Origin of the sequence: Rhodococcus sp. UFZ-B548 (genome assembly GCF_903819475.1) — a bacterium.
In the GTDB taxonomy this organism is placed as follows: Bacteria; Actinomycetota; Actinomycetes; order Mycobacteriales; family Mycobacteriaceae; genus Rhodococcus_F; species Rhodococcus_F erythropolis.
Window position 1 is genome coordinate 516,541 of the sequence record NZ_CAIJDS010000001.1, and the last position, 54,880, is coordinate 571,420.

General features: G+C 62.4%; 56 protein-coding genes, 1 pseudogene and 1 riboswitch (1 of these 58 cut by a window edge). Of the genes and pseudogenes, 35 read left to right on the forward strand and 22 right to left on the reverse strand.

What is annotated here, in order from left to right:
- Positions 1 to 510 carry the final stretch of an acyl-CoA dehydrogenase family protein gene (locus H7C86_RS02480; RefSeq protein WP_020908816.1) on the forward strand. 669 nt of this gene lie to the left of the window's left edge, so 510 of the gene's 1,179 nt are visible here — the last part of the coding sequence; its start codon lies beyond the left edge, outside the window; the stop codon is at positions 508 to 510.
- Between the two features lie 4 nt (positions 511 to 514).
- Here H7C86_RS02480 and H7C86_RS02485 read toward each other — a convergent pair whose 3' ends face one another.
- Positions 515 to 1,141, reverse strand: a complete 627-nt coding sequence (locus tag H7C86_RS02485) for a TetR/AcrR family transcriptional regulator (protein WP_019744959.1) — start codon at positions 1,139 to 1,141, stop codon at positions 515 to 517.
- Complete coding sequence (locus tag H7C86_RS02490; RefSeq protein WP_020908817.1) at positions 1,138 to 1,794, reverse strand: TetR/AcrR family transcriptional regulator; 657 nt, start codon at positions 1,792 to 1,794, stop codon at positions 1,138 to 1,140. The genes H7C86_RS02485 and H7C86_RS02490 overlap by 4 nt, the downstream gene beginning before the upstream one ends.
- A 183-nt stretch (positions 1,795 to 1,977) precedes the next feature.
- On the opposite strand from H7C86_RS02490, the gene H7C86_RS02495 reads away from it, so the two are divergent.
- The 7 genes from H7C86_RS02495 to fadD11 are packed head-to-tail and all read left to right on the forward strand — an operon-like array spanning position 1,978 to position 10,247.
- Positions 1,978 to 3,534: an NAD(P)/FAD-dependent oxidoreductase gene (locus H7C86_RS02495; protein WP_047889902.1), complete on the forward strand. Its 1,557-nt coding sequence runs from the start codon at positions 1,978 to 1,980 to the stop codon at positions 3,532 to 3,534.
- A complete protein-coding gene (locus tag H7C86_RS02500; RefSeq protein WP_020908819.1) occupies positions 3,534 to 4,466 on the forward strand; it encodes a metal-dependent hydrolase in 933 nt (310 codons plus the stop codon). The genes H7C86_RS02495 and H7C86_RS02500 overlap by 1 nt, the downstream gene beginning before the upstream one ends.
- Positions 4,463 to 5,554, forward strand: coding sequence for a PDR/VanB family oxidoreductase (locus tag H7C86_RS02505; RefSeq protein WP_182261031.1), 1,092 nt, complete (start codon positions 4,463 to 4,465; stop codon positions 5,552 to 5,554). The genes H7C86_RS02500 and H7C86_RS02505 overlap by 4 nt, the downstream gene beginning before the upstream one ends.
- Positions 5,551 to 6,051 carry an SRPBCC family protein gene (locus tag H7C86_RS02510; RefSeq protein WP_182261032.1) on the forward strand — a complete coding sequence of 167 codons (501 nt, stop codon included), beginning with the start codon at positions 5,551 to 5,553 and terminating at the stop codon, positions 6,049 to 6,051. Before H7C86_RS02505 ends, H7C86_RS02510 begins: the two co-directional genes overlap by 4 nt.
- Positions 6,048 to 7,481 (forward strand): aldehyde dehydrogenase family protein, encoded by a 1,434-nt coding sequence (locus H7C86_RS02515; protein WP_069145736.1) that lies wholly within the window; start codon positions 6,048 to 6,050, stop codon positions 7,479 to 7,481. The genes H7C86_RS02510 and H7C86_RS02515 overlap by 4 nt, the downstream gene beginning before the upstream one ends.
- A gap of 4 nt (positions 7,482 to 7,485) precedes the next feature.
- Positions 7,486 to 8,448, forward strand: coding sequence for an SDR family oxidoreductase (locus H7C86_RS02520; RefSeq protein ID WP_069145735.1), 963 nt, complete (start codon positions 7,486 to 7,488; stop codon positions 8,446 to 8,448).
- Entirely contained in the window at positions 8,445 to 10,247 is a 1,803-nt protein-coding gene (fadD11, locus tag H7C86_RS02525; RefSeq protein ID WP_182261033.1) for a fatty acid--CoA ligase FadD11, read from the forward strand. Before H7C86_RS02520 ends, fadD11 begins: the two co-directional genes overlap by 4 nt.
- On the opposite strand, the gene H7C86_RS02530 is transcribed toward fadD11, so the two are convergent.
- From H7C86_RS02530 to H7C86_RS02550, 5 genes are all read right to left on the reverse strand, one after another.
- Positions 10,223 to 11,308: a sulfate/molybdate ABC transporter ATP-binding protein gene (locus tag H7C86_RS02530; protein ID WP_020908824.1), complete on the reverse strand. Its 1,086-nt coding sequence runs from the start codon at positions 11,306 to 11,308 to the stop codon at positions 10,223 to 10,225. The two genes, fadD11 and H7C86_RS02530, sit on opposite strands and share 25 nt — an antisense overlap.
- Positions 11,305 to 12,114 (reverse strand): ABC transporter permease, encoded by an 810-nt coding sequence (locus H7C86_RS02535; RefSeq protein WP_020970514.1) that lies wholly within the window; start codon positions 12,112 to 12,114, stop codon positions 11,305 to 11,307. The genes H7C86_RS02530 and H7C86_RS02535 overlap by 4 nt, the downstream gene beginning before the upstream one ends.
- A complete protein-coding gene (gene modA / locus H7C86_RS02540; RefSeq protein WP_113683303.1) occupies positions 12,111 to 12,920 on the reverse strand; it encodes a molybdate ABC transporter substrate-binding protein in 810 nt (269 codons plus the stop codon). The genes H7C86_RS02535 and modA overlap by 4 nt, the downstream gene beginning before the upstream one ends.
- Before the next feature lie 24 nt (positions 12,921 to 12,944).
- A complete protein-coding gene (locus H7C86_RS02545) occupies positions 12,945 to 13,340 on the reverse strand; it encodes a molybdopterin-binding protein (RefSeq protein WP_020908827.1) in 396 nt (131 codons plus the stop codon).
- Positions 13,341 to 13,465: 125 nt separating this feature from the next.
- Positions 13,466 to 14,044 carry a carboxymuconolactone decarboxylase family protein gene (locus H7C86_RS02550; RefSeq protein WP_020908828.1) on the reverse strand — a complete coding sequence of 193 codons (579 nt, stop codon included), beginning with the start codon at positions 14,042 to 14,044 and terminating at the stop codon, positions 13,466 to 13,468.
- A 135-nt stretch (positions 14,045 to 14,179) separates the two neighbouring features.
- Between H7C86_RS02550 and H7C86_RS02555 the strand changes: the two genes are divergently transcribed.
- Both H7C86_RS02555 and H7C86_RS02560 read left to right on the forward strand, forming a co-directional pair.
- Positions 14,180 to 15,370 carry a pyridoxal phosphate-dependent aminotransferase gene (locus H7C86_RS02555; protein ID WP_172932962.1) on the forward strand — a complete coding sequence of 397 codons (1,191 nt, stop codon included), beginning with the start codon at positions 14,180 to 14,182 and terminating at the stop codon, positions 15,368 to 15,370.
- A complete protein-coding gene (locus H7C86_RS02560; protein ID WP_019744973.1) occupies positions 15,367 to 16,377 on the forward strand; it encodes an AraC family transcriptional regulator in 1,011 nt (336 codons plus the stop codon). Before H7C86_RS02555 ends, H7C86_RS02560 begins: the two co-directional genes overlap by 4 nt.
- Here the strand turns inward: H7C86_RS02560 and H7C86_RS02565 are convergent.
- A complete protein-coding gene (locus H7C86_RS02565) occupies positions 16,374 to 16,799 on the reverse strand; it encodes a VOC family protein (protein WP_003940409.1) in 426 nt (141 codons plus the stop codon). The genes H7C86_RS02560 and H7C86_RS02565 overlap by 4 nt on opposite strands.
- Positions 16,800 to 16,856: 57 nt before the next feature.
- A complete protein-coding gene (locus H7C86_RS02570; protein ID WP_020970517.1) occupies positions 16,857 to 17,297 on the reverse strand; it encodes an Lrp/AsnC family transcriptional regulator in 441 nt (146 codons plus the stop codon).
- 79 nt (positions 17,298 to 17,376) lie between these two features.
- Here H7C86_RS02570 and H7C86_RS02575 point away from each other — a divergent pair, with 79 nt between their 5' ends.
- From H7C86_RS02575 to H7C86_RS02585, 3 genes are all read left to right on the forward strand, one after another.
- The gene (locus H7C86_RS02575) at positions 17,377 to 18,114 is read left to right on the forward strand and encodes an AzlC family ABC transporter permease (RefSeq protein WP_020970518.1); all 738 of its coding nucleotides are present in this window, start codon (positions 17,377 to 17,379) and stop codon (positions 18,112 to 18,114) included.
- Positions 18,107 to 18,436, forward strand: coding sequence for a branched-chain amino acid transporter permease (locus H7C86_RS02580; RefSeq protein WP_003940007.1), 330 nt, complete (start codon positions 18,107 to 18,109; stop codon positions 18,434 to 18,436). Before H7C86_RS02575 ends, H7C86_RS02580 begins: the two co-directional genes overlap by 8 nt.
- A 140-nt stretch (positions 18,437 to 18,576) precedes the next feature.
- Entirely contained in the window at positions 18,577 to 19,722 is a 1,146-nt protein-coding gene (locus H7C86_RS02585) for a HoxN/HupN/NixA family nickel/cobalt transporter (RefSeq protein ID WP_220463452.1), read from the forward strand.
- Positions 19,723 to 19,744: 22 nt separating this feature from the next.
- Here H7C86_RS02585 and H7C86_RS02590 read toward each other — a convergent pair whose 3' ends face one another.
- From H7C86_RS02590 to H7C86_RS02600, 3 genes are all read right to left on the reverse strand, one after another.
- Positions 19,745 to 20,113 (reverse strand): hypothetical protein, encoded by a 369-nt coding sequence (locus H7C86_RS02590; protein ID WP_042952746.1) that lies wholly within the window; start codon positions 20,111 to 20,113, stop codon positions 19,745 to 19,747.
- Positions 20,114 to 20,413: 300 nt separating this feature from the next.
- A complete protein-coding gene (gap, locus tag H7C86_RS02595) occupies positions 20,414 to 21,409 on the reverse strand; it encodes a type I glyceraldehyde-3-phosphate dehydrogenase (RefSeq protein WP_182261034.1) in 996 nt (331 codons plus the stop codon).
- Positions 21,410 to 21,431: 22 nt separating this feature from the next.
- On the reverse strand, positions 21,432 to 22,010 hold the full coding sequence (locus H7C86_RS02600) for a TetR/AcrR family transcriptional regulator (protein ID WP_080909088.1): 579 nt from the start codon (positions 22,008 to 22,010) through the stop codon (positions 21,432 to 21,434).
- Positions 22,011 to 22,139: 129 nt separating this feature from the next.
- On the opposite strand from H7C86_RS02600, the gene H7C86_RS02605 reads away from it, so the two are divergent.
- Positions 22,140 to 22,724 (forward strand): hypothetical protein, encoded by a 585-nt coding sequence (locus H7C86_RS02605; RefSeq protein ID WP_182261035.1) that lies wholly within the window; start codon positions 22,140 to 22,142, stop codon positions 22,722 to 22,724.
- Positions 22,725 to 22,915: 191 nt separating this feature from the next.
- Positions 22,916 to 23,143 carry a hypothetical protein gene (locus H7C86_RS02610; protein ID WP_020970523.1) on the forward strand — a complete coding sequence of 76 codons (228 nt, stop codon included), beginning with the start codon at positions 22,916 to 22,918 and terminating at the stop codon, positions 23,141 to 23,143.
- A 94-nt stretch (positions 23,144 to 23,237) separates the two neighbouring features.
- On the opposite strand, the gene H7C86_RS02615 is transcribed toward H7C86_RS02610, so the two are convergent.
- Positions 23,238 to 23,654 (reverse strand): hypothetical protein, encoded by a 417-nt coding sequence (locus H7C86_RS02615; protein WP_003940106.1) that lies wholly within the window; start codon positions 23,652 to 23,654, stop codon positions 23,238 to 23,240.
- Positions 23,655 to 23,801: 147 nt separating this feature from the next.
- On the opposite strand from H7C86_RS02615, the gene H7C86_RS02620 reads away from it, so the two are divergent.
- The gene (locus H7C86_RS02620) at positions 23,802 to 24,434 is read left to right on the forward strand and encodes an alpha-ketoglutarate-dependent dioxygenase AlkB (RefSeq protein WP_182261036.1); all 633 of its coding nucleotides are present in this window, start codon (positions 23,802 to 23,804) and stop codon (positions 24,432 to 24,434) included.
- Here H7C86_RS02620 and H7C86_RS02625 read toward each other — a convergent pair.
- A complete protein-coding gene (locus H7C86_RS02625) occupies positions 24,427 to 25,965 on the reverse strand; it encodes an AMP-binding protein (protein WP_182261037.1) in 1,539 nt (512 codons plus the stop codon). The genes H7C86_RS02620 and H7C86_RS02625 overlap by 8 nt on opposite strands.
- Positions 25,962 to 26,789: a crotonase/enoyl-CoA hydratase family protein gene (locus H7C86_RS02630; RefSeq protein WP_019744984.1), complete on the reverse strand. Its 828-nt coding sequence runs from the start codon at positions 26,787 to 26,789 to the stop codon at positions 25,962 to 25,964. The genes H7C86_RS02625 and H7C86_RS02630 overlap by 4 nt, the downstream gene beginning before the upstream one ends.
- A gap of 105 nt (positions 26,790 to 26,894) precedes the next feature.
- On the opposite strand from H7C86_RS02630, the gene H7C86_RS02635 reads away from it, so the two are divergent.
- A complete protein-coding gene (locus tag H7C86_RS02635; protein ID WP_019744985.1) occupies positions 26,895 to 27,668 on the forward strand; it encodes a hypothetical protein in 774 nt (257 codons plus the stop codon).
- Between the two features lie 22 nt (positions 27,669 to 27,690).
- On the opposite strand, the gene H7C86_RS02640 is transcribed toward H7C86_RS02635, so the two are convergent.
- Positions 27,691 to 28,383 carry an SDR family NAD(P)-dependent oxidoreductase gene (locus H7C86_RS02640; RefSeq protein WP_182261038.1) on the reverse strand — a complete coding sequence of 231 codons (693 nt, stop codon included), beginning with the start codon at positions 28,381 to 28,383 and terminating at the stop codon, positions 27,691 to 27,693.
- A 134-nt stretch (positions 28,384 to 28,517) separates the two neighbouring features.
- On the opposite strand from H7C86_RS02640, the gene H7C86_RS02645 reads away from it, so the two are divergent.
- From H7C86_RS02645 to H7C86_RS02680, 8 genes are all read left to right on the forward strand, one after another.
- Positions 28,518 to 29,435, forward strand: a complete 918-nt coding sequence (locus H7C86_RS02645; protein ID WP_182261039.1) for a LysR family transcriptional regulator — start codon at positions 28,518 to 28,520, stop codon at positions 29,433 to 29,435.
- 139 nt (positions 29,436 to 29,574) lie between these two features.
- Positions 29,575 to 30,951, forward strand: coding sequence for an MFS transporter (locus H7C86_RS02650; protein ID WP_021345319.1), 1,377 nt, complete (start codon positions 29,575 to 29,577; stop codon positions 30,949 to 30,951).
- Between the two features lie 63 nt (positions 30,952 to 31,014).
- Positions 31,015 to 31,896, forward strand: coding sequence for a shikimate dehydrogenase (locus H7C86_RS02655; protein ID WP_182261040.1), 882 nt, complete (start codon positions 31,015 to 31,017; stop codon positions 31,894 to 31,896).
- 44 nt (positions 31,897 to 31,940) lie between these two features.
- Complete coding sequence (locus tag H7C86_RS02660) at positions 31,941 to 33,893, forward strand: FAD-dependent oxidoreductase (RefSeq protein ID WP_182261041.1); 1,953 nt, start codon at positions 31,941 to 31,943, stop codon at positions 33,891 to 33,893.
- Positions 33,890 to 34,714 (forward strand): aldo/keto reductase, encoded by an 825-nt coding sequence (locus H7C86_RS02665; protein WP_182261042.1) that lies wholly within the window; start codon positions 33,890 to 33,892, stop codon positions 34,712 to 34,714. The genes H7C86_RS02660 and H7C86_RS02665 overlap by 4 nt, the downstream gene beginning before the upstream one ends.
- Positions 34,714 to 35,808 (forward strand): Gfo/Idh/MocA family protein, encoded by a 1,095-nt coding sequence (locus H7C86_RS02670; RefSeq protein WP_070385596.1) that lies wholly within the window; start codon positions 34,714 to 34,716, stop codon positions 35,806 to 35,808. Before H7C86_RS02665 ends, H7C86_RS02670 begins: the two co-directional genes overlap by 1 nt.
- Entirely contained in the window at positions 35,805 to 37,532 is a 1,728-nt protein-coding gene (locus tag H7C86_RS02675) for an FAD-dependent oxidoreductase (RefSeq protein WP_182261043.1), read from the forward strand. The genes H7C86_RS02670 and H7C86_RS02675 overlap by 4 nt, the downstream gene beginning before the upstream one ends.
- A complete protein-coding gene (locus tag H7C86_RS02680) occupies positions 37,529 to 38,332 on the forward strand; it encodes a sugar phosphate isomerase/epimerase (RefSeq protein ID WP_182261044.1) in 804 nt (267 codons plus the stop codon). The genes H7C86_RS02675 and H7C86_RS02680 overlap by 4 nt, the downstream gene beginning before the upstream one ends.
- A gap of 54 nt (positions 38,333 to 38,386) precedes the next feature.
- Here the strand turns inward: H7C86_RS02680 and H7C86_RS02685 are convergent, their stop codons facing one another.
- On the reverse strand, positions 38,387 to 39,475 hold the full coding sequence (locus tag H7C86_RS02685) for a 3-deoxy-7-phosphoheptulonate synthase (protein ID WP_020908849.1): 1,089 nt from the start codon (positions 39,473 to 39,475) through the stop codon (positions 38,387 to 38,389).
- 373 nt (positions 39,476 to 39,848) lie between these two features.
- Here H7C86_RS02685 and H7C86_RS02690 point away from each other — a divergent pair, with 373 nt between their 5' ends.
- Entirely contained in the window at positions 39,849 to 40,898 is a 1,050-nt protein-coding gene (locus H7C86_RS02690) for an ABC transporter substrate-binding protein (protein ID WP_259349025.1), read from the forward strand.
- A gap of 58 nt (positions 40,899 to 40,956) precedes the next feature.
- Here H7C86_RS02690 and H7C86_RS02695 read toward each other — a convergent pair whose 3' ends face one another.
- From H7C86_RS02695 to H7C86_RS02705, 3 genes are read right to left on the reverse strand one after another with little or no spacing between them, the layout of a single operon-like run.
- Positions 40,957 to 42,057: a DNA alkylation repair protein gene (locus H7C86_RS02695; RefSeq protein ID WP_021345330.1), complete on the reverse strand. Its 1,101-nt coding sequence runs from the start codon at positions 42,055 to 42,057 to the stop codon at positions 40,957 to 40,959.
- Entirely contained in the window at positions 42,057 to 42,374 is a 318-nt protein-coding gene (locus tag H7C86_RS02700; RefSeq protein ID WP_020908852.1) for a nuclear transport factor 2 family protein, read from the reverse strand. Before H7C86_RS02700 ends, H7C86_RS02695 begins: the two co-directional genes overlap by 1 nt.
- On the reverse strand, positions 42,371 to 44,041 hold the full coding sequence (locus tag H7C86_RS02705; RefSeq protein ID WP_084325174.1) for a CdaR family transcriptional regulator: 1,671 nt from the start codon (positions 44,039 to 44,041) through the stop codon (positions 42,371 to 42,373). Before H7C86_RS02705 ends, H7C86_RS02700 begins: the two co-directional genes overlap by 4 nt.
- A gap of 195 nt (positions 44,042 to 44,236) precedes the next feature.
- Here H7C86_RS02705 and pruA point away from each other — a divergent pair, with 195 nt between their 5' ends.
- Positions 44,237 to 45,898, forward strand: a complete 1,662-nt coding sequence (gene pruA, locus H7C86_RS02710) for an L-glutamate gamma-semialdehyde dehydrogenase (protein ID WP_021345333.1) — start codon at positions 44,237 to 44,239, stop codon at positions 45,896 to 45,898.
- Positions 45,898 to 46,863: a proline dehydrogenase family protein gene (locus H7C86_RS02715; protein WP_019745000.1), complete on the forward strand. Its 966-nt coding sequence runs from the start codon at positions 45,898 to 45,900 to the stop codon at positions 46,861 to 46,863. The genes pruA and H7C86_RS02715 overlap by 1 nt, the downstream gene beginning before the upstream one ends.
- On the opposite strand, the gene H7C86_RS02720 is transcribed toward H7C86_RS02715, so the two are convergent.
- Entirely contained in the window at positions 46,860 to 48,158 is a 1,299-nt protein-coding gene (locus H7C86_RS02720) for an NtaA/DmoA family FMN-dependent monooxygenase (RefSeq protein ID WP_182261046.1), read from the reverse strand. The two genes, H7C86_RS02715 and H7C86_RS02720, sit on opposite strands and share 4 nt — an antisense overlap.
- Before the next feature lie 113 nt (positions 48,159 to 48,271).
- The gene (locus H7C86_RS02725; protein WP_020908856.1) at positions 48,272 to 48,817 is read right to left on the reverse strand and encodes a CGNR zinc finger domain-containing protein; all 546 of its coding nucleotides are present in this window, start codon (positions 48,815 to 48,817) and stop codon (positions 48,272 to 48,274) included.
- A gap of 68 nt (positions 48,818 to 48,885) precedes the next feature.
- Between H7C86_RS02725 and H7C86_RS02730 the strand changes: the two genes are divergently transcribed.
- The 7 genes and pseudogenes from H7C86_RS02730 to H7C86_RS02760 form a co-directional block, all read left to right on the forward strand.
- Complete coding sequence (locus H7C86_RS02730; protein WP_060938127.1) at positions 48,886 to 49,833, forward strand: DMT family transporter; 948 nt, start codon at positions 48,886 to 48,888, stop codon at positions 49,831 to 49,833.
- 45 nt (positions 49,834 to 49,878) lie between these two features.
- Positions 49,879 to 50,835 (forward strand): ABC transporter ATP-binding protein, encoded by a 957-nt coding sequence (locus H7C86_RS02735; protein WP_019745004.1) that lies wholly within the window; start codon positions 49,879 to 49,881, stop codon positions 50,833 to 50,835.
- A complete protein-coding gene (locus tag H7C86_RS02740) occupies positions 50,835 to 51,629 on the forward strand; it encodes an ABC transporter permease (protein WP_019745005.1) in 795 nt (264 codons plus the stop codon). Before H7C86_RS02735 ends, H7C86_RS02740 begins: the two co-directional genes overlap by 1 nt.
- On the forward strand, positions 51,630 to 52,754 hold the full coding sequence (locus tag H7C86_RS02745) for a sensor histidine kinase (RefSeq protein ID WP_182261047.1): 1,125 nt from the start codon (positions 51,630 to 51,632) through the stop codon (positions 52,752 to 52,754).
- On the forward strand, positions 52,751 to 53,380 hold the full coding sequence (locus tag H7C86_RS02750; protein WP_019745007.1) for a response regulator transcription factor: 630 nt from the start codon (positions 52,751 to 52,753) through the stop codon (positions 53,378 to 53,380). The genes H7C86_RS02745 and H7C86_RS02750 overlap by 4 nt, the downstream gene beginning before the upstream one ends.
- 220 nt (positions 53,381 to 53,600) lie before the next feature.
- Entirely contained in the window at positions 53,601 to 54,038 is a 438-nt protein-coding gene (locus H7C86_RS02755) for a helix-turn-helix domain-containing protein (protein WP_019745008.1), read from the forward strand.
- Positions 54,039 to 54,143: 105 nt separating this feature from the next.
- A riboswitch (cobalamin riboswitch) is annotated at positions 54,144 to 54,345 on the forward strand.
- Between the two features lie 158 nt (positions 54,346 to 54,503).
- Positions 54,504 to 54,880: pseudogene (locus tag H7C86_RS02760) on the forward strand (hypothetical protein); the annotation flags it as partial.

Consider the following 54,880-nt stretch of genomic DNA (forward strand, 5'->3'; position numbering starts at 1 on the left):
ACCGAGCTGTTCTTCGACCGCTTGCGGGTGCCTGCAACAAACCTGCTCGGGGACCGCGAAGGCACAGGGTTTGCCCAGCTGATGCAGCAGCTACTGCCCGAACGATTGATCTGCGGAGTTGCAGCCACTGCGGCAATGGAGCGTGCCGTCGCCCTCACCGTCGAGTACACCAAATCCCGAAACATGTTCGGGCAAACGCTCTTCGACCTGCAGAACACCCGCTTCGAACTTGCCGAGTGTGCGTCCATCGCTCGTATCTCACGAACGTTCATCGACGACTGCATCGTCAAATACCTTGCCGGGCAACTCGATGCGACTACCGCCGCGATGGCCAAGTACTGGCTCACCGATCAGCAGTGCGCCGTGATCGACCGCTGCGTGCAACTACACGGCGGGTACGGCTACATACTCGAATATCCCATCGCTCAGATGTACGCCGACGCTCGTATTCAGCGAATCTACGCCGGATCGAACGAAGTCATGAAAGACCTCGTGGCGAGATCACTCTGAGCAATCAGGAATCCGCCTCGCACGCCGGCAGAACGTCACGCACGATGGCGAGCAAACTGTGTACCAGCAGAAGGTGCACCTGTTCGCGGTCGAGCGCTCCCGTCACCAACCACTGCTTACTGGCGGCCTTGGCCAATCCTCCGTACGCCACGATCATCGAATGAACAGCAGCCTCGCTGCCTTCACTCGGTCGAATCTCGAGCGCATCCATCATGCGTCGCGCAGCAACGTCGTCAGCGTCCTGCAGGATCCGGTCCATCTCGGGGTCACGGCGGAGGTCGTCGGACATGACAGTCGAGATCCACATGTCGCGATGACGCCAGGCGACGTCGAGCCACCGATCGATCACGGCGCCGATCCGCTTCTCCTGGCTCGCCGATCGCGGAATGCGGTCCACCGCCACTTCGGGAATGAAGACGAATCGCCGCACGACGTCGAGGTACAACTCCCGCTTGGAGCCGAAGTAATGATTGAGCAGCGGACGACCGACCCCGGCCGCCTTGGCCAACTCGGTCATCGAGACGTCGGCAAAAGACTTCTCCTCGAAAACCTTTGCCGCGCTGACAATGATCTGCTCACGCCGGTCTTCAGGACCGAGACGCTTTCCGCCTGTGGCCGACGCGGACGTCATTCTTTTCTCGCGGGCGTGCTGTTGACCGTCGCCTGCGCTTCGACCATGAGCGAAATGTGTTCCACCAAACGCTTTCGAGAGATCTTGGAGGACGGGGTGTGCGCCTGATAGATGAACGCGAGGGCACCGAACAGCCCCACCGAATTGAGTTCGGAGTTCGCGGAGTCGGTTGCCTCGCCGCCGTACATCAGCTCGAGCGACGCGGAGATCGGATTGGTGAACTCCGCCATCAATTCTCGCCCTCGATCCCACAGCGCAGGTTCCGCCTGGGATTCGACGAACATGATGCGTCCACGGCGCGGATCCTTGAATACGTAGGTGGTGAAGGCCTTCACCACGTGACGGATCAGGGCCGACGGTTCGGAAGGCGCCGCCTCGAGAGCGTCCAGAATAGTGTCGCGTGCCCCGAGAACGACCTCGTCGAGCACGGCGACCAGCAGTTCGTCACGATTGGCGAAGCTCTCGTAGAAGTACCGTTCGGTCAGCGCAGCCTCGCGGCAGGTCGCACGCATGGTCGCGGCGGCCGCACCCTCGGTGCCCATGATCTGCAACCCGGCTTCGATCAGCTGTGCCCGGCGCGCGGCGCGGCGATCTTCTGGTTCCTGCCCACGCCACCTGCGCGGGCCGGTGCGCCGAGCCTCGGTATCCGTCATGTCCCCATGTTCTCACTGACCGGCAGTGCTCTCGACCTCAGGTTATCGCGGCGACCTCGGCAAGCGAACTGACATCGCACGATGTCAATCAATTCAATTCTGACATCAATCGCTGTTGACATCACTTGATGTCAGACTTACTCTTCGTTCAGTTGTTCACGCACCAATCAGGAGGCGTCACACATGGTCGACATCGACCCAACCTCGGGGCCATCGGCCGGTGACGAGGAAACTCGAACTCGCCGAACACGAGTCGTCGTCATCGGAGCCGGTTTCGGCGGCATCGGAACGGCTGTCCGCTTGAAGCAGTCCGGGATCGACGACTTCGTCGTTCTGGAACGTGCCGCGGAGCCCGGGGGGACCTGGCAGGTCAATACCTACCCCGGTGCACAGTGCGACATCCCGTCGATTCTGTACTCGTTCTCGTTTGCGCCCAATCCGAACTGGACGCGGCTGTATCCGCTACAGCCCGAGATCTACGACTATCTCCGGGATTGCGTCCATCGCTTCGGACTGGCCGGTCATTTCCACTGCAACCAGGACGTGACAGAAGCTTCGTGGGACGAGCAGGCCCAGATCTGGCGGGTACACACTGCGGAAACCGTCTGGGAGGCACAGTTCCTGGTCGCGGCCACCGGCCCGTTCAGTGCCCCCGCCACACCCGACCTTCCCGGGCTCGAATCGTTTCGTGGTCAGATGTTCCACACCGCGGACTGGAACCACGACCACGACCTTCGCGGTGAGCGGATAGCCGTGGTCGGCACCGGCGCCTCTGCGGTGCAGATCATCCCCAGACTGCAACCGCTCGCGGACACGTTGACCGTGTTCCAGCGGACACCGACGTGGATCCTGCCGCATCCGGATCAGCCGATGACCGGCTGGCCAAGCGCTCTCTTCGAGCGGGTGCCGCTCACCCAACGACTGGCACGCAAGGGACTCGACCTGCTTCAAGAAGCCCTGGTACCCGGATTCGTGTACAAGCCGTCACTGCTCAAAGGGCTGGCCGCGCTCGGTCGAGCACACCTTCGCCGGCAGGTGCGGGACCCGGAGCTTCGCGCAAAGCTGCTCCCCCACTACGCATTCGGATGCAAGCGTCCAACGTTCTCGAACACCTACTATCCCGCGCTGGCGTCACCCAATGTGGAGGTGGTGACGGACGGAATCGTCGAGGTGCAGGAGCGCGGAGTTCTCACCGCGGACGGAACCTTCCGGGAAGTCGACACCATAGTCATGGGAACCGGCTTTCGGATGGGAGACAACCCGTCGTTCGACATCATCCGAGGCCAGGACGGCCGCAGCCTCGCGCAGACGTGGAACGGCAGTGCCGAGGCCTTCCTCGGCACCACTATCAGCGGTTTTCCGAACTTCTTCATGATCCTCGGACCCAATTCCGTGGTCTACACCTCGCAGGTCGTCACGATCGAAGCCCAGGTCGAGTACATCGTGAGCTGCATTCTTCAAATGGACGAGCGCGGCATCGGCAGCATCGACGTCCGCGCAGACGTGCAACGCGAGTTCGTACGCGCGACAGACCGCCGACTCGCCACCAGCGTGTGGAACGCCGGGGGGTGCAGTAGTTACTACCTCGTCGACGGCGGCCGCAACTACACCTTCTATCCCGGATTCAACCGATCATTCCGCGCCAGGACCAAACGAGCCGACCTCGCTCACTACGCGCAGGTACAACCCGTCTCGTCCGCAGCACTCACCACTGCTCGAGAAACCGTGAGGAGCCGATAATGCTCGGCATCAACGCCTTCCGAGGCACACCCGTCGTCGCACCGTCCGGCGCTCGCCGCTACACCGACGAAGCACATGCGATCGCCGCGCGGGACGTCGAATTCGACTGGGACGGCGTACCACTGCATTACGTGCCGAACGAACCGATGGTCACCCACGTCGTCAACTTCATGCATCTCGTGTTACCCGAGGGAGAGCGGGCCATGTCCGCAACGCTCGCCGAAGCACTCCCGCTCATCGAGGACACCCGCCTGCACGAAGAGGTGGTGGGATTCGTCGGCCAGGAAGCAACACACGCGTCGTCGCACAAAGGTGCACGCGAGCATCTTGCGGACCTCGGCATGGACATGAAACCGATGTCACGCCGGATGGACTGGCTCGTGGACAAGATATTGGGCGACAAAGGATTGACCGGAAAAGCCAAGCACGCCTGGCTCTGTGAACGTCTCGGCTTGTTTGCCGCCATGGAGCACTACACGGCAGTGGTCGGGGAATGGCTGCTCACCGATCCCGCCCTCGAAGATGCCGGCATGCACCCGATGATGCTCGACATGGTGAAGTGGCACGGCGCCGAGGAAGTCGAACACCGCAACGTAGCCTTCGACGCCTACATGTACGTGGACGGCAGCTACGCCAGACGCGTTCGCACGGCGCTGCTGGCCAGCTTCACATTGTTCGTGCTGTTCATCGCCTCGATGAACTACCTGTTCCGACAGGACCCGTCCACGACGAAGGGCCGACTGTGGCCTCTCCAACTGATAAGCGCCACCCGTCGTGGCCTGGTACCCAACATGAAATTCCTGATCACCGAGATTCCTCCGTATCTGCGGCCGAGCTTCCATCCTTCCCAGATCGGGGACATGGACGTCGCCATGCGTTACCTCGCTCGCTCGCCTGCTGCCAATCGTTCTTCCGAAGCGAGCGCAGGATGAACAAGACGACTGCCGACAGTTCCCACGACGCACCCGACTTCACACCGACCCGGTCGTTGAGGTTTGCCGCGCAAGCCACCGGCGCTTACCGCCGAATCTTTGCAGCAAGTCCAGCAGCGCACATACTTTCGCGCCCCAGCCCGGTCCGCTACAGCGGGTTCGACATGACTCTGGACGTGAAGTCCGTCCGGTCAGAGTGCGACGACGTCCTGAGTGTCACCTTGACCCCGAGGGAAGGAATCACCCTTCCGTCGTGGATTCCCGGCGCCCACCTCGACATCTTTCTCCCCTCGGGAAGGCAACGACAGTATTCGCTGTGCGGCGACCCCGACGACTTGTCCTCGTATCGGATCGCCGTCCGGAGGATCGACGAGGGTGGGGGCGGCTCGCGCGAGATACACGAGTCGCTGAAACCCGGCATGGTGGTGGACGTCCGAGGGCCACGCAATGCATTTCCGTTTGTCGCGGCTCCGTCGTACCTCTTTGTTGCGGGCGGAATCGGGATCACTCCGCTCCTTCCCATGGTGCAACGTTGTCACCGCCGCGGAATCCCGTGGCGTTTGGATTATCTCGGACGAACTCGGACGGCCATGCCATTTCTCGACGAGATCGAGGAATACTCCACCGGCCGGGTTACCATCCGACCGGACGACGAGTTGGGCCCGACGGATATCGAAACACTGGTCGCTGCTGCGGATCCCGGTGCCGCGGTGTACACGTGCGGACCGGCGCCGCTGATGAACATGGTGCGCGCGGCGACCTTCGCCGGCAATCCGACCGGATCGGTGCACAGCGAGAGGTTCTCCCCACTCCCGGTAGTCGACGGCAAGGAGTTCACGGTGCATCTGGCGCGCACCGGTCTCACCGTCGATGTGGGCGAGTCCGAAAGTGCTTTGGCTGCGATACGACGTGCACTTCCCGGAGTCGCTTATTCCTGCCAACAGGGCTTCTGCGGTACGTGCAAGGTTCGGGTGCTCTCAGGGAGCGTCGATCATCGAGACACCTTGCTCACCGAATCCGAACGTGCCGATTCGATGTTGACCTGTCGATCACGTTCCACCGGTGCATCTTTGGTGGTGGACCTGTGAGGGGAAAATTCTCTCTAGCGGCAGCCGACGCAGACTTCGTCCGATCCGCGCCGCTGGTGATCACTCACCGGATCGAATCCGAAGCGACGTGTGAAAGCTTGTGGCAGACGTTGACCTCGGACGGAGCGCTCACGTCGTGGGCGCGCGGGATCACCGGCGCCGACTGGACCTCGGCCAGACCATTCGGCATCGGGACTACGCGAACCGTGCGCGCCGGCACTTTTGCTGCACTGAACGAGAGATTCTTCTGCTGGGACGAGGGGCACCGAATGACGTTCTATGTGGAGTCGGCGTCACTGCCGGGGTTCAAACGCTTCGCCGAAGATCTGGTGCTGGAACCGACTTCGACTGGCAGCCGCCTCACCTGGACATTCGCCGTACAAGCGCAGCCGTGGTTCGCCCCGATTCTGTCTCTGTCCCGACCGATCCTCGAACGCGTCACTCGCAGCTGGGCCGACGGCGCCGTCCACCACACACTTCAAGGAACTCCACAATGACGGCGACCGAGATCGACACGACCACACAGGCGTCCGACGACACGGTGACACAGGCAGTGCGCGACGCCCGAACTGCTTCCGAGTGGTGGGCAGAACTGACATTCGAGCAACGCGCTCGTCGACTGGATCGGTGGCGTGGAATCATCGCTCGTCGAGCATCCGAACTCGCCGACGTCGTGCACCGGGACATGGGCAAGCCGCACCCTGACGCGATGCTCGAAATCGCCATGGCACTCGAACATCTCGCGTGGGCGTCGAAGAATGCCCGAAAGGTATTGGGCAGGCGCAGCGTCCGCTCCAGTTTGTTGACGGTCAATCAGGCCGCCTCGGTGGAGTATCGACCTCTCGGGGTGATCGGTGTGATCGGTCCGTGGAACTATCCGGTCTTCACCCCGCTCGGTTCGCTCTCGTTCTCGCTGGCTGCAGGCAATGCCGTGGTCTACAAGCCGAGTGAGTTCGCCCCGGCAGTCGGGCAATGGTTGGTCCGAGCGTTTGCCGAGGTCGTCCCTGAACATCCTGTGCTGCAAGTTGTCACAGGCGACGGTTCGGTCGGCGCGGCACTGTGCCTGGCCGGTGTCGACAAGATCGGGTTCACCGGATCGACCGCGACGGGCAAGAAAGTCATGGCAGCGTGCGCCGAGACCCTCACACCGGTGTTGATGGAATGTGGCGGTAAGGACGCGCTCATCCTTGATGCCGACGGAAATGTTGGTGCCGCCGCGGATGCTGCGGTGTGGGGCGCATTGTCCAACTCCGGTCAAACCTGTCTGGGCGTCGAGCGTGTATACGTGCACGAACAGGTCTACGACGAGTTTATCGACAAGACAATCACTTTGGCTGCCCGAGTTCATGCCGGTCCGGGTGCCGAGGACAAGATCGGTCCGATCACCATGCCCGCGCAAGTGGCTGTAATCCGGCGCCACATCGACGACGCGATGTCGCGGGGTGGACGTGTCGTTCTCGGAGGGCTCGGCTCGATCTCCGGCCAGTACGTGCAACCGACCATCATGGTCGACGTCCCCGAAGACAGCCTCGCCGTCACGGAGGAAACTTTCGGCCCGACGATGACGATCACCAAGGTCGCCTCGATGGACGAGGCGGTGGAGTTGGTCAATGCGTCGCCATATGCATTGGGAGCAAGCGTGTTCGGCAAGCATGGAGTGGCTGTTGCCGATCGGCTCCGATCCGGAGGAGCGTCGGTGAACTCTTACGTGATGTATGCCGCGGTTCCCAACCTGCCACTGGGTGGGGTCGGAGCATCTGGTTTCGGACGCGTTCACGGCCCAGATGGTCTGAAGGAGTTCACCTATGCCCGGTCGATGACCAGGCAACGATTCCGTTCGCCCCTACCACTGACGACGTTTCGACGGACCGCCCGAATCGACTGGCTGGTCAAGGTTCTCATCCGCGCTCTACACGGAAGGCACTGAAGCAATGACGGGACGCATGTCCGCAATTGCGGGAACAGTCCGCGATCTGGGCATTCCACTGCCCGGACGCCGAATCGACTACGACGTCGCCGGAAAGGTCGTGCTGATCACCGGCGGAGGCGACGGTATCGGTTCCGCGCTGGCGCGCACTCTCCACCGGCGTGGGGCCACCGTGGCGCTGGTCGACGTCAACGAAAGTTCATTGGCAACGGCCGAGCGCTCATTCGAGTCACAGCGAGTCGTGACGGTGACGGCCGATGTCCGAGATCGGGACGGCATGACCGCAGCCGTGCAAACGATCATCGAGCAGCTGGGCAGAATCGACGTCGTGGTGGCCAACGCCGGAATCACCCCTCCCCCGGCAACATTGCGCCAGATCGATCCCGACGCATTCGATCGCGTGCTCGACGTCAATCTCACCGGCGTCTTCAACACAGTGCATCCGACCATCGACGAGGTGATCCGCAACAGTGGGCACGTCGTCGTCGTGTCATCGGCAGCGTCGTTCGCCCCCGGTTTGGGCGGCGCTTCGTACATGATCAGCAAGGCTGGGGTCGAAGCGCTCGGCCGGGCGCTGCGTCTCGAGGTTGCCGGCTACGGCGCCACTGCCGGCATCGCGTACTTCGGGATGGTGGATACACAACTTGCACGCGCCACACTCGACGACGACGAGATCGGGCGCAAACTCGACGCTCGACTACCCGGTCCCCTCCGTCATCGAATCTCCCCGGACCGTGCCGCCACGGTGATCGCAGACGCGATCGCGCGCCGCGCCGCGCGGACCCTTGCCCCCGCTGCCTGGGAACCCTGGGCGTGGGGACGCGGATTCATCAATGTCCTGGCCGACGGCTATCTGGCCAGGGACAAACAGGCACACGACCTGATCCGCGAACTCGAAGACAGAACCACCGCTGCGGCCCCGACGAATGCATCAGCCCTGACAAAGGCATCCAGGAGATCATCATGACCACGTTGTGTGCAGCCTTCCAGCGAGTGTCGGCGGTAGCGCCCGACTCGGTGGCCCTGCGAGACATCGGCGATGCGCGAACACTGACGTGGCGCGAGTACGCCGAACAGGTCCGCGAGGTTGCCGCGGGATTGGCCGGAATCGGCGTGGGACACGGCGATACGGTTGCCCTGATGATGAGTAACCGCATCGAGTTCTATCCGATCGACGTCGGTGCCCAACATCTCGGCGCGACGTCCTTCTCCATCTACAACACGTCGGCACCCGAAGCCATCCGTTACATCCTCGCCAATTCGGGTGCACGGGTTCTCGTCTGCGAAGACCGGTACGTGGATACGGTCCGCCGCTCGGGCGCCACACTCGAGACGATCGTCGTCGTCGACGCGCAATCGCATGTCCACCAGCCCGGCACCGTGACCCTGGAGCAGATGAAGGATTCTGCCGCATCGGATTTCGATTTCGAGGGCACCTGGCGTGCGGTGAAACCGAACGACGTCGCCACGTTGATCTACACCTCCGGCACGACCGGCAACCCCAAGGGCGTCGAGACGACTCATGCATGCCTGTTGTTCGAAACCAACGCCGTAAGCGCTGTACTCCCCGTCGAATTCGGTGACCGCATCACCTCGTACATGCCGTCGGCGCACATAGCCGATCGGCTCACCTGCCTGTACATGCAAATGGTGTTCGGCACCCAGATCACTGTCGTGCCGGATCCGAGCCAGGTAGCGGCCGCGCTTCCGGACTGTCGCCCCACGATCTGGGGCAGCGTCCCCCGTGTGTGGGAAAAGCTGAAAGTTGCAGTCGAATCGGCTGTCGCCAACGAACCGGACGACGAGCGGCGAGCGGCGTTGCAGTGGGCACTCGACGTCGGTCGCACTCGTCTCGCACACTTGCGAGCCGGTGAAACAGTCCCCGCCGAACTGGAAGCGGACTACGCCCGAGCCGATACGATGGTCCTGTCCGCTCTGCGTGCGAAACTCGGCTTTGCCGAACTGAAGTGGGCCATCTCTGGCGCCGCACCGATTCCGCCGGAAACCTTGGCATTCTTTGCGGCCCTGGGAGTTCCGATCTCGGAGATCTGGGGAATGTCCGAGCTGACATGCATCGCGAGCACCGCGCCGGCCGAGCCGACCAAGCTCGGAACGGTCGGAAAGTTGCTCCCAGGCATGGAAATGCGCATCGAGGCGGACGGCGAGCTACTGGTTCGAGGACCGTTGGTCATGAAGGGGTACCGCGGCGAACCCGCAAAAACGGCCGAAGCGATCAGTGCAGACGGGTGGCTCTCGACCGGAGATGTCGTCACCGCCGACGCCGACGGCTACCTCACGGTGATCGATCGCAAGAAGGAGTTGATCATCAACGCGTCGGGAAAGAACATGTCACCGGCCGCCATCGAGACGGCAGTGAAGACGTCGTCGTCGTTGATCGGTGAGGTCGTGACGATCGGAGACGGCCGAAAGTTCAACACAGCGTTGATCACTCTCAGCGCCGACGCCGCGGTCGGAGCGGCACGCTCACTGGGACTTGCGGCCGAGGCCGCGGTACTCGCCAAGGACGCTCGGATCGTCGACGTCGTTGCAACTGCTGTCGCCGAGGGAAACTCGCGTCTGTCGAGGGCCGAGCAGATCAAGCGGTTTCACGTACTCACCATGTTCTGGGAGCCAGGCGGCGACGAGCTGACACCGACGATGAAGCTCAGGCGCAAGCCGATAGCCGAGAAGTACGCGTCCGAAATTGCAGCCCTCTATGCGGATTCGGTCGTTGAGGACGTCTACGAGCCTGCACCCTGCGCATAGATCAGCGTCTCGGTGGCCTTGACCACAAACGTAGCGGCCGATCCCGGAACCAGATCGAGTTCGGCCGCTGCGCTCGCCGTGATGTCGGCAGACAAGCCCGGCTGGCCGGCTTCGTCCTCCGCTCGCACTCGGACGACATCGCCTCGGTTTTCGATCTCCGCGATCGTAACCGCAAACGCATTTCGTGGGCTGCCGTGCGGCGGATCCAGGAAGACCGACACTGCTCGCGGCTCGAAGACCGCCACGGCGGCACTGCCGGCCGGTAGGTCGGTCTCCGTCTGGCCCGCGATATCCACCCCGACCGGACTTCTGAGCACTCCGTCTCCGGCCATCGTGCCGCTGCGCAAGTTGATTCCGGCGATGCGTGCTGCGAATGCACTACGCGGGCGGGTCAGAACTGTTCGTACGTCACCACGTTCGACGACCCGGCCACCGTCCATGACGACAACCGTGTCGGCCAGCGCCAGTGCGTCCAGAGCGTCGTGCGTGACGAGTACGGCAGTGCGATCGCCGGTCCTGAGCACTCGGCGCAGTAACGACCGCAGCGCGGGGGCGGAGGCGACATCGAGCGCGGACATCGGTTCGTCGAGTAGAAGCAGTTCGGGTTCAGCAGCCAATGCCCTCGCCACTGCAACCCGTTGCGCTTGGCCACCGGAGAGTTGTGAAGGCTTGCGGTCAGCCAAATCGCCGGCGTCGACTGCGTCCAGCCAATGGCGCGCGGACTCGGCGGAATCGCGACGCGACCGCCCTGCACTGCGCGGCGCGAACGCCACGTTCGCAGCCGCACTGAGATGGGGAAAGAGAAGTGCCTCTTGCGCGAGTAGGGCAGTGCCGCGCCGATGGGGTGCCAACACGACTCCCCTACGGGTATCGGTGAGAACGCGGGAATTGAGTTCGATCAACCCGCGCTGCGGATGATGCAGTCCGGCAACCGCCGCCAGTACCGTCGACTTGCCGGCGCCGTTCGGCCCGAGGATGGCGGTCACCTCGCCCGCCGCTACGTCGAACGTCGCAACGACGTCGCGCTCCGGAATCTCGATGTCGACGTGGAGGCCACTCACAACGAACCCGCCGATCCGCGTCCACGCACCGCAACCACGATGACCACCGCGACTACGACCAGCACCAGCGAAAGCGCCACCGCTGCATCCGGATCGGTCTCACGCTGGAGATAGATTTCCAGCGGCAGGGTACGCGTCACCCCTTGCAGACTTCCCGCGAAGGTCAGCGTCGCACCGAATTCCCCCAGCGCTCGAGCGAAAGCCAGAACTGCCCCTGACACCAGACCGGGAAGCACCAGCGGCAGAGTCACCCGGCGAAGCACAGTGGTCGGGCGGGCTCCGAGCGTCGAGGCAACGGCCTCGTATCTTGTACCCGCAGTGCGTAGTGCACCTTCGAGGCTGACGACGAGGAACGGTAGCGCAACAAACGTCTGCGCCAGGACCACCGCGGTTGTCGAGAATGCTATCTGGATGCCGAGCACTTCCAACTGCTCACCGATCAACCCTTTGCGCCCGAACGTGTACAGCAACGCGATACCGCCCACCACGGGCGGCAGAACCAGCGGGAGCAGAATCAAGGATCGAAGAACGGACAGTCCCCGAAAATGACTGCGCGCCAACACCGCGGCCATCGGTACCCCGAACAGGATGCACAGCAGCGTGCTCATTGCCGCTGTCTTCAAACTCAGTTTCAACGCGGCAACCGACGATTCGGAAGTCACGAGTTCCCAGAACTGCGACCACTGCACGGTGGCCAGCATCGCCGCCAAGGGCGCGATGACAAACGCTCCGCCGATCAGCGCCGGAAGGTAAATCCATACCGGCAACCCGAGCGGAGCCCGGACTGCCGGTCTTAGGTGTGTCACGGGGCAGCGAATCCCGCGTCACTCAGAACTGCCAGGCCCTTGGGCCCCTTGACGAGATCGACGAACTTGGTTGCCGTTTCCGAATTCTTCGAATCCTTCAGCACCGCAATCCGGTACAGGTTGACCACCGTGGTGGCTTCCGGGAACGCGACCGTCTGCACCTTGTCACCCGCGGACTTCGCGTCGGTGACGTAAACGATGCCGGCATCGGCCTGCCCGGACGTCACCTTGTTGAGAACGTCGGTCACCGACGATTCCTCACTGACGGGCGAGAGGGTCTCACCTGTGGCCGTCTCGACCTTCTTCGTAGCCGCGCCACACGGGACCTGCGGAGCGCAGATCACCAGTTGTGTCCCCTCCTTTGCCAGATCGGCGAAGGACGCGATGCCCTTCGGATTGCCAGGCGGTACAACGATCGTCAAGGTATTGCTCGCGAAATCCGAGGGCGACCCCGCGACGACACCGGCATCGGTGGCCTTGGTCATGTTGGCGGCGTCAGCCGAGGCGAACACGTCAGCCGGTGCGCCCTGGGTGATCTGGGCGACGAGATCCGAGGACCCGGCAAAGCTGAATGTGACCGATGAACCGGGGTTCTCGGACTCGAACTCCTTGCCGAGTTCGGTGAAGCTGTTCTTGAGTGACGCCGCCGCGAAGACGGTGATGCTTCCCGTGGCACTGTCACTGGAAGTGGTCGTGGTCGGAGCGGCCGACGACGTCTCCGACGACGAATTGTCGGAGGAACTACAACCGGTCACCAGGGCAAGCGAAAAGGCACCTGCTGCAACAAGTCCGACTACACGCTTCACGAATTTCCTCCAGTATGTTCAGAACTACGGCGTTTCCACGATGACCGTGGTGGCCTTCACGATTGCGACTCCGATACTCCCGACCTCGAGTCCGAGCTCCCGAACCGCGTCGGTACTCATCAACGAGACGACAGTGAAGGGCCCACACTGCATTTCGACCTGGGCCATCACCTTGTCGGTGACGACCTTGGTGACGAGGCCGGCGAACCGGTTGCGGGCCGAACTCGCACCCGCGAGCGGATCGGCCGGTGCGGGTCCGGCGTTGGACCGGGCGAAGCCCGCCAACTCGGCACCGTCGATGACCTTGCGGCCGGAGTCGTCCGTCCTCGCGGTGAGAAGCCCACCGTCGACCCACCGTCGAACGGTGTCGTCACTGACACCGAGCAGACCGGCAGCTTCGCGGATTCGAATGTTGGGCACCAGGTGATCGTAGGTCGCAAGTGCGGACCTAACAAGCCGAAATACTCCGCAGATGCGTGAACTAGTCAATCATGATCACGTATCTGCGGAGCATTGTCGATAGTTGCCGTAGACGAGTCAGCGCATCATTCTTCGGCCCAGGGCACGCGGCAGGAGTCGGTGCTGAACCCTTGCTCGGTGATCCCCAACGCCGAATACATCCGGGCGCGCATGTTTTCGAGCCCGATCTGATAGGTCAGTTCCACGACGCCCGCTCGCCCGAACCTGCGCTCGAGATCCGCGACCTGCTCGTCCGTCACCCCGTTCTCCCCGTGCGGGTCACCGGTCATGGCATCGGCGTAGGCGATCGCGGCCCGCTCGTCCTCGCTGTACTTCGGTGAATCCCGGTAATTCGCGATCCCTTTCAGCTTGTCGATGTCCAAACCGTCCAGGCGCGAGAGCATCGTCCCGAAGTCGACACACCACGAGCAGCCGACAGTCCAGGCGACGCGATAGACGGCCAGTTCACGAATGTTCGACGGCAGCACCTTCGACGCCTTCTGCACGGCCATCTCGTGACGGGCAGCCGCGACGAACAATTTCCGATGGTTGGCCAGGACGGCAAAGGGCTCGGGGACTTCGTCGTACTGCCTGGCGGCGAATTTGTATGCCACTTTGATCAACGGACTGGCTTCTGACGGTGTCACTGCGGGAATGCGAGTCATGGCAAGCCTCCGTATGTTCTGGGGCACCGGATTCGATGCTCTCTACAGAGTTGGACGATGGCGGCGATTCAAACGTGACAAGCACCGCGTCCGAGCGGATGTGAGGATGCGGTGTCAGCCGACTAAGCTGCAAAGATGCCTTCGACGCCCCGCAACCGCACCGTCTCGCGTCTGCAGCCGTTCGCATCCACGATCTTCGCCGAGATGACAGCGTTGGCCACACTTCACGACGCGGTCAACCTCGGTCAGGGCTTTCCGGATACCGACGGTCCTGCGGCCATGCTCGAAGTAGCGCGCCGAGCCATCGCCGAGGGCGTCAATCAATACCCGCCCGGTCCGGGCATGCCCGTCTTGCGTCAGGCCATCGCGGAGGATCGGCGCGTCCGTTACGGACTCGACAGTGATCCCGACTCCGAAGTTCTAGTCACCGTCGGCGCCACCGAGGCGATCAGTGCTGCGATTCTCGGACTGGTCGAACCCGGCGAAGAAGTAGTGCTGATCGAGCCGTACTACGACTCCTACGCTGCATCCGTCGCATTGGCAGGCGCTGTGCGTCGCACAGTTCCGCTGGTTGCCGCGGGAGACGGATTCGCGGTCGATCTCGATGCATTGCGCGGCGCGATCACCGCCAAGACGAAGATGCTGATCGTCAACAGTCCTCACAACCCCACCGGCACCGTATTCACCGATCACGAACTTCGAGCGATCGCCGAACTCGCGTGCGAACGCGACCTGATCGTGTTGAGTGACGAGGTCTACGAGCACTTGGTCTTCGACGGCCTCACCCACACACCGATGGCGTCGCTCCCGGGCATGCGTGAGCGCACCGTCACTGTGTCCAGTGCCGCAAAGACTTTCAATGTCACCGGCTGGAAGACCGGCTGGGCGATCGGCCCCCGAGAACTCATCGACGGAGTCCGTGCCGCCAAGCAGTTCATGTCATTTGTTGCCGGTGCACCATTCCAACCGGCCGTTGCCTACGCGCTGACCAACGAACAGCCGTGGGTCGTCGAACTTCGACAGAGCTTGCAGGGCAAACGGGACGTACTCGGAAAAGCTCTGACCGAGGCCGGTTTCACGGTGCATTCCGGCGGCGGCACGTACTTCCTCCTTGCCGACATCAGACCGTTGGGTGAAACCGACGCGGGAGATTTCTGTCGCGCCCTACCCGAGCGTATCGGCGTCGCGGCCGTACCGGTCGACGTGTTCGCGGACAACCGCGACGATTGGAAGCACCTGGTGCGCTTCGCCTTCTGCAAGCAGGACCACATTCTTTCCGAAGCTGCACGCCGTCTCCACCTGCTCCAAGGAACAGCGCACCCATGACAGCGCGGACCATCCCGACCGCATTCGTCCACCGCTACCTCGCGTTCTCGCCGGACAACGACGTCGATTTGTCTGGTGCACTGCGAGCTGCTGGGATCGACCTGGAGACATTGTCGGACGCTCGCGCGCGGCTGACCCCAACTCAGGTCACCACCTTCATTCAAACCACCTGGCAGATCACCGACGACGAATTGTTCGGCCTCGGATCCGCCCCGGTCCCCCGTGGCACTTTCCGATTGATCTGCCTGACGTTGATCCATTGCCCTGACCTCGGATCAGCGTTCGCTCGAATGTCCGACGTGATCCGTGCGCTACCGGCTCTGGCCCCACTGGCGATCGAAAAGGGCGAGGAAAGCACGCGGGTGAGCTTCGCAGTCCGCGCTCGCGAAGGCGTCGCCGAACCTGATGTCGCAGAACGTGTCACAACCGATTTTGTCCTGATCTTGCTGCACCGATTTTCCGCGTGGTTGATCGGAAAGCGCGTCCGACTTCGAGCAGTCGAATTTCCGTACTCGGCACCGGATGCGCGGTTGGCGCAGGACTACGACTACATCTTCGGAGCGCCGGTCACCTTCGGCGCGCAGCGAGCGGCACTGGAGTTCGACAACTCGGCCATGCGCGCACCGATCATCCAAACCGAGGAGACGTTGGAGGAGTACCTCCGAGAATCTCCGATTCAGCTCATGTCCGAACGCGATTACGACAGCACTGCGTCGGCGCAGGTGCGACGGGTCCTGGAACTCGGGGTGAAGGGGCGAACCTCCACGGCCGAGGAGATCGCCGAGATGCTCTCGATCAGCGTTCCCCATCTGCGTCGACTGCTGCGGCGTGACGGAACATCACTGAATCAACTACGCGAGGAAGTGCTCCGCGACGTAGCCATCGCTGGTTTGCGGCGCGGAGAATCCGTCGAAGTACTCTCGGCGCGATTGGGGTTCTCCGAGCCCAGCGCGTTCCGTCGGGCCTTCAAACGATGGACCGGCGACACTCCGAGTTCGTACCGCTAGCTGACGCAGAACTCGTTTCCTTCGGGATCGGTCATCGTGATCCACACGCTCGGCCCCTGCGCTCCCCGGTGCAGGATCGTCGCCCCCACCGTCTCGAGGTGCGCTGCGACATCCTCGCGCTTGTCGCCCACTCGTATGTCGAAATGGAGCCGGTTCTTCACCGTCTTCGATTCCGGAACCAGTTGGAACAGAACGCGGGGACGTTCGGGATGCTCCGGATCGCTGATGGCTGCACCTTCGCGCCAGACGAGAACTCCCTCGAAGGTCGTGGTGTCAGATTCCTTGGCGTGACCAGCAGCGACGAGGCCCCTGATGAAGTCTTCGTCGCTGGGCTCCGCTGCCCACCCGAGTGCTGCGGCCCACCACTTCGCCTGTTCGTGCGGGTGTGCCGAATCTACTGTGACTTGAAATTCGTATCCCATGTTCCGACGTTAACGCCGACCACCGACACCTAGTGAAGGTTCAGCCGAGCCCGGGCATCAGTCGACACTCTTGATGGTCTTCATGGTGATCAGCGATGTCACCCGCGAGACAGCCGGAAGCCCGCTGAGCTTGGTGACCATGAAGTTCTCGTACGTCGCGAGATCTTTCACCGCGACCCGAATGAAGTAGTCGGGAATTCCGAACAACCGCCGACATTCGATCACTTCGTCGAAGGCGGCGACCTGGGATTCGAAGTCCTCGATGGTCGCCTGGTCGTTGACTCCGATCTCGGCGGTGACGATCACTTGAAATCCTCGGCCAAGCGCTTCCTGACTGACGATCGCGCGGTACCCGGTGATGATTCCGTCGGCTTCGAGCTTTTTCACGCGGCGCAGGCAAGGGGACGGTGTCAGACCCACCAGATCCGCCAATTCCGTGTTCGTCAGACTCGAGTCCTGACGGAGGTGAAACAAAATTGCGTCATCCATGGCATCCATCGCACTATTATTGCGCACTGTTCAATATGTGGGCATTCTGAGCAATCGATCACCTCGATCTTTGTTATAGATTTGCGTCGTGATCGAACCAGCATCGTCGACGGCCGCGCCTGCCGTCGAACTCTCGCCGCGAACCCCGGCGTGGCGGCATGCCTTCCAACTGTCGCTGCCGGTCGGATTCGGCCTGCTCCCACTCGGGATAGCCCTGGGCGTTCTTGTGGTCCAACAGGGCCTCAACCCTTGGTGGGCAGTCGCTTTCACCTCGCTGATCTACGCCGGATCGCTGGAGTTTCTCGCCGTCGGAATGGTCGCGGCCATGACACCACTGCCGTACGTCGCTCTGACCGCACTGCTGGTCAACTTTCGACATGTGTTCTACGCCTTGAGTTTTCCGCTGGAAAAGATTCGCAACCCCTTCGCCCGCTTCTACAGCATGTTCGCGCTGACCGACGAGGCCTATGCGATGTCGGTAACTGCCGATCCCAAGGCACTCACCGGACGCGTCATCGTCTACTCCCAGCTGTACCTCCACGGCTACTGGATCGGTGGCGCGATCCTGGGCGCGACGGCAGGACAGTGGATTCCAGATTCGATAGTCGGTCTCGACTTCGCTCTGACCGCACTGTTCGTCGTCCTCTCGATCGAGGCAATTCGCGCACAAAACGGATTCGCGGTGCCGGTCGCTGCGGTCACCTGCGCTCTGGTCGCCCGGCTCGCAGCCCCGGATCACATGCTGCCAATTGCAATGGGCGCCTTCGTGCTCTTCCTGATCGGCCGCTTTGTCTACGACTCACGAAAGGCGAAGATCGATGCCTGACACCTCGTACATCTTTGCGGCGGTCGCAGTCATGGCCGTGGTCACCTTCGCGCTGCGCGCAATCCCCTTCGCCGCGCTCATGCCGCTGCGCTCCTCCGCCCTGGTCGGCTACCTCGGCATCTACATGCCGGCCGGCGTCATGCTGATCCTCGTGATGTATTCACTCAAAGGGGTGTCGATCACCGCCCCGTCTCACGGCCTCCCCGAACTGATTGCAGTGTGTGCCACGATCGCCGCGCACCTGTGGCGAAAGAATGCCGTCCTGAGCATCGTTGTCGGAACGACGATCTACGTCGCACTGGTCAATACCGTGTTTGCCTGAGCGTTTCCCATCCGGGAGCAAAGCAGTTTTACTCCCGGATGGGTGATTTGTAACCTCCAGGCGCTTATCTGAACAGTTGAACACTTATACGATTTCAGTAGGGTGGCCGCCGGCCGCGACTGAAAGATCGGTGAGGTTCGATGTCCACGACAATGACCACGACGGGCACCCGAATCGCCGGCGCTTGGCACAGTCTGGATCGAGGCCAGCGTCGAAGCATCATCGGAATGACCGTCACCGTCGTTGCACTCAACGTCGTCGGGTGGGCAGTTCTGCTCGGTCTGGTTGTCCCCGGCCACTACACGATCGAAGGCAGTGTCTTCGGCATCGGACTCGGTGTCACGGCGTACACGCTCGGCATGCGCCATGCTTTCGACGCCGATCACATCGCCGCCATCGACAACACCACTCGGAAGTTGTTGGCGGACGGCAAGAAACCGATGTCCGTCGGTTTCTGGTTTTCACTCGGACACTCCACCATCGTCTTTGTTCTCGTCGCACTTCTGGCGTTGGGTGTGCGGCAACTTGCCACCAGCCTTTCCGACGACAACTCCGATCTGGAAAAGTGGACCGGCTTGTTCGGCACCACCATTTCCGGAACGTTCCTGATCTTGATCGGACTCCTGAATCTTTTCTCTCTCATCGGGATTCATCGGGTGTACACGAAGTACAAGGCCGGAACCTTCGACGAGGAACAACTCGAGAAGGAACTCGACAGCCGCGGCGCCCTCAACAAAATCCTGGGCCCGGTGATGAAGATGGTTCGCAAGCCCTGGCACATGTACCCGGTCGGCCTACTGTTCGGACTGGGATTCGACACCGTCACCGAAGTGGGACTGTTGGTGATCGCCGGCGGCGCGGCAGCGACAGGGCTCCCGTGGTATTCGATCCTCGTTCTACCGATACTCTTCTGCGCCGGGATGTCTCTGTTCGACTCGATCGACGGATCGTTCATGAACTTCGCTTACGGTTGGGCATTTGCCCAGCCGGTACGAAAGATCTACTACAACATGGTGATCACCGGACTCTCGGTGGCAGTGGCACTGCTGATCGGGACCCAGGAAATCATCTCGATCTTCACCGACAAACTCGACATCCACGACGGGATTCTCGGCGCCATCGGGAACTTGGATCTCGGCGCGATGGGCTTCATCATCGTCGGACTCTTTGTTGTCACCTGGCTGATCGCCCTCCTCGTGTGGCGGTACGGCCGCATCGAAGAACGGTGGCAAGCGCAGTCCGGTGCAGCAGTAGCACGACGAGCGACAGCAGACGAAGCGATGTGAGTTCGACTCGGCCTACGCAGAATCATGGGCCACCCGAAAGCGAATAGCTGATGTACGTCTCGCCCCATTTCAGGTACGCGCTCGACGTCGCCTGGCCGCGGATCTGGTCGTTCTGCCACTGGTAGACAGCGCGCCACGGAAATACGGAACTCACTTGTTCCAAGGTGTACTGCTCACGGTGGCCTTGCGCGTATCGCTGTTCGAGGTCTTCACGAGTGCGCGGCGGGAAATTACTGATCAGATAGGTCCGGCCGAGAGACTCGATGCGTCCTGGCGGCGCAAAGACATCAGCGCTGCGATAAGTGAAGGCCGCATACAGGTAGGCCGCCACCACAATCGTTGCCAGCGCTACCGCGCCGATCTTGAATGCACGTCGAAGCAGGGTCGGCATGGCTCACAGTACAACGACTGCGTCCCGATCTAATGCGGGTCGGCGGCAGCTGCACCTCCCGATTTCCTCGAGCCCAGACCACCTTCCGACTAGTACGGTGAGATCACCGGCAACCGATCTACGGCAACGATGGCGGACTCGCTCGACAACCCAGCGCCCGCTGCCACAGGTGAGGGCACATCGCGGCCAATCATTGCGGGCACCACGCACCAGTGCGGTCCATACGAGGGTCCCCCATGGGAAATCAGTTTCCGTCGCACAGCCTCCACGACCGAAGCCTTCCGCCCCTGCGTCTGGTCGCTATGAGCCAACCCGCTGCGAAAGCTCGACGAGCCGGTTCGAGAATCCCCATTCGTTGTCGTACCAGGCGAAAACCTTCACTTGTTCGCCGACGACCTGTGTGAGGGGCGCATCGAAGATTGCCGAGTGGGGATTGCCGACTATGTCGGCAGAGACAAGTGGCGCCTCCGAATAGGCAAGGTAAGACGAGAGTTCGGGAGTCTGCGATGCGACGCGAAACGCTTCGTTGATCTCCACGACAGTCGCCGGTCGTGAGAGATGGGCAGTGAGGTCGGTGATAGAACCGACTGGCACGGGGACGCGCAGCGAGAGTCCGGTCAATTTTCCGTCCAACTCTGGGATGATCCGCCCGATGGTGGCGGCGGCGCCGGAGGAAGTCGGGATCGTAGACAATGCCGCGGCGCGGGCGCGCCGGAGATCGCTGTGAGGAGCATCGTGGAGGCGCTGGTCGCTGGTGTAGGCGTGGATCGTCGTCATCAGTCCGGACTCGATGCCGAACGCCTCGTGCAGCACCTTAACCATCGGTGCGAGGCAGTTGGTCGTGCAGGATCCGTTCGAGAATACGTCCTCCGACATGTCGAGGACGTCGTCGTTTACTCCGAGTACAACTGCAGAGACATCACTGTCGGCGGGAGCCGAAATGATCACCTTTCGCGCTCCCGCTGTCAGGTGTTGGCGAGCGTTGACCGAGTCCGTGAATCGGCCGGTCGACTCTATGACGACATCGACGCGTTCGGCTCTCCAGGGGATGAGGGACGGCTCGCGCTCAGAGGTAACGCGAATGCGCTTTCCTGCAACGAGAATCGCGTCCCCGTCGACCTCGACGCCGTCCAGATGACCGGACACCGAGTCCCACTCCAGGAGCGAAGCGAGGGTTGCGGCGTCGGCGATGTCGTTGATCGCGATGATCTCGACATCCGCATCGCTGCGTAGCGCAGCCCGCAGGTAGCTGCGACCGATGCGGCCGAAGCCGTTGATTCCGATACGAACGGACATTGATTTCTCTTTCTCGAGTTGGTCAGTGATCGGTGCGCAGAGCGGACTGGGCGGCGTCGAGCAGGGAAATGGCTCCACGAACCGCCGCGTCCATCGGGCCCTGTTCACCCTGCGCGCGGGCAAGTACATAGCCGCCCTGCAGGACGGCTGCCAGCGTTCGCGCGAGATCCGCCGGGACGATGCTCGTCGGAAGTTCTCCTGCAGCAATCGCGGCAGTGATCGCCCGCTCCCAATGGTTCAGCATGGTGTCGAAGGCGTTCGCAACGACTGCGATCAGTTCTGCATCCGTGACCACTTCCGGGTCCTGGGTCATCCGACCCACCCGGCACCCCCGAGTACCCGGCCGCGGCAATGAGAGGTAGCGCTTCATCTGTTCGAGGGGCGAGCCTTCTCCACCCAACGGAGATGACTCGCCCGTCATTTCTCGGGTAACTGCAGACAGCGCCTGTACCGCAAGTTCGTGCTTTCCACTGAAATGGTGATACATGCTGCCCTGGCCAACCCCGGCACGTGTCATCACGTCGCGTGGGCTCGTCGCTGCATAGCCGCGCTCCCACAACAGCTCTGCCATCGCACCCGTCAGCTGGTCCTTTGAGTTCACCAATCGACTGTAACAACTAGTATGTACAACCTCAACGTAGGTTCGACCAACAGGCCGGCCGGGCGATTGTGCGGTGATCGACCAGAGCATCGTTGCCGTTCTGGACGTGGCATCTGCAAGACTCCTGAAATGAAGCACGTCGGGCGCGAGGCAGCGGCACTGCTCAACGGGGCCGGGATCGAACTCAGCGAGGGCCTGACCGACGCAGAGTTCGATTCCGTCCACGAACGCTTTGGATTTCACTTCAACCCAGACCACCGCAGCCTTCTTGCCACTGCGTTACCACTTGGCGACCGTTGGCCGAACTGGCGTAGCGCCGACGACCTCGAGTTGGGTACTTGGCTAGATAAAGTCACCGAAGGTTTCATTTGGGATGCACTGCATCAACAACCACCGTTCTGGCCGGCATCGTGGGGCAGAATGCCCGCCTCACCCGAGGACGTCACCACAATCGTGCGTCAACAGATCGGAGCGTGGCCGCGCCTTGTCCCGATCTTCGCTCACCGCTTCACGCCCGCCGCACCCTCCCCCTCGGGATCGCCGGTGATCTCCGTGTGGCAGACCGACATCGTCTACTACGGGGCAAACCTCCTCGAATATCTCGCCAACGAGTTCCCCCTCGGACAGGGCCGAAAGACACTCTCTCCCATTAGCGTCCGCGTACCGTTATGGTCCCGATTCATCGAGGCGGCCAACCGCGCGGAATCGATCTGACCGGCCAAAGGTCCTGTTCTGCCTGCCAAGAGTTTCGCAGACGAATTTCGCGGGTATTGATCACTTGCGGCGGCGATTTCCAGAGCGAGGGGTCAGCCGCGCAAGGTCTGCCCCCGGCTGTCACTCGCCGGGTGGCGGGCCGCCAAAACCAGCGGGCCGCCGAAAACAATCTGTGCCAGGCGATGATTTCGATGCAAACGACACGACTCGACACCATCCTGATTCTGATCGTCGGGACGGCAATCGGACTGAGCGTCTGGCTGGCCACGCAGGAACCATTCGCGTCGATCGGACTCGGAATCGCAACGGTGGTGATCTGCTGGATCTCTTGCTCGATGATCCACGGCTTCCCACACCGATCGACGAAGGACATGCGTCCGCGCGAGAACCAGGATCGCGAGTCACCGAAACGGCGCTGACGCCGCGTAGGGATGAGGCCAACCGTGGAGGCCCGGACACAGCGAAGTGAGTGGTTCACCTGTCGCAGGTGAACCACTCACTTCGGTCAGAGGATCACACCTCGTCAGGTCGCCAGGTCGCGACGGCCCAGATCACGGCGACGTCGAGGGCGATGATCACGATCGACCACAGCGGGTAGTACGGCATCCACAGGAAATTCGCCACGATCGAGAGCGCCGCGATCACGAAGGCCATGCCGCGGGCCCACGTCATGCCGACGAACAATCCCAGCGACACCGCGATGCCGATGATTCCGAGCACGATGTGGATCCAACCCCATGTCGTGACATCGAATTCGAAGGTGTAGTTGACTCCGACGATCAGCAGGTCGTTGTCTGCGAGAGCCGCGATGCCCTGGAGCAACGCGACGATTCCCGCGACGAAGAGCAGGCAGGCTGCCGCCACCGTGGTCCCGATGGCAAAGCCTTGTCGGACAGGATGGTTCGCATGAGATTGGTGCGGAGCAGTCATGACGTCCCCTTCTTCGGCGAAATAGCGTGAGAACAGTATTCAAAGGTTCACGCCGACGGACATCACCCAGCAAGGATGAACAGCCGTCCAGCACTGCAATCAAGATTCATGGGAACATATGTTCGATTTCGGTGTACGGTGGAGCCTATGACCGCCACGATGCAACCGTCTCTGTTCGACAACGGTGACCTCGGCGTTTCTTTGGCCGATCTCGACGGCACGGTGCAGCGACGTATTCTCACCGCCGGCGCATGGGTCGACCATCGCCCGGCCTGGCTGACCGGATCGGAGGCCGTGTTCGACAATCTGGAAGCTACGGTGCCGTGGCGTTCCGAACGGCGTCAGATGTACGACCGCGTTGTCGACGTCCCTCGTCTGGTGTGTTTCTACGCAGAGAATCAACCACTGCCGGACGCGCTTCTCACCGAAGCCAAAGACGCGCTGAGCAGTCACTACTTCGACGAACTCGGTGAACCATTCGCCACGTCGGGTCTGTGTTTCTATCGCGACGGTTCCGACAGCGTTGCCTGGCACGGGGACAATACGGGACGAAGTCGCACCGAGGACACGATGGTGGCCATCCTGTCTCTCGGTGCGGCTCGCCCGCTCCTACTGCGCCCTCGTGGGGGCGGCGAATCCATCCGCTTCAATCTCGGACACGGAGATCTACTCGTCATGGGCGGATCCTGCCAACGCACGTGGGAACACTGTGTCCCGAAGAGTGCGCGGGCCCTCGGGCCGAGAATCAGCGTTCAATTCCGTACTCGCGGAGTTAGATAGCGTGGCGGAGTTCGTCTCGCAGCGCCTTCCGATTGAGCTTGCCGACGGCCGTCTTCGGTATGGATTCTGCGAAAACAACCCGACGAGGCTTCTTGTACGACGCCAGTCGCTCGCCGACGTGCGCGACCAATGATGCTTGCAGTGCGTCGTTTTCGACGGTCCCGTCCTCGATTACCACCACAGCCGTGACCGCCTCCACCCACTTGGCGTCGGCGGTACCCACCACGGCGACCTCACGAACAGACGGATGCGTCAGGAGTGCATCCTCGACTTCACGGGGGTAGACGTTGTATCCGCCGCTGATGATCATGTCCGAAGCTCGGTCCTTCAAGAACAAGAATCCTTCGGCGTCGAACTGACCGATGTCACGGGTGTGAACCCAGCCGTCTTCGGTGAAGGTGTCCGCATTCAGTTCCGGTGCATTGAAGTATCCGGCGATCGCCGATGGCGAGCGGATCACGATTTCACCCGGTTCTCCCTGGGGCACTTCGTTTCCCTCGCCGTCGAGCAGCCTGATCTCGACGTCGATGGCGGGCTGACCACAGGACAGCAGGCGATCTTCCGTGTGATCTTCGGGCCGTAGGACTGCGATACACAGCGGTGCCTCGGTCTGCCCGTAGTACTGGAGAAAACGGTGTTGCCCCCACGCCTGCATTGCACGTTCGATGGTGGCCAGCGGCATCGGCGACGCACCGTAGATCACGGATTTCAGACTCGAGATGTCTGCGCTCGCAAAATCAGGGCGTTCGAGGAGCATCTGAATCATCGTCGGCACCAGATTGATTGCCGTAGCCCGATGCTCGGTTATCGAGTCCAAGAAGGTCGACGGGTCGAATCCGGGAAGGATGACGGTCTTGCCGCCACGCAGCCAGAACGGAAGCACGAAGACACCGCTGGCATGAATCAGTGATGCCGCGTGCAGCATCGTGTCGTCCTGAGTCGCCGGAAGCAGATTGAGCAGAACATTGCGGCAGATGCCGGCGTAGCTGCGCTGAGTGTGCTGCGCGGCCTTCAATGTTCCCGTGGTCCCGGAGGTGAACAGCGTCAGGATCACATCGTCGGGAGCTAACTCGACGTCCGGAGTGTCCGAAGGCATGCTCTGTGCTTGGTCGAGCAGCGAACGCTGCCGCGCCGAACCTGTTTCCAGCCCGATGAACGTACGTTCGGGGAACCTGGCGGACAGTTCAGCGGCGCGGTCGGCGAGGTCACTACCGAAGACGACGTACGAGGTGTCGGTGTCCTCGAGCATTCTCGCGTGCTCGTCGAGCGAGAGACGCGAGTTGAGCGGAACCCTGTTGATGCCGGCTTTGACACAGGCAAAATCGACGGGGACGCTGGCAAGAGAGTTGTTGACCAGCAATGCAACCCGTGCACCCCGCCCGATACCGAGGGCGATGAATGTGTGCGCCAATCGGCTGCTGAGTTCGTCCACTTCCGTGAACGTCATCGATCGATCGCCGAAAACGACGGCTGTTCGCGATCCGTGCTGTCGCGCACCACGGGCGATCAGGTCTCTGGTTATGGGCATCATGGTTCAGTTTCCTCGTTCGAATTCGGGTTGTTCTCGAACCGGCCGTGCCGGCCGGCGCCCGCGGCGAACGCAGCAGCGCCGCGCACACCTTCAGCGATGACAATGGGATTTCCCGCGACGCCCTCGGCCCGCAGTGCTTCGGCAAGTGGTAGATCAAAAGATCGGTAGGCCGACGCGCGATCCGCGAGCATGCAGAGTTGAGGGAAAGCGGACAACTGGTGCGCAAGCTCCTTGGCTGCCTGGAGTGACTGCCCCACTGGAACAACACGATTGGCCAGTCCGAAGGCCAGCGCCTCCGGAGCGTCGACCGGGCGACCGGTCAAGATCATGTCGAGCGCTCGCCCCTGCCCGACGATTCGCGGCAGTCGCACGGTCCCACCATCGATGAGAGGAACTCCCCAGCGCCGGCAGAAGACTCCGAAGACGGAATCCTCCTCGCAGATCCTCAGGTCCGCGAGCAATGAAAGCTCGAGCCCTCCTGCAACCGCGTATCCGCTGACGGCGGCGATCAATGGCTTGGACAACACCAACCGACTCGGCCCCATCGGGCCGGTGCCGCCGCCTTCCGGATGCAACTCGTGCACGCGGGCGGGGTCGGAGACTGCGGTCAAATCCGCACCGGCACAAAATGTGCCGCCCGCGCCCCACAGAATCGCCACCTTCTGACTCTCGTCCGATTCGAACTCCAGGAAGGCATCACGCAACTGCGCCGCCATCGGCCCGTCCACCGCATTCTTGCGATCAGGGCGATTCATCACGATGACGGTGACGCCACCGTCACGCTCCACATAGACATCGCCACCTGGTCGATCGGAGTCGGTCACGATATTTCCTCACTGCTCGCGGATAAGGTTTCCCGGTACCCACCATGCCACTTGTAACATAATTTGTCAGGAGTTGTTCAAAAGTTGTTACAAACTGATCGAGGAATGTCCGCAACCCGAGTTGTGCTGGACCTCGCAACGGCGAGTCCGGACACCGAGTTCAGCACTGCAGTGCTGACCCGGGCCGGCGAGATCGTCGGTGTCAGCGCATCGAGCGTTCGCGTGGCAACGGGCCGCCTGTGCCGCGAGAACAAACTGCGTCGCACCGCTCGTGGAACGTACGTCCTCAACCCGGACGGCATCCCCACCTACAGCGAGGTCGAGGGGTGGCGAACTCGTACCGATCGCATACGCCCCTGGGACGGCACGTGGATAGCCGTCGAGCACTCAGCGCTCAAACGAAGCGACCGCACTGCCGCCCGAAGACACGATCAGGCGCTGCGCCTGGCGGGCTACGAGGAGTGGAAGCCCACACTCGCCGTCCGCCCGAACAATCTGCTCGGCGGCACGGACAGCGCCCGCCGCACTCTCCGCCGACTCGGCGCCGCCCCCGAATCGGCTGTCATGGAAATCGCTCACCTTGCCCCCGAGGATGATTCGACAATCCGCACACTCTGGAACTCGGAAGCACTGTTGGTCGACATCGCCGAGGCCCGTGAAGCACTCACACAGGCGCAAACACGCCTGGCGACAATCAGTCGCGAGGAGGCTGCCCGTGAATCACTTGCCTTGGGCAGCGCGGTGATCGCGGTCATCGTGCGCAATCCGCTCCTTCCGGAAGAACTCGAACCGACGCAGCCACTACGTGAACTGATCTCGCACATGCTCGAGTACCAGGACGCATCTCGCGAACTGTGGCAGTCACTGCTCCAGTTCTGATCGACTTCTTCCAGAAGGTAATTCAGTACGTTGCGCGGCCACCGCTGGCGTCGTACACAGCACCCGTCGAGTAACTCACCGCCGACGACGACAGCCAGGAGATCAGTTCAGCGATCTCGTCGGCCCGCCCCATCCGTGCCATCGGCGTCAAAGACTGCGAACGAGCGAGGATGGCCGGATCGGTGCCGGCATTCATAGGACTTTCCACGGCCGCGGGAGCAATCGCGTTGACCAGCACACCGGTGGTGGCGACCTCTTTGCCGAGCGACTTCGTCAGCGCGACGACTGCCGCTTTGGACGCGGAATATGCACTCTGATTCGGGTTTCCGTCCTTGGCAGCAATACTCGCGAGATTGACGACCCGCCCCCACCCGGACGCAACCATCCCCGGCACGAACGCCCGGCACATCAGGAATGTCCCTTCGACGTTGATGCGGAACGTACACCGCCAAGCCGCGAGGTCGACGTCGACGAGTGGCGCTGATGGTCCTACGATTCCCGCACTGTTGATCAAGATGTCGACTCTGCCGAGTCTGGTTCGAAGCGCATCGACTGCTGTCGGATCACTCACGTCGAGTTGTTCGTCCACACCCTCGGCAAGATCTGCCGTTACCACCCGAACTCCCCTCTCCGTCAACAGCTTTGCACTGGCGGCGCCGATTCCGCTCGCACCGCCGGTAACGAGCGCGGTGACACCCTCTGGGTAACCCTGCATCGCATTCACTCCTGAGTTTCTGTGCGCTACGCACTCAATTTATGTTGCAAACAGGCATAATTGCCGTCACACTGTGTAGAAATTCTGAATATATGGCGTTTGTTGTCAACGTCAAATAACTGGAGGCCTTGGCGATGGAAACCCGCTGGTTGCACGCGTTTGTCGCGGTTGCGGAAGAACTTCACTTCGGGCGGGCCGCATCACGGCTCCAGATGGCCCAGTCGCCGCTCAGCCAGATGATCCGAAAGCTCGAAAAGGACATCGGCGTCAAGTTGTTCGAACGAAGCACTCGCAGCGTCGCACTCACGTCCGGCGGACATGCCTTTCTCCCCCACGCCTATCGCGTCATCGAGAACATGGAGACTGCACGACACGCTACACGTGCGTCGTCGGGAGGCGTCTACGGACGAGTCACGATCGGGTTCACCGGAGTGCTCAACTATCAAGCACTTCCGCCGCTCACCCGCGCGTTGCGTCAGCTCTATCCGGAAGTCGAACTGACACTCCTCGGCCGGATCATGACGCGCGACGCGGTCATTCAACTCGAGAGCGGCGCCCTCGACCTCGCCTTCGTCGGACTACCGGTGGAATCCGCATCACTGTCTACCCGGCTGATCCGACGGGAGGCGTTCGGCGCCGTACTTCCGATCGACCATCCCCTTGCCGAGAGGGACGCGATCGATCTCCGCGAATTGGCCGACGACGGATTCGTGACCACCCCGCTCTCAGCCGGCTCCGCCCTCCAGGAAACCGCGATGCGCGCCTGCATGAACGCAGACTTCAGGCCTCGCGTGGTTCAGGAAATCACCGATCCGTACATGATCCTCATGCTCGTTGCCGCCGGCGTCGGTGTAGCGCTGATGACGTCCGGCATGGCTGCTATCACCCCACCTGGCAGTGTGTTCGTCCCACTCACCGGCGAGCCGACGTTCATGAATCACGGAATTGCCTGGTCACCCCGGCACATGACCGATGCACTCGCCGTCGCACTGGAGACGTCCGAGGAGATTCTGCCGACGCCGGACATTGAGACCAAAAACGTCATTATCTGAGACTCATTTAGTGTTGGACGCGCCATAGTCCTTCGTGGCACTGTCGTCTCAGCCGCCGAAAGGTGAGGGACGTCACCGATGCGTGGTGCATCACCAAACGTGCCGCCACGGCCGGCCCATCGGGACGAAAGGACTTCACATGGCACCACCGATCACCTCCACCGGTTCCACGCACTCCACCGAAGAGCATCCGAATTCGAACGCGCGCCGCGCCGCCGTTTCAGGCTTCCTCGGCAGCACCCTCGAGTACTACGACTTCTTCATCTACGGCTCCGCAGCCGCGCTCGTGTTCCCCAAGATCTTCTTTCCTGGCGGCGGCTCGACGGCAACGCTGCTCTCGATCAGCACCCTGGGCGTGGCCTACGTCGCCCGCCCACTCGGCGCAGTGCTGTGGGGACACCTCGGCGATCGGTACGGACGCAAGAACGCGCTTCTCGCCTGCCTGCTCCTCATGGGTGTTGCGACGGTCATCGTCGGTTGCCTGCCGACCTACGACCAGATCGGCATCGCCGCGCCGATCATTCTCGTCTTGCTTCGCCTTCTTCAAGGGCTCTCTGCCGGCGGTGAATCACCCGGCTCTTCGGCACTGACGCTCGAACACGCACCTGATCACCGTCGTTCGTTCTTCACCTCGTTCACCATGAGCGGGATCATGTTCGGCATCGTCGTCTCCAGCCTGGTATTTATCCCAGTGGCGAGCCTGCCCGACGAAGACCTCTACTCGTGGGGTTGGCGAGTTCCCTTCTGGCTCAGCATCATCGTGACCGTCGTCGCGCTGTGGCTACGTCGCGCCCTGGATGAGCCCGAGGTATTCGAGGAACTCAAGGAACAGGACGAGACGGCCGGAATTCCCGTCGTCGAGATGTTCCGCTCGCACTGGCGCACCGTGATCCGTATCAGCATGAGCTCGACCTTCGCGATGATCAACACCATCGTCAACGTCTTCGCCCTGGCGTACGCCGTCGAATCCGGCTTCGAACGCTCCACGATGCTGTGGGCCATCGCGACCGCCAATTTTGTTGCCGTACTGACTCAGCCGCTGTTCGGCATTCTCTCGGATCGCTACGGACGTAAGCCCATCTTCGTCGTCGGCGCCATCGGAGCCGGCCTGATGATCTTCGTGTTCTTCCATTCGATCGGAACCCAAAGCGTCCCCATGGTCTTCGCTTCGGGAATCGTCATGATCGGAATCTTCTACGCGATGCCCAACGGCACGTACCCGGCATACTTCCCGGAGCAGTTCCCCGCGAAGGTCCGATACACCGGAATGGCCGTCAGCCTCATGCTCGGACTCCTTGTCGCCGGCTTCACGCCGGCTATCGCCCAGGCGATTTCGGCCGGAGACAAGAGCAACTGGACACCGGTTGCATGGATGTGCCTGGGCTTCGCCGTCATCTCCGCCATCGCGGCAATGACCGGACCGGAAACGTACCGCACGCCCACAGCAGAACTGGGCCAACCGAAGCCGAGCCTGCCGATCAAGCAGGACTCAGAGCTCACCAGCAACAACGCTTGACCGGACCGGCCCCTCGCGATGAATTGCCGCGAGGGGCCGTCCCCACTTATGCAGGAGAATGTCATGACTACCGAATACACACGTCACCGTATCGGCCTTGTCGGGTCGGGTATCGCCACCTCACTCTCGCCCGCGTTGCACGCACACGAAGCAGCAGCACTCGGACTCGACGATTACAGCTACGAACTGATCGATCTCGAGAACCTGAACATCTCGGTCGAGAAAACCGGTGAGGTGGTGCGTGGCGCCGTCGCGGGCGATTTCACCGGACTGAACATCACCCACCCGTGCAAGCAGGTTGTCGTGGACGCGCTCGACGAGCTGTCCGGCAACGCGCGGTTGCTCGGTGCCGTCAACACGGTTGTGGTCGACAACGGCCGTTTGATCGGCCACAACACTGACCACAGCGGATTCCTCACAGCACTGCAGCGCGGTTTGCCCGACGCCGCCTTGGACCGAGTGGTGCTTGCCGGGGCAGGAGGGGCGGGTTCCGCTGTGGCATACGCACTCGCCGCCGCCGGCACCACGGATCTTCGCATCGCAGATATTGATCCCGATCGCGCTGCCGATGTGTGTTCTCGCGTCACCTCGGCCTTCCCTGCCACGCGCACAACGGCTTTGGCGATCGATGAGATCGCCGTCAACCTGACGACGTGCGACGGCGTCGTCAATGCATCTCCGATCGGCATGGTGGGTCACCCCGGAACTCCCTTCGACCCTGCGGCGTTGCATTCCGGATTGTGGGTCGCTGACATCGTTTATCGACCTATGCACACCGAATTGCTCGACGCTGCAGCTGCTCTCGGATGCGCGGTTCTCGACGGTGGGCAGATGCTGGTGGCTCAAGCCTCTGACACCTTCACACTCCTGACCGGTGTCGAAGCCGATACGGATCGCATGCGCAGCCATCTGAGCGAGCTGCTCTCCGAGACGGCATGCGCATGAGCACAACCGAACACCTACTTTCTCGCGAAGTACCAGGAGCACTGATGAATGTGACTGCGCCTTTCGCCGAACCTCTCGACATGGGCAGCGTCCGCCTCCGGAACCGGTTCGTGTCCGCCCCGATGGAACGCAACTACTGCGAAGTCGACGGCACCATGACGGACGAGTACATCGCGTACCTCGCCCGCCGCGCCGAAGGTGGTGCTGCACTGATCTTCACCGAGGCGAGCTACGTGCGCGCCGATGGCAAGGGACGCATCCGGCAGATGGGCGTCGACGTCGACGAACGGATTCCCGGCATCAAGAAGATGGCCGACGCGATCCACGCTCACGGCGCCCTCGTCGGAGTCGAACTCAACCACGGTGGACGTACGGCGCAAGGTTCTGTCAGCGGGTTTGTTCCCGTTGCCCCGACACCGATTCCGTGTTTGGTTGTCGGCGGCGAGATGCCAGAACAACTCGACGGCGACGACATCGAGCACATCATCGATTGTTTCGGTGAAGCCGCAGCGCGCTGCCAGCAGGCCGGCGTCGACGTCATCTCCCTGCACGGTGGCCACGGGTACTTGATCCACCAGTTCCTCTCCCCTGCTTACAATCACCGCGACGACGAGTGGGCCGACCCCACCTTGTTCGTCAACAAGGTCATCGCCTCCGTCCACGAGCATGCTCCGGGAATCACTCTGGGACTTCGATTCTCAGCCTTCGAAGGCATTGACGGCGGGCTCGACGCCGAGACAACCCGCGCGCGCATCGACGCCATCGACACTGACCGACTCGATTTCCTCGACGTCTCGGCCGGCAACTACGAAGCGGGACAGTGGATCATCCAGCCCGGTGAATGGTCCCGTGGACTCCTCGCGCCGTACTCCGAGCAGTACCAACGCGACTTCGACATCCCGGTGGGTGTGGCCGGACGCATCACGTCGCCGGAGATCGCCGCGCAGATCATCGATTCCGGGCAGGCGAACTTCGTCAGCATGGCCCGTACGTTGCACGCCGATCCGGACTTTCCGAATCGCGCTATCGACGGTGGCCGGTACCGCCCCTGCATCGCCTGCAACTACTGCATCGACAGCCTGGCCGCCGGCCCCATTCCCTGTTCCGTCAACCCGTGGGTCGGACGTGAACTGGATCAGCCCACGAAGCCGGCTGATGCCACCGTACGCGTCGCCGTCATCGGTGCCGGTCCGTCCGGAATGGCCGCTGCCCGCGACCTCGCACTTGCCGGTCATCGCGTCGACCTGTACGACGAACGCCCCAGTCTCGGTGGCGACTTCGCTCTGGCATCGAAGCTGCACGAATATCCCGAATACGGGCGGATCGTGGACTGGTACCTCGCGGAACTGGCCGAACTCGGGGTGCAGTGCCACACTTCGACCAGAGCTGACGCAGCATTGCTCGCAAACAGTGACTTCGACGCGATCGTCCTTGCTGCCGGTGGGCACGGTCCCGTGACTGACCTCCCCGGAGCAGCAACCCGTACCGTCCGTGATGTCCGCGAGTTCCTCGCCTCCGGAGATCTTGCCCCCGAAGCAATCACCATTTTCGGCGCCGACCGCGAGGCTGCCGCTGTTGCCGACGATCTGCTCCAGAAGGGCACCCAGGTCGTCATGATCGGGCCGCAGGAAACCATCGCGCACGACGTCGGCCGACGCGGCAAGATCGTACTGCTGCCGCGCCTGGCCTCAAGTGAGAACCTCACGACCTACCTGAGCTCGATCGTCACCAAAGTCGACGCCGATCGGGTCACGATCTCGACAGGCGGTGTACTGAGCGAAGTCGACGCCCCCGGCGAGATGCTGATTTCACAGGGCGTCGAGCCGCGCTCGGAGCTTCTGGCCGAACTACGTTCACTGGCACCACGACTCGGGGTCCATGCCGTCGGCGACGCGAGCGGTGACGGCGGATCCATCCATGCCGCACTCGTGACCGCAGCCGACGTTGCCGTCGCCATCACCGCCGCCGCTGCGGCCCGTCAGGAGGTTCACGCATGAGCGCACACACAGCCGCACCGGTGGCAACTGCGTTGCCACCCATCGGACTCGGAACCTGGCCACTGGTCGGTGCCGACGCCACGAAGTCGGTTCTCTCCGGCATCGAGGCCGGGTACCGCCTCATCGACACCGCCGCGATCTACGGCAACGAGGACGCCGTCGGCGTAGCGTTGGCGGAGTCGGGCCTACCGCGAGAAGAACTGTTTGTCACCACCAAACTTCGTGGAAACGACCAGGTTTCCGGTGACATCCGCGGAGCGCTCGAGCAGAGCCTGGAACGACTGGGACTGGATCAACTCGATCTGTTCCTGATCCACTGGCCGCTCCCGCGAATCGATCGCTACGTTGCGTCGTTCGAGGCGATGCTGGCCTGCCGCGACGCCGGACTGGTTCGGTACGTGGGTGTGTCGAACTTCCTGGAGCACCACCTGCGCCGCGTCGTCGCCGAAACCGGCGAGGCACCGGCAGTCAACCAGATTCAGATGGACCCGTCGCTCGCGCGAATTCCGGTGCGCCGCGCCAACGACGAACTCGGAATCTTCACGCAGTCGTGGAGCCCGCTCGGCCGCGGCGATGTGCTCGACAACGCCGTGGTCGGGGAGATCGCCGGCCGAATCGGTTGCACCCCAGCTCAAGTGGTCCTCGCTTGGCACGTCGCGCAGGGTGTGGTTCCGGTCGCGCGATCAGCGAACCCGACGCGTCAGGCCGAGAACCTGGCAGCACTCGACGTGACCCTCTCCGGCGAAGACATCGAAGTACTGAACAGTCTCGACCGCGGCGAGTCTGCGGCGCGGGACGTCGAAGCAGAGGAACATTTCTGATGACGTTGAAAGTCGGAATCGTCGGCTGCGGCAAGATCGCCGGCAACCATGCCCGAGCCCTACAACAAGTCCCCGGCGTCGAGGTGATCGGCTGCTGCGATCCCGATCTCGGACGCGCCCAGGAGTTCGCGGCAGCGCACGGCATTCCCGCAGCCGTGAGTTCAGTGGAGCAACTTCTTGCCCTCGGACTCGACGCCTGCACCGTCTGCACGCCACACCCGGTACATGAAGAGGTAGTCGTGGCCGCTGCCGAAGCGGGTGTACATGTGTTGTGCGAGAAGCCCATCGCGGTCGATGTTGCTGCCGCCGACCGCATGATCGAGGCCGCCGACCGCGCCGGTATCACGTTCGGGGTGCTCTTCCAACGTCGCTTCTGGCCGGCCGCGCGTCGGATCCGGGACGCCATCGACGACGGCCGGATCGGACTGCCCACGCTCGGCGAGGCGTCGGTGATCCTGCACCGCCCGTCGAGTTACTACTCGGCCGACGCGTGGCGCGGACGCTGGGACACCGACGGCGGTGGCGTGCTCATGACGCAGGCGGTGCACCAGATCGACATGCTGGCCTGGTTCATGGGCGAGGCCGTCTCGGTCAGCGGCTTCATACGCACCCACACCCACGGTGAGCACATCGAGACCGAGGACACGGCGTCAGCTGTAATTTCCTTTGCCTCGGGCGGCACCGCGACTGTCACTGCGACAACGGGTGCCAATCACAACCTGGGCAACCGCGTCTCGGTGATCGGACGCACCGGTGCCATCGCCAGCGTCCTCGAATTTCCCGAAGGACACGAGGGTGTCAACGAAATCTGGACCGTGCCGGGCGAAGCGGAGTTCCAGTCGCCGTATTCCGCCGATATCGACGCCAATCTTGATGTGGGAGCGGTCAATGCGGCACTGACCGACTTCCACACCCTGCAGGTTCAGGACTTCGCCGACGCCGTCCTGACCGGGCGCGAACCCGCCGTCACCGGACGAGACGCCCGCGCGTCACTTGCCATCATCGCCGCAATCTACGAATCGTCGCGAACCGGGAAGGTTGTCGATCTGACATCGACACCGACCCTCGCAACAACTGCCAAGGAGCAGAAATGAGTAGCAGTACCCCCCTCACCTACGACGTAGTTGTCGTGGGCTCCGGCGCAGGCGGGCTTTCCACAGCAATTGCCGCAGCACATGGCGGCGCGTCGGTACTCGTTGTCGAGAAGGCCGACACCTGCGGCGGCGCAACGGCCTGGTCAGGCGGGTGGATGTGGACCCCGCGCAACATGTTTGCCATCGCCGACGGGGTTGTCGAGGATCGTTCGGCGCCGCGGACATATCTGGAGAACCGACTCGGCGACAACTTCGACGCCGCCAAAGTTGATGCTCTTCTCGACGGTGCACCGGAGATGGTCGAGTTCTTCGAACGCAAGACTGCGCTGAAGTTTGTTCCCGGAGCCAAGATCGCCGACATTCACGGTGACACACCGGGAGCCGGCACGGGTCATCGTTCCGTCGGACCGAAACCGGTGAGCTTGCGAAAGCTCGGCCCCGACGTCGCGGCGCTACTACGTCGACAACTGTACGAGACGTCGTTCCTCGGCATGGGCATCATGGCTGGTCCTGATCTGCAGGCATTCCTGCATTCGACTCGATCGCCGAAAGCATTTGTGCACTGTGGTGTTCGCGTGACAAAGCACATGTTCGATCTCGCCACCAAGCGTCGTGGCCAGCAACTCGTCAACGGCACTGCGCTTGTCGGCATGATGCTTCGCTCAGCGCTCGATCTCGGCGTCGAGATGCGGGTGAAAACGTCGGCAACATCGCTGCAGAGTGACGATGACGGTCGCGTTGTCGGTGTCCGCCTCGAAGGTCCGGATGGTGCGTACTCGGTAACTGCCACGCGCGGCGTCGTACTGGCCACCGGCGGCTTCGCCCAGGACATCGACCGCCGACGTGAACTGTTCCCCCGTACCCCCACCGGAAACGAGCACTGGTCACTCACTCCGAAGACAACCACCGGCGACGGCATCACCCTCGGCGAATCCGTGGGTGGTCGCCTCGACCGCACTCTTGCCTCCCCCGTCGCGTACTGCCCCGTCTCCATCGTTCGTTATCGCAACGGCAAGGAAGGGGTGTTCCCGCACATCCTCGACCGCGGAAAGCCCGGTGTCATCGGAGTTCTCGCGAACGGCAAGCGTTTTGTCAACGAGGCACTCGGCTACCACGACTACACACTCGCGATGGTCGAGCAGGTTCCTGAGGGCGAAGAAGTGTGCTCGTGGTTGATCGCCGATCAGCAGTATGTGCGCTACCTCCCGCTGGGCATGGCCAAGCCCCTGCCGATCCCGATCCAGCCGTACCTGCGCTCGGGATACCTCACACGTGGTCGCACCGTTCGCGAACTGGCAGAGAAGATCGGCGCTGATCCGACGCAGTTGGAGAAGACAATCGAGGCATTCAATGTCGGGGCCGTGGCCGGTGAAGACCCCGAGTTCGGTCGCGGTACAACACCGTTCAACCGGGGTTCCGGCGATACCGCCAACCCCTGGCCGAACCCGTCGCTCGCTCCTTTACAGAAGGGTCCGTACTACGCGGTGAAGGTGGTGCCGGGCAGTTTCGGTACCTTCGCCGGGCTTGTCACCGACTCGTCGTCGCAGGTTCTCGATGACAACGACCGCCCCATCGAGGGATTGCTCGCCGTCGGCGTCGATCAGGCCAGCGTGATGGGCGGGCACTACCCATCGGGCGGCATCAACCTCGGCCCGGCTATGACGTTCGGGTATCTAGCAGGTCGGGAACTGGCCGGAGCCAAGACAGTTGGAGCGCACGCATGACACTCACACTCGGGCTGGCAGCCCTCACAGTGCTCGATACCGCACCGATGCAGCACGTCGACTTGGCCGAAAAGCACGGCTTCGACACCATCGGTATCCGTCTGATGCCCGCGGCACCGGGCACTACGGCGTACCCCCTGCACGAGGACAAGCAGGGGTTGAACGAATTGGTGCGTCGACTAGGCGATTCACCCGTTGAGGTATTCGACCTCGAAATCATCCGCCTTGCAGCCGACTTCGACCCCGCCGACTATGTTCCGCTTCTCGAAGCGGGTGCACAGCTCGGAGCCAAAGCCGTTCTGGTGGGCGGCGACGATCGCGACCGCGCTCGGCTCACTGACTCCTATGCCCGCCTCGCTGAACTGTGCGCGAACTACGGCATCGTCGCCTCGCTCGAATTCATGCCGTGGACTGCGGTGCCCGATGCGCGTGCGGCCATCGAGATCGTCTCGGCGGCAGACGGTCCGGCTCGTAGTGTCCTCGTCGACGCACTCCACACCGACCGCTCGGCGACCACACTGGAGGATCTTGCGTCCATCCCGCGCGAGTGGCTTCACTACGCCCAGATGTGCGACGGTTCGACCCCCGCTCCTACGGATGACGCAGAACTGATCCGTCACGCCCGCGAAGAGCGTCTGGTGCCCGGCACCGGCGGCATCGCCCTGGCCGACATCTGGTCGACATTGCCTGCCGGACTGCCGGTCAGCATCGAATTGCCCAACGAGCCGCTGCGTCAGGCCGTCGGCACGGACGCCTGGCTGGAGCGCCTGGTCGAGGCCACGCGAGCAGTGTTGGCCTAGCGGACCTGTGCGCGTTTAGCGAGTCCAGGCACTCCCTAAACGCGCACGGGGGCGTCAGCCCCTCCGAGCCGCAACGGCCTGCGCCAGACGGTCCAACTGCGCTGCGGTGGTGGACCAGTCGATGCACGCGTCGGTGATCGACTGACCGTAGGTGAGCTCGTCCGCCTTACCCAAGGTCAGGTCCTGACGGCCGGCCTCGATGAAACTCTCCAACATGACGCCGGCGATTCCCTGCTCGCCCTCGGTCAGACGTCGGGCAATGTCGTCCAGCACGACGACCTGACGCTCGTGGTCCTTGCTGCTGTTACCGTGGCTCGCGTCGATGACCACGCGCTCGGGCAGGTTCGACTTACGCAGGCGAGCAAGGGTATCCGCGACGGTCTCGGCATCGTAGTTCGGTCCGTCGCTGCCGCCACGAAGAATCACATGGCAGTCCGGGTTGCCCGCGGTCCGAATCAAGGCAGCCTGGCCGTCGAGATCCGTTCCGGGGAACACATGGCTCGCCGCCGCAGCGCGGGTACCGTCGACGGCTACCTGCACATCACCTTCGGTGGAATTCTTGATGCCGACGGGCATGGACAGCGCGCTGCACAGCTGACGGTGAACCTGACTGGCGGCGGTCCGGGCGCCGATTGCACCGTAGCTGACCAGGTCGGCGATGTACTGCGGCATGATCGGATCAAGGAACTCGCAGCCGACAGGCAGGCCCAGACTCGACACGTCGAGAAGCAACTTGCGGCCGATACCGAGCCCGGTGTTGATGTCGAACGTGCCGTCGAGGTGGGGGTCGTTGAGCAGGCCCTTCCACCCGAGAGTGGTGCGCGGCTTTTCGAAGTAGACGCGCATGACGATGTGCAGATCGTCCCGCAGTTCTTCGGCCTTGGCGGCCAACCGGCGGGCGTAGTCCATCGCCGCTTCCGGATCGTGCACGGAGCACGGACCGACAACGACGATCAAACGATCGTCGTCACCGTTGAGGATGTTGATCGTGTCGGCCCGACCGGTGCGCACGGTTGCGGCCGCGACCTCGTCCGGAGCGTGCTGAGCACGAACAGTCGCCGGTGACACGAGCGGACTGATACTCACAGTGCGCTGATCGTCGAGGCTGTCCGAAGCTGCGGTGGTGTCGATGGTGACAGTCATGGGGTTTTCGGTTTCCTGTTCTCAGGCCGACCCCAGAGATGAAGAGAAACTCCAGCGAGCCGGTCTGTAGTCCGGCTCTTGGGTGGAGGTTGTCAGCGCGTGGTTACGCCGGCAGGCCCACCCGGGGCCGGCCTGCTAAACCAGAAATAGACGCGCTGCATGACGGCCACGATACCTCGAGTTCGGATCAGATGGGCGCGCCCCTCCACAACAAGCCGAATCCGAGGGGCGAGTCCCGTGGCACGAGTCCGTGAAGAATGGCCAAATCCGCTGAGCGGTTGGCGCTTTCGAGTAAGGCTCCGGCTGCGAAGTTCGAATACGTTGGTTAGGCACCTGCCAATGCCCGGAACATCAGATGGAGCTGCGCCTTCTCATGCCTGTGATCGAATCGACCGAAACCTTCCACCCGACGGTGTCCCCTTCTGCGACCGAAACCCCCTTGCAGTCGACAAAAGATGTGGACGACGAATTCAGCCGTCTGATCGATTCCTTGACACGACGCGGGTTCCTGACCGGTGCGGCGGCGCTCGGTGCACTGGGCGCACTGTCTGCATGTTCGAGCGAATCCAGCGGCACCGAAGCCTCGGACGAGTGGGTCGACATCGTCGTCGCGGACCAGACCTACCGCCTCCCGCGGGACCCCAAGCGTGTCGTGGTGCTCGAAGCCCGAGGCGCCCTCGATTTTGCACTACTGGCCGAGTACCCGATCGTCGCGACCAATTGGGATCCGAAGTCTCAACTCATGCAGAAGGTACCCGCCGGCGCAGCTCGCCTCGGTGGGACGAACAACGAACCGAATGCCGAATCGATACTGAGCTACGACCCCGATCTGTTGGTTGTCGGGAAAGGCTGGTGGGATTACTACCAGGACAAGGGCCTGCTCGGCACTGACATCGCCCCGGTGCTCGTCGTTGACGAGGGCACGACGGGCTCGTCCTGGAAACAGGCCATGACCGCGCAGCTCACGGCGCTCGATCGCCGCGAAGTCGCCGAACGCGTCATCGCCCGATACAACGCCGAACTTGCTCGAGCGCGGGCCAAGATCGGTGGTCTCCTCGAAGGCAAGTCGATTGCGATCGCCGGTGCAGACAGCGGTCAGATCTGGCTGCAGAACAACACGTTCGCCGTGTCGGTTGCACAGGACCTCGGCCTGAACGTCTTGACTGACGCCGCCCATGCCGCACCCGATCGGAAGGATTCGACGTTCTACAGCCTCGAGGAGCTCGCGATCTTCGACCAGGCCGACTTCGTACTGCTACAGAACCCCGACGCCGTCGAAGCCGAGTCGCCCACGTGGAAACGAGTTCGCGCTGTCCAGGACGGCCATGTCGGACAACTGCGATACGACCTCAACAACGGCCTCGCTCTGACTGCGATGGCTCTGGCCGCTGATATCGCCGAACAGGTACAGGTCATGCGCTGACATCCGTGCGGGCATTGGATCGGTACTGGAGTGACCCCACCACACCTGGTGGGGTCACTCACGCCTCCAAGCGGAATTCGCCTCGCACCTGGCGTACACCGTTGATCTGCACTTCGACGGCATGGTCGCCGGCATAGTACTTCCGGGTACTGATCGGTTTGAAGGAATGCCTCTTCGCGATGCGGGCCGGCACCCCAGGCTCGAGCGTTCGTGTTGTCAGTTTGAAGACCTTCGGCGTCGTGGTCCCGTTGGCCTTCACGTGGTGGACGATGTAATCGATCACGACGGTGACGGACTCGCTGCCGTTGTTCGTGACGGCGAAGTCGAAAGTGAGTTCTCCACCCGCATCGACTATTTCGCGGTCGATGACGAACCCTTCGACCACGACGTCGGTGGGCGGCGAGAACCCCAGAAGAGACAGAGCATCCGGGTCGCCGGCCTTGATCAACGTCCGCAATGCATGTTTGACGATTTTAAGTGTGTTGGAATCCGGTGTCTGTAACCAACGCTTCGCAGTCGACACGGCGAGCGCTGCGTCAGCACGACTGAGATCGTTGAGATGGTTTGCGACCGAACGTCGTACGTATTCCGAATCATCCTGATACAGCTCGTCGAGAATGGCGATTGTCGACTCGGGACACGCCGTCAATTCTTTCACTCGTCTTCCCCAGGGCAAACGAGTACGAGTGCCTTCGGTCGCCAAGCGCCGGACGTGTTCGTCTTCATGACCGGTCCAGGTGAGTGCGATCGCCAGCGAACGGTCAAGGTCCGTCTCGAGAAATGTGCGAATTGCGAATTCGGCCGTCAGACGCGACGTCAGCTCGGCAAGCAGAGCCATTCCCTCGTCGAAATCCGACTCGGAGCCACTTCGTGTCGCCGTGACGGCGACAGCTTCGGTCACCGGCCAGATCATCCAACCAGTGAAGGTCTCCGCTGAAAGCGCACGGCGGATGATCTCGGCGAAGGCCGGAAGATCCTGAGGCAGTTCGGCAGTCATCGCGTCCCGCACAACGCGGGTACGTTCGCCGAGACTCATACCGTCGAATTCGGATGTACTACCCCGAACGAGGGCGAGGCGTGTCTGACCGGAGGCTCGCTCGAGACAGCCTGCCAGATCGGCGACGACGGATTTCCCGAGCAGTTCGTCAGCGGTGGGCATCAGGGGCACACCGTGAGAGCGGAAATCCGATCACCGTCGAGAGAAAAATGGTGATGCAACTGGACGGGGCTTCCGGGAAAATCACCCTCGACCTTCACCGACACGACAACGGCCGAGCCTGGGGTGTTGACCGACTCGATCTTCTGGGTAAAGGTGAACGCCGTCGACACGGCGGACTTCCACGCCACGATTTCTTCGATGCCGACATACGTCCGGCCGTCGTCACGCACCACCGCGTCTTCGGTGAACACGTCACGGACGTCTCCGCCGTCGAAATATGCGCGCGCTGCGCCTGGCACCTTCGCTGAGTCGATCATTCGCGAAGAGTACTGCTGGGGTCCGACAGGTTCGGCGAACTCACTGCGCGAGCGGACGCCGCCAACTGAATCTCCATCAACAGCCTCGTCGAGGGCTCGGACAGGTCGGTATCTGTTATCTCCTCGACCCTTTTGATCCGATACCTGAGTGTGTTCGGGTGAATGCGAAGCTGCTCGGACGCGCGTCGGACATCGCCCGAATGCGCGAGGTAAACGGAGACGCTTTCACGCATGTTCGACCCGTTACGCCTGTCGTAGACGTCGAGCGCGTCGATTCTCGGATCGTGCAGTTGCTCGTCGGCCGCAATCGCGTCCATGATTTCGCCCAGCAGCACCGGAGTGCGCGAGTCCGCGAGGGTGGTCACACGAACATCCCCCGACGTTCCGTCCAAGACCCGATCCACTTCGGCGCGAGCCCTAGCCACCTCAGTGAGCGTCGAAACCGGCGACGAGACTGCGGCCCGTAAACCCGAGGGCGACAACTTGTCCAAACGCGCGACAACTTCACGGGTCCACGAGACTGTGGATTTCACGGATTGGGTTCGCGGAAACAGCACATAGATCCGGGCGCCGAATGCACTCACCAGCGATTCACGATGAAAGGCACTGGCGTGCAGGCGCAACGACGACACGAGCTCACCCGAAGCCGACAACACGCTGCCCCCGACACTCGCCACGCCGATCACCATCGCGGGTCCGGACATCGGGATGGACAACGAGGCCGCCAGAGAAGGAACATCGACGCCGCCGCCGCGAACCCCGAGCAAGCGCTGAACCTGTATCGCCTCGTTACTCGGCGCGTCTCGGATGCGCGAAATCAGCCGAGCTGCAATGGCCGCGGCACCGCGGAGTACTCTGTCGGCATCGCCGGCGATGGGAAGCGGGCCTTCCTGAACCCAGATCGTGCCGAGTAGATCAGAACTGAAACCGCTCTCCCCCTTGACGTTCTCGGAAATTCTGCGAATGGGAACCACCAACCGTCGCCTGATCGCGAGGTCTTCGTGCGCAGGCACCTCCACTACGTCGTCACTTCGCCGCAAGCTTTCGAAGACGCCCCACTCCTGCAGCTTCCGGAGGTATTCCCGAGGTCCTTCACGGCCGAGGATCGATTGCCGGCGGAGCTCGTCCGCAGCATCCCCTGATGCCGAATAAGCCATGACGTGGGAACGCTCGTCCTCGATGCTGACCATCCCCCGGGTGAGTGACGCGACGTTCTGCGCCAGCTCGAACAAGTCTGTGTCACTGCCGAATACAACGTCCTCCGAATCCTGACGAGATACCGAATGATCGAGCACGCCCCGGATCGTAGTGAACAATCGATCCCAACGAGCGTCCGGATGGACTGCCATCAAGGCGATCCCGGCGCGCTGTGCCGCCGCGCGCACCGACGTGTCCGAGGCCTCCTTCGACATGACGGCCCGAGGCGCTGATCCCTTCTGATCGACGCGGTTCAGCCAGGCTGCCAATTCGGCTGCACCGATACCGACAGCGAGCCAGAGTTCAGAGGATTCGACGTCCGCGGTTCCGGGGCGTGTGAGGTCCCCGACCTCCGCGAACACCACGGAGTCGACGAAGACGTCATCACCTGACGGCGCGAAGACGAGCTCGACAAAGGCTCCGCCCAGCGCCCGAAGGACCGCGTCGAGCCTGACCTCACGGATAGCCACGTACCACCCACTTTCCGGACCGTTCCAACGCCTCGATTTCGAGAATAGTGCATTTTCCTGCGGAAATGGTTCAGCCGATCGAACAAACAGCGTCCGAGAAGTTTGGCCGATCAGCGGATTACTCGCCGACTCCTTTCGGCTTGACTGATGACGACACGACAACTGCCCCACCCATCAGTCTGCCGAAGGATCGTCATGGACGCCGTCACCAATGTCCCCCACCCAGCCAACGAACCGGTCAACAATTACGGGCCGGGAAGCCCGGAACGATCACGCCTACGCACCAAACTGACCGAACTGGCCGAGACACCCACCGACATCCGACAGGTCATCGGGGGCGTCCACCGAACTGCGGAAGGCAAGCGGGAGAACGTAGTTCAACCACACCGTCACAGCTCGGTCATCGGATCGTTTGCGGGCGCAACGCACTCGGATGTTCGTGATGCCATCGACGCCGCTACGCTCGCCGCCCCGGCCTGGCGCGACCTCTCGTTCGACGACCGCGCGGCGGTCTTCCTCCGCGCCGCCGATCTACTCTCCGGCCCGTGGCGCGAAACCATCGCCGCCGCAACAATGCTCGGTCAGTCGAAGACCGCATATCAGGCCGAGATCGATGCCCCGTGCGAACTGATCGACTTCTGGCGTTTCAACGTCGCGTTCGCACGCCAGATACTCGCCGACCAACCCGTTTCCGCTCCGGGAGTCTGGAATCGCGTCGAATATCGACCACTCGAAGGTTTTGTCTACGCGATCACCCCCTTCAATTTCACCGCCATCGCCGGAAATCTCCCCACCGCACCGGCCCTGATGGGCAACACCGTGATCTGGAAGCCGTCACCGACGCAGGCCGTCGCGGCGTACCTGACGATGCAACTACTCGAAGCCGCCGGCCTCCCACCCGGGGTGATCAATCTTGTTCTCGGCGACGGCCCCACGGTGTCCGAGGTCGCGCTGGCCGACCCTCGCCTGGCGGGCATCCACTTCACCGGATCGACCGCAACGTTCCAGCGTTTGTGGCGTGAGGTCGGAGCCAACATCTCGAACTACCGGACGTATCCGCGTCTCGTCGGCGAAACCGGCGGCAAAGATTTTGTACTCGCACACAGTTCAGCAGACCCCGACGTACTCACGACGGCATTGATCCGCGGGGCCTTCGACTATCAGGGACAGAAATGCTCGGCCGCGTCACGGGCATTCGTCCCGAAATCGGTGTGGGCCAAGATGGGCGACACGTTCATCGACACAGTGTCGTCACTGAAGTACGGCGACGTCACCGACCTGACGAACTTCGGCGGCGCCGTCATCGACCAGCGTTCCTTCGACCGCAACGCCGCCGCGATCGTCCGAGCCAAGTCGACCGGCAGCCTCACCATCGCAGCAGGCGGCGACTACGACGACCGCGAAGGATTCTTCATCTCGCCGACGGTCCTGCTCGGTGACGACCCCAGTGACGAGGCCTTCAGCACCGAGTACTTCGGCCCCATACTCTCCCTGCACGTCTACGACGACTCCGCACCGAATGCCTACGCCGACATCCTCGCTCGTATCGACAGCGGATCCGCGTACGCCCTGACCGGTGCCGTGATCGCCACCGACCGTGCGGCCGTCGATCAAGCTCACCACGGTCTGCGGTTCGCCGCCGGAAACTTCTACGTCAACGACAAGCCGACGGGCGCGGTAGTCGGACAACAACCCTTCGGCGGCGCTCGAGCTTCCGGTACCAACGACAAGGCCGGTTCACCGCAGAACCTGCTCCGTTGGACGTCGACACGCACCGTCAAGGAAACCTTCGTTCCTCCCACCGATCATCGCTACCCCCACCAGGACGTCGATCCAGCCGAGAGCGAGAACCGTTGATGAGTGCCGTCTCGCTGAGCAACCCGCTGCGCCCGGTACTCCTCGCGGCGGCACGCTCGTCGCGGCTGGAGAAGACAGTCTCCGGGATGACCTTGACCCGCAAGCTGGTAGACAGGTTCGTCGCCGGGGACGCGGAACCCGCAGCGGTGTCAGCCGTACGCGACATCCTCACCAGTGGCCGGTTCGTGACGGTCGACTACCTCGGCGAGGACACTACCGATCCAGCTCAGGCAACAGCTACCGTCGACGCCTATCTCTCCCTTCTCCGCTCGTACGCAACGCTTTCCGAAGCGGCTGGGACGCAACACACTCTCGAGGTTTCGCTCAAGCTCTCCGCGTTAGGGCAGTCACTTCCCGGCGACGGCGAGAAGATCGCCCTGGCGAACGCTCACCGAATCGTCACAGCGGCAGACGAAGTGGGCGCGTGGGTCACCGTCGATGCGGAGGATCACACCACCACCGACTCGACACTGTCCATCGTCGAAGAGTTGCGCCGCGACTTCCCGACGCTCGGCACGGTCCTGCAGGCGTATCTGCACCGCACCGAGGCCGACTGCCGGCACTTCTCCGGATCAGGTTCACGAATTCGGCTGTGCAAGGGTGCATACAAGGAACCGGCCGACGTTGCGTTCCAAAAGCCCGGCGAAGTCGACGCGTCGTACCTGCGTTGCCTGAAGGTCTTGATGGAAGGTGACGGGTACCCGATGGTCGCCTCCCACGATCCCACCATGATCGACGCCGCCCTCGAACTCGCCACATTGACCGAACGGACAGCCGAGGATTTCGAGTTTCAGATGCTCTACGGCATCCGCGACGGCGAACAACGCAGATTGGTAGCCGAAGGCAATCACCTGCGGGTCTACGTTCCCTACGGCAGCCAGTGGTACGGCTACTTCATGCGTCGCCTGGCGGAACGGCCGGCCAACCTCATGTTCTTCATGCGCTCACTCGCCTCCAACAACTAGGTGCTGGAAACCGGTGGTAGCGGTGGCAACTCGAGGTTCTCACGGAAGGTACCCCCGACGTAATCTGTTCCCACGATTCTGCGCTTGCGTAGTTCCGGCAGCAGTCCGTTCGTGACGAAATCGCGTGTACGCGGATCGGCAAGGTCACCGAGCGTGATGACGTCGAGTACGCCCGCGTCGTATCGTTCCTCGATCGCGTCCGCGAGCTGTTCCGGGGTGCCCGCCGCTGCCCAGTGGCCGGTGTCCTTGGACGCGATGATCAACTCACGCAGAGTCTTTCCTTGTGATGCGAGCTTGCCGAAGATCTCGACCCGGCCCCGTCGTCGATTCACCGACGACGGGTCCGGCAACAACGACTCCGGGATCGGCCGGTCCAGCGGCAATTCCGAGAAATCCACGTCACCGCCGAACATGTCGGCAAGCCTCGTGCGACCGGCGTCGAAGTCCGTCGATTCCTCGGCTTCTCTGACCAATCGTTCGACTTCGGCTTCGGTAGCGCCGTACGTTGCGTGGAACGAGCTGAAGATCAGTGGCAGTTCGTCCCCACGCCCCACCTCTGCCGCCCTGGCGCGGATCGTCTTCGTGTAGGTGACCGCGTCCTCGAAGGTTGCGAGAGAAGTGAATACGACCTCCGCGAAGCGAGCACCCAGTTCGATACCTCCGGCAGATTGGCCTGCCTGGAATTGGACCGGACGACGCTGCGGCAGGGAGGGGATGTTCAGCGGCCCCTGCACCGTGAAGTACTTGCCTCGATGCTCGATGGGGACCACCCTCGACGGATCGAGCACCGCTGAGCCCTCTCCCCGGGTCAGGGCGCCGGGCTTCCAACTGTCGAAAAGCGCGTTGACCACCTCGAGCGATTCGGCCGCTCGGGCGTACCGCTCCTCCGGACTCGGCAGGTCCAGGTCGCTGTAGTTCTCTTCTCCGAGTGAGGAAGTGACGGCATTCCATGCGGCTCGACCATTGCTGACGTGGTCCAGGGTGCCGAACAACCGTGCCAGGTTGAAAGGGTGATGAAACGTCGTCGTGACGGTGGCGATCAGCCCCACATGGGTGGTGACCGCACTCAGCGCGGCAAGGAAGATCAACGGCTCCTGCGCACCGATCGCGCCCTGCGCGCCGAAACTCAGCAGGTCGGCGGCAAACAGTCCGTCGATCTTGTTCGCCTCGGCCGTCTTTGCGACGTCGATCGCGGACGCGACCGTCGACGTCGTCGGATCGATCGCTGCGTCGTAGATACTCACCGCCCCGCTGACACCGGTCACCGTCTTGAGTGGACGCCTACGATCGGCCACCGACCATCCTCCTGGCTTCGCGAAATCTGTTCCGAATTCACAACGCTAGACCGATCCTGGCTCCCGACAAGGTATTCACTCAGCCTGGTTCTATCCCTCCGCACACCGCTTGGTCACGCCCCGGATTTACGGGCACGATAGGCGGCGACGTGCGCCCTGTTCCCACAGTTTCCGGTGTCGCAGTATCGCTTCGAACGATTGCGCGACAAATCCACGAAGACCGCCTCGCAGTCCGGGGCCTCGCACCATCGCAACCGCGAGAATTCGTCGGTTCGGATCAGATCGAGCACACCCATCGCCGCTTCTGCGGCCATCCGGTCCACCAGTGGCGAATCGTCAGCGGTGACGTGCAGATGCCAGCCGAGGTCGTCGTGCCTGGTGAGCCGCGGCCTCGCGCCGGATTCGAGTAGCAGTGTGTTCACCACCTCGACGGCGTCGTCCACTCCCGCGGCTTCCCAGAACTTTCGCAGTCGTGGACGCAGCGCACGAACCGCCGTCAATTCCTCCCGCGTGCCGTCCCGCCTGCCGGTCCAATGATCCGCGTCGAGAAACCGTGTCAGCTCCTCTTGATCCGGAAGCAGTTCAGCCCCGCCGCGGGCCGTGTTGACCAACGACGCGGCGAAGACGAGCGCCGATTCCGTGTCACCAGCAAAATGCACTTTGACTCCTGAGCTCTATCAACCTAATGTCAGCATCGTAATCGCTTTTACTCCTGACGGGTGACGACGTGAACTCTCGCAACGGCTTGATCTTCGCTCTGCTGTCCGCGGCAACGTTCGGCGTCTCGGGCCCGTTCGCGAAGTCTCTCATCGAATCGGGGTGGTCCCCCGGCGGCGCAGTGTTCGCGCGCGTTGCCGGCGGCGCACTGGTGATGATGGTGATCGCCGTAGCCACCCAATGGCCTCGCCTACGACAGGTGAGCGCCCACACGCGAACGGTACTGCTGTACGGGGTGTTCGCGATCTCGGGCGTTCAACTGTGCTTCTTCAATGCCGTGCAACATCTTTCGGTCGGCGTCGCATTGCTTCTCGAGTACCTTGCACCGATCATCGTCATCGGATGGGTGTGGATAACCAAGGGCGCGCGTCCGAGCGTGCAGACGCTTCTCGGTGCGGCGGTTGCCATGATCGGCGCCGCCGTGGTGATCGACGTCTTCGGATCGGCAGAGATCAGTGCCGTCGGAGTCGCCTGGGGACTGGCCGCCGCGGCATGCCTTGCAGTCTATTTCGTCATTTCCGAACGTGCGGACGGTGATCTCCATCCTGTTGTGCTCGCGGCATCGGGGCTCACGGTCAGTGCAATGGTCATCGGCGCGCTCGGACTCGTAGGCGTCCTCCCACTCCAGTTCTCGGCCTCGAACGCCGTCGTGGCAGACCATTCGGTGAACGTATGGCTGCCGGTGGTGGTCCTGGTCCTGGTCAGCACTGTCATTGCCTATCTCACCGGCATCGCCGCAATCACGCTGCTGGGGCCGACAATCGGATCTCTCGTAGCGCTGACCGAAGTGCTGTGCGCGGTCCTCGCCGCGTGGATCCTGGTCGGGGAATCCGTCACTGCACTCCAAGCTGTGGGTGGCGCAGCAATCATCGCGGGGTTGGTCCTCGCGCGCCTCGGCCAGGTTGCACCGAATCAGATACCGGCCGACCCGATGACAAATGTCATGGCAGAAGAATGACGGACGGACGAGGGATTACGACCTCGAAGCGAGCAGATTCTATGTATGACCTCAGCACAGGCACGGCATTCACCACAGGCACTGCACACACTCACTGAAGGATCGGCACACGACGCCGTCCGGTTGACCGGACTTCGCAAGAGTTTCGGGACCGTCGACGCCGTCAAGGGTATCGACCTGAGCATCCGCCCCGGCGAGATCGTCGCGTTCCTCGGCCCGAACGGCGCAGGCAAGACGACAACCATCGACATGATCCTCGGCCTGTCCCGGCCGACGTCGGGCGACGTGAGCGTCTTCGGAATGTCACCGCGATCGGCGATCGCCCGCGGACTCGTCTCCGCAGTCATGCAGACCGGCGGACTACTGAAAGAGCTGACGGTTGCCGAGACGGTGCAGCTGACCGCCAGCCTGTACGCCCAATCCCGTCCGGTCGACGAAGTGCTGGGGAGAGCCGGAATCCTCGACATCTCCGATCGCCTGGTCAGCAAATGCTCAGGCGGACAACAACAGCGGTTGCGATTTGCGATGGCGTTGCTGTCGAACCCGCAATTGCTCATTCTCGACGAGCCCACCACCGGCATGGACGTCGAAGGGCGTCGGGACTTTTGGTCCGCCATCCGCGCCGACGCAGATCACGGTCGCACTGTGCTTTTTGCGACGCACTACCTCGAAGAGGCCGATGTCTACGCCGACCGCATCATCCTGGTCAGGCAAGGCACCGTGGTCGCAGACGGGACCACCGCCGAGGTCAAGGCGATGGCGTCCGGGCGCACCCTGCGCGCGACTGTTCCAGGCATCACCGACGAACTCCTGCGAGCCATACCGAACTCCGACGCCGTCGAGGTGCGCGGTGAGTCACTGCTCGTGCACTCGGGTGACACCGATGCCGTTGCACGGTTCCTGTTGACCAATACCCAGGCTCGCGATCTCGAAATCGTCTCGCGTGGCCTCGAAGACGCATTCATCGCACTCACGTCGAACAACTCCGAAGGACAGAAGTGATGACCACTGCAACCGAAGCGAACACCTACGGAGCCGAGCGAACCGTCGTACCTCTCGGCGGATTCAACACGACGCTACTGCGATTGGAATTTCGTCGCCTGACTCGCAATCGGCGCACGATGATCTTCACGCTCGTCATGCCGGTTGTCTTCTTCCTCGTCTTCGGGCTCGGTCAAGGCGACGACGATCACGGGATCGGGCACGGCAATGTCGCCGCGTACATCATGATCAGCATGGCCCTGTACGGCGCGATGCTTGCAACTACCAGTGGCGGAGCGATGGTCTCGATCGAGCGAGCGTCGGGATGGAGCCGTCAACTTCGGCTGACTCCCCTGACCCCGGTCGCCTACATCGCCGTCAAACTGATCATGGCGATGCTGCTCGGTCTCGTCTCGATCCTTGTCGTCTACGTCGTCGGCGCGTTCACCTCGGCGCAGATGGACGGATCACTCTGGTTCACAACGGCATTGATCGCCTGGTTGGGATCGTCGATCTTCGCGGCCTTCGGCCTGTTCATGGGGTATCTACTCCCCAGTGAGAACGTCATGCAGTTGCTCGGACCGGGACTGGCTCTGCTCGCCTTCGGCGGCGGACTCTTCGTGCCGCTCACCGACGGTTCCGTATGGGCGACCATCGCACAGTTCACCCCGATGTTCGGCATCAACGCCCTCGCCCACGCACCGTTGACGGGCAATAGCATTCACTGGACCTGGATCGTCAATATCCTGGTGTGGTTCGCCATCTTCGCCGGCGGAGCGATCTGGCGGTTCCAACGAGATACGGAGCGTGTGTAGTTGTCGCAAACGACTGACCGAGAAGATTCCGTCGCGCTCCCGCGGCGGAATCGTTTCGGCGTTCTCTTCGCGGCGGTCTGGATGGTATTTCTCGGCGGGCCGCTGATCGAGGGATGGAATCTGCGCGACGAACTGCGCGGCTGGACAGGGATTCTCGCGACGGTCGCCTTCGGTGCGCTCTATCTCTACACGTTCGCCACAACGCAGCAGCGGCGTCGAATGACAATGACTCGGCCGACGATTCGCGAAGCTGCACTGGCTTTGGCCGCCTTGACCGCGTTGGCCGCCGTGATGATCGTCAGCGTCGGGCCGACTGGTTTGGCAGCCGCACCGTATCTCGCGGTGACAGCGGTGACGCTGCTGCCGACCGTCGCGGGCGGCATTCTCGCCTTGGTGTTCGCGGCCTCCGTGGAGATAGTCAGCCTCTCGTCCGGGTGGGGGAACTACTCCGGACTCTCGCTCGGAGTCTGCGCGGCCGCATTCGCGACCTGGGGCATCATGTCCCTGATCAGCCGCAACTTCGCCATGCTCCATGAACGCGAAGAGCAGGAGCAGCGGGCAATCATGGAGGAGCGAACGAGGATGGCGCGCGATCTGCACGACATCCTCGGACACTCGCTGACCGTCATCACGATCAAAGCCGAACTGGCCAATCGCCTACTCGATGTCGATATCGAACGTGCGCGCAACGAACTCGACGACCTCGAAAGACTTTCGCGTGACGCGTTGGCAGACGTGCGCTCGGCCGTCGAAGGATTTCGTGGGATTTCTCTTCCCGTCGAAATAGCCCGAGCACGAGAGGCATTGCGTGCGGCTGGTATCGAGGACGAGGTGCCGAGCAGTACCGACATGGTTCCCACGCGTCTTCGCGAACTCTTCGCATGGACGATCCGTGAGGGCGTCACCAACGTCGTTCGACACAGCGGTGCGACCCACTGCCGGATCACGGTCGACGAAAAAAGTGCGTCGGTCGTCGACGACGGGCAAGGGGCCGCGTCGACGTCTTCCGGCAACGGTCTGATCGGATTACGCGAGCGCGCCGGAGCGTCGGGCGCACGAGTGATCATCACTCATCCCCAGCCGCAGGGGTTTGCACTTCAGGTAGTCGAACAGGAGACAGAGTGAACAGCCAGGGCGATCGAGCAACCATACGGCTGCTCTTGGCGGACGACCAGGCGCTCGTGCGAGGAGCGTTGGCCGCACTACTCGATCTGGAATCCGACCTCTCCGTGGTGGCCGAGGTCGGTCGCGGCGACGAGGTTGTGGCCGCTGTTCTCGAACACCGCCCGGATGTCGCGCTTCTGGACGTCGAGATGCCCGGCATGGACGGAATCGCCGCGACGGCGGCCCTTCGCGAGGCAGCACCCGACACCCGAGTCCTGATCGTCACCACGTTCGGACGTCCCGGATTTCTTCGCAAAGCCCTGCACGCCGGGGCCGGCGGGTTCGTCGTCAAGGACACACCCGCCAGGCAGTTGGCCGACGCAGTCAGGCGTGTCCACGCCGGACTGCGCGTCGTCGATCCCACCCTTGCGGCCGACAGCCTCGTCAGCGGCGAGTCGCCCCTGACGGAGCGTGAGACCCAAGTACTGCGCGCCGCTCACGACGGCGCACCCGTGGCAGCCATCGCAGGGGCGCTCTTCTTGTCCGCAGGGACAGTTCGAAATCATCTGTCATCCGCGATGGGCAAGACAGGTGCGTCGACGCGCGCGGAAGCCGTCAGAATCGCCGAGTCGAACGGCTGGCTCTGATCCGCATGGCCGGAATCCACTTCCCCGGCAAATAGTTCGCCGTTCGATTCTTGACGGCGATTTGTCCAGATCACTCAAAGTAGGGACCTTCTACCCTAGGGATTTTCCCTGCAAACAACCCCCTTCGCGAGAATCCAAAACAGCTAATCGTTCGATAACTGGCTATGATGCAGTTAATTGAATCGACGGAGCCTGTGCGTAACGGGGGAAGGGACGTCTCATGTCGAACCAGTTCAACGATCGCTTGAACTCGCTGTTCGAGACTGCCGACTTTCACGTCACCAACGCGATGGTCGTTCGCGGCATGACCGAGTTCGGCTGCCGCATCTCGACGCCGTACCTGTCCCAACTGCGCACCGGCGTCCGAACCAACCCGTCACCCGAAGTGGTTGCCGCCCTCGCCCACTTCTTCAACGTCCATCCGGACTACTTCTACGCCCCGTCCGATCAAACTCCGCCCGCGATCTCGGGCGGCGAGGCGGACCTCTCTCTCCTCGAGCAGCTGCACAACGTGCGCCTGCGAAACCTCACCTCTCGCGTCGTCGATCTATCGCCGTCTTCGCAGGATCTGCTTGTCGAAATGGCGGAGAATCTACGTTCCTCCGAGAATCTTCCGCGCGTACCACCGGACTCGAATTCCTACATGTCACGCGCGTAGCGCCCTTCGCCGACTCTCCTTGACTGCTCAGGGAGGGTTGGCCTTATGCTGGTCGATGCAGCTGGTTCGCCCGGCGCGGTCATGAGGAGCCCCGAAGACCGTTCCCGGCGTCGAAGCCCCGTCAGCGCAAGCTGTCGGAGTGAGAGGGAACCCGGTGAAAATCCGGGACTGTCCCGCAGCGGTAAGCAGGAACGACCGCCGTTTATGTGCACTGGGCATCCGCCTGGGAAGCGACGGCCAGTAGGTTCGATCCAACTCGATCGAGTGCCCGCGAGTCCGAAGACCTGCCGACTGTGTCGGGCACGCCGTGCCCGACGGTCCACCGCCTCGTGGAATGGGCGTGTAGATCTCCATCGGACCTCGTGTGCGGTGCGGGCAGTACTGTCCGCCGAAACTCGAGGTCTCGTGAGGTGTACCCGTCTGCCGGCAGTGGCCATCAATGCATTGGCAATCTGGAGAAACTCCGTGACAACAACATTCACTTCGACCGTGCTGGGCTCACCGCGCATCGGTCCTCATCGAGAACTCAAGCGGGCAACCGAAAGCTACTGGGCAGGGCGCATCGACGCCGACGCCCTGCAGGCTGTCGCCCGTGACCTCCGTCGGCAGGGCTTGGCCGACCTCCGTGACCTGGGCCTCGACTCCGTCCCGGTCAATACCTTCTCCTTCTACGACCAGATGCTCGACACCGCAGTTCTTCTCGGCGCGCTGCCCGACCGCGTCGCGTCGGTCGCCGATCCGTTGGACCGCTACTTTGCCGCTGCCCGTGGGACGGACACCATCGCGCCACCCGAATTATCTGCACGCAGTTTTGACATATCTCAAAACCTTGCTGGTAGGCC

Coding starts and splice junctions, on each gene's coding strand:
- H7C86_RS02485 (WP_019744959.1), bottom strand. CDS start 1,141: ATGACGTCCGCGTCGGCCACAGGCGGAAAGCGTCTCGGTCCTGAAGAC.
- H7C86_RS02490 (WP_020908817.1), bottom strand. CDS start 1,794: ATGACGGATACCGAGGCTCGGCGCACCGGCCCGCGCAGGTGGCGTGGG.
- H7C86_RS02495 (WP_047889902.1), top strand. CDS start 1,978: ATGGTCGACATCGACCCAACCTCGGGGCCATCGGCCGGTGACGAGGAA.
- H7C86_RS02500 (WP_020908819.1), top strand. CDS start 3,534: ATGCTCGGCATCAACGCCTTCCGAGGCACACCCGTCGTCGCACCGTCC.
- H7C86_RS02505 (WP_182261031.1), top strand. CDS start 4,463: ATGAACAAGACGACTGCCGACAGTTCCCACGACGCACCCGACTTCACA.
- H7C86_RS02515 (WP_069145736.1), top strand. CDS start 6,048: ATGACGGCGACCGAGATCGACACGACCACACAGGCGTCCGACGACACG.
- H7C86_RS02520 (WP_069145735.1), top strand. CDS start 7,486: ATGACGGGACGCATGTCCGCAATTGCGGGAACAGTCCGCGATCTGGGC.
- fadD11 (WP_182261033.1), top strand. CDS start 8,445: ATGACCACGTTGTGTGCAGCCTTCCAGCGAGTGTCGGCGGTAGCGCCC.
- H7C86_RS02550 (WP_020908828.1), bottom strand. CDS start 14,044: ATGACTCGCATTCCCGCAGTGACACCGTCAGAAGCCAGTCCGTTGATC.
- H7C86_RS02555 (WP_172932962.1), top strand. CDS start 14,180: ATGCCTTCGACGCCCCGCAACCGCACCGTCTCGCGTCTGCAGCCGTTC.
- H7C86_RS02560 (WP_019744973.1), top strand. CDS start 15,367: ATGACAGCGCGGACCATCCCGACCGCATTCGTCCACCGCTACCTCGCG.
- H7C86_RS02565 (WP_003940409.1), bottom strand. CDS start 16,799: ATGGGATACGAATTTCAAGTCACAGTAGATTCGGCACACCCGCACGAA.
- H7C86_RS02570 (WP_020970517.1), bottom strand. CDS start 17,297: ATGGATGCCATGGATGACGCAATTTTGTTTCACCTCCGTCAGGACTCG.
- H7C86_RS02580 (WP_003940007.1), top strand. CDS start 18,107: ATGCCTGACACCTCGTACATCTTTGCGGCGGTCGCAGTCATGGCCGTG.
- H7C86_RS02585 (WP_220463452.1), top strand. CDS start 18,577: ATGTCCACGACAATGACCACGACGGGCACCCGAATCGCCGGCGCTTGG.
- H7C86_RS02590 (WP_042952746.1), bottom strand. CDS start 20,113: ATGCCGACCCTGCTTCGACGTGCATTCAAGATCGGCGCGGTAGCGCTG.
- gap (WP_182261034.1), bottom strand. CDS start 21,409: ATGTCCGTTCGTATCGGAATCAACGGCTTCGGCCGCATCGGTCGCAGC.
- H7C86_RS02605 (WP_182261035.1), top strand. CDS start 22,140: ATGAAGCACGTCGGGCGCGAGGCAGCGGCACTGCTCAACGGGGCCGGG.
- H7C86_RS02610 (WP_020970523.1), top strand. CDS start 22,916: ATGCAAACGACACGACTCGACACCATCCTGATTCTGATCGTCGGGACG.
- H7C86_RS02615 (WP_003940106.1), bottom strand. CDS start 23,654: ATGACTGCTCCGCACCAATCTCATGCGAACCATCCTGTCCGACAAGGC.
- H7C86_RS02620 (WP_182261036.1), top strand. CDS start 23,802: ATGACCGCCACGATGCAACCGTCTCTGTTCGACAACGGTGACCTCGGC.
- H7C86_RS02625 (WP_182261037.1), bottom strand. CDS start 25,965: ATGATGCCCATAACCAGAGACCTGATCGCCCGTGGTGCGCGACAGCAC.
- H7C86_RS02635 (WP_019744985.1), top strand. CDS start 26,895: ATGTCCGCAACCCGAGTTGTGCTGGACCTCGCAACGGCGAGTCCGGAC.
- H7C86_RS02640 (WP_182261038.1), bottom strand. CDS start 28,383: ATGCAGGGTTACCCAGAGGGTGTCACCGCGCTCGTTACCGGCGGTGCG.
- H7C86_RS02645 (WP_182261039.1), top strand. CDS start 28,518: ATGGAAACCCGCTGGTTGCACGCGTTTGTCGCGGTTGCGGAAGAACTT.
- H7C86_RS02650 (WP_021345319.1), top strand. CDS start 29,575: ATGGCACCACCGATCACCTCCACCGGTTCCACGCACTCCACCGAAGAG.
- H7C86_RS02655 (WP_182261040.1), top strand. CDS start 31,015: ATGACTACCGAATACACACGTCACCGTATCGGCCTTGTCGGGTCGGGT.
- H7C86_RS02660 (WP_182261041.1), top strand. CDS start 31,941: ATGAATGTGACTGCGCCTTTCGCCGAACCTCTCGACATGGGCAGCGTC.
- H7C86_RS02665 (WP_182261042.1), top strand. CDS start 33,890: ATGAGCGCACACACAGCCGCACCGGTGGCAACTGCGTTGCCACCCATC.
- H7C86_RS02670 (WP_070385596.1), top strand. CDS start 34,714: ATGACGTTGAAAGTCGGAATCGTCGGCTGCGGCAAGATCGCCGGCAAC.
- H7C86_RS02675 (WP_182261043.1), top strand. CDS start 35,805: ATGAGTAGCAGTACCCCCCTCACCTACGACGTAGTTGTCGTGGGCTCC.
- H7C86_RS02680 (WP_182261044.1), top strand. CDS start 37,529: ATGACACTCACACTCGGGCTGGCAGCCCTCACAGTGCTCGATACCGCA.
- H7C86_RS02685 (WP_020908849.1), bottom strand. CDS start 39,475: ATGACTGTCACCATCGACACCACCGCAGCTTCGGACAGCCTCGACGAT.
- H7C86_RS02690 (WP_259349025.1), top strand. CDS start 39,849: ATGCCTGTGATCGAATCGACCGAAACCTTCCACCCGACGGTGTCCCCT.
- H7C86_RS02695 (WP_021345330.1), bottom strand. CDS start 42,057: ATGCCCACCGCTGACGAACTGCTCGGGAAATCCGTCGTCGCCGATCTG.
- H7C86_RS02700 (WP_020908852.1), bottom strand. CDS start 42,374: ATGATCGACTCAGCGAAGGTGCCAGGCGCAGCGCGCGCATATTTCGAC.
- pruA (WP_021345333.1), top strand. CDS start 44,237: ATGGACGCCGTCACCAATGTCCCCCACCCAGCCAACGAACCGGTCAAC.
- H7C86_RS02715 (WP_019745000.1), top strand. CDS start 45,898: ATGAGTGCCGTCTCGCTGAGCAACCCGCTGCGCCCGGTACTCCTCGCG.
- H7C86_RS02735 (WP_019745004.1), top strand. CDS start 49,879: ATGACCTCAGCACAGGCACGGCATTCACCACAGGCACTGCACACACTC.
- H7C86_RS02740 (WP_019745005.1), top strand. CDS start 50,835: ATGACCACTGCAACCGAAGCGAACACCTACGGAGCCGAGCGAACCGTC.
- H7C86_RS02755 (WP_019745008.1), top strand. CDS start 53,601: ATGTCGAACCAGTTCAACGATCGCTTGAACTCGCTGTTCGAGACTGCC.